At 54.6% G+C, this 50,419-nt stretch carries 36 protein-coding genes (1 of these 36 only partly in view); 19 read left to right on the top strand and 17 right to left on the bottom strand.

Going from position 1 to position 50,419, the window contains the following annotated elements:
• The first annotated feature begins 186 nt into the window (after positions 1 to 186).
• Complete coding sequence (locus Poly41_RS28600; protein WP_146530784.1) at positions 187 to 498, top strand: hypothetical protein; 312 nt, start codon at positions 187 to 189, stop codon at positions 496 to 498.
• Positions 499 to 834: 336 nt separating this feature from the next.
• On the opposite strand, the gene Poly41_RS28595 is transcribed toward Poly41_RS28600, so the two are convergent.
• The 3 genes from Poly41_RS28595 to Poly41_RS28585 form a co-directional block, all read right to left on the bottom strand.
• The gene (locus tag Poly41_RS28595) at positions 835 to 1,722 is read right to left on the bottom strand and encodes a sugar phosphate isomerase/epimerase family protein (protein ID WP_146530783.1); all 888 of its coding nucleotides are present in this window, start codon (positions 1,720 to 1,722) and stop codon (positions 835 to 837) included.
• Positions 1,723 to 1,983: 261 nt separating this feature from the next.
• Positions 1,984 to 3,924, bottom strand: a complete 1,941-nt coding sequence (locus tag Poly41_RS28590; protein ID WP_146530782.1) for a glucosamine inositolphosphorylceramide transferase family protein — start codon at positions 3,922 to 3,924, stop codon at positions 1,984 to 1,986.
• A gap of 191 nt (positions 3,925 to 4,115) precedes the next feature.
• Positions 4,116 to 5,192 (bottom strand): alkaline phosphatase D family protein, encoded by a 1,077-nt coding sequence (locus tag Poly41_RS28585; RefSeq protein ID WP_146530781.1) that lies wholly within the window; start codon positions 5,190 to 5,192, stop codon positions 4,116 to 4,118.
• 405 nt (positions 5,193 to 5,597) lie between these two features.
• Here Poly41_RS28585 and Poly41_RS28580 point away from each other — a divergent pair, with 405 nt between their 5' ends.
• Positions 5,598 to 8,930: a LamG domain-containing protein gene (locus tag Poly41_RS28580; RefSeq protein ID WP_197231755.1), complete on the top strand. Its 3,333-nt coding sequence runs from the start codon at positions 5,598 to 5,600 to the stop codon at positions 8,928 to 8,930.
• A gap of 239 nt (positions 8,931 to 9,169) precedes the next feature.
• On the top strand, positions 9,170 to 11,290 hold the full coding sequence (locus Poly41_RS28575) for an alpha/beta hydrolase family protein (protein WP_197231753.1): 2,121 nt from the start codon (positions 9,170 to 9,172) through the stop codon (positions 11,288 to 11,290).
• 17 nt (positions 11,291 to 11,307) lie between these two features.
• On the opposite strand, the gene Poly41_RS28570 is transcribed toward Poly41_RS28575, so the two are convergent.
• The 6 genes from Poly41_RS28570 to Poly41_RS28545 form a co-directional block, all read right to left on the bottom strand.
• On the bottom strand, positions 11,308 to 11,616 hold the full coding sequence (locus tag Poly41_RS28570) for a hypothetical protein (RefSeq protein WP_146530779.1): 309 nt from the start codon (positions 11,614 to 11,616) through the stop codon (positions 11,308 to 11,310).
• 20 nt (positions 11,617 to 11,636) lie between these two features.
• Positions 11,637 to 12,011 (bottom strand): hypothetical protein, encoded by a 375-nt coding sequence (locus Poly41_RS28565; RefSeq protein ID WP_146530778.1) that lies wholly within the window; start codon positions 12,009 to 12,011, stop codon positions 11,637 to 11,639.
• A 207-nt stretch (positions 12,012 to 12,218) separates the two neighbouring features.
• The gene (locus Poly41_RS28560) at positions 12,219 to 13,601 is read right to left on the bottom strand and encodes a sulfatase-like hydrolase/transferase (RefSeq protein WP_231616020.1); all 1,383 of its coding nucleotides are present in this window, start codon (positions 13,599 to 13,601) and stop codon (positions 12,219 to 12,221) included.
• Positions 13,602 to 13,728: 127 nt separating this feature from the next.
• Positions 13,729 to 15,492, bottom strand: coding sequence for an apiosidase-like domain-containing protein (locus Poly41_RS28555; RefSeq protein ID WP_146530776.1), 1,764 nt, complete (start codon positions 15,490 to 15,492; stop codon positions 13,729 to 13,731).
• A gap of 33 nt (positions 15,493 to 15,525) precedes the next feature.
• Entirely contained in the window at positions 15,526 to 17,031 is a 1,506-nt protein-coding gene (locus Poly41_RS28550; protein ID WP_146530775.1) for a glycoside hydrolase family 140 protein, read from the bottom strand.
• 177 nt (positions 17,032 to 17,208) lie between these two features.
• Positions 17,209 to 18,573, bottom strand: a complete 1,365-nt coding sequence (locus Poly41_RS28545) for a Gfo/Idh/MocA family protein (RefSeq protein WP_146530774.1) — start codon at positions 18,571 to 18,573, stop codon at positions 17,209 to 17,211.
• A gap of 482 nt (positions 18,574 to 19,055) precedes the next feature.
• Between Poly41_RS28545 and Poly41_RS28540 the strand changes: the two genes are divergently transcribed.
• Both Poly41_RS28540 and Poly41_RS28535 read left to right on the top strand, forming a co-directional pair.
• Positions 19,056 to 19,382, top strand: coding sequence for a hypothetical protein (locus Poly41_RS28540; RefSeq protein ID WP_146530773.1), 327 nt, complete (start codon positions 19,056 to 19,058; stop codon positions 19,380 to 19,382).
• 126 nt (positions 19,383 to 19,508) lie between these two features.
• Positions 19,509 to 20,801: an NRAMP family divalent metal transporter gene (locus Poly41_RS28535; RefSeq protein ID WP_146530772.1), complete on the top strand. Its 1,293-nt coding sequence runs from the start codon at positions 19,509 to 19,511 to the stop codon at positions 20,799 to 20,801.
• Positions 20,802 to 21,072: 271 nt separating this feature from the next.
• Here the strand turns inward: Poly41_RS28535 and Poly41_RS28530 are convergent, their stop codons facing one another.
• Entirely contained in the window at positions 21,073 to 21,696 is a 624-nt protein-coding gene (locus Poly41_RS28530; protein ID WP_146530771.1) for a DedA family protein, read from the bottom strand.
• Positions 21,693 to 22,343 (bottom strand): hypothetical protein, encoded by a 651-nt coding sequence (locus Poly41_RS28525; protein WP_146530770.1) that lies wholly within the window; start codon positions 22,341 to 22,343, stop codon positions 21,693 to 21,695. Before Poly41_RS28525 ends, Poly41_RS28530 begins: the two co-directional genes overlap by 4 nt.
• An 825-nt stretch (positions 22,344 to 23,168) precedes the next feature.
• Between Poly41_RS28525 and Poly41_RS28520 the strand changes: the two genes are divergently transcribed.
• The 3 genes from Poly41_RS28520 to Poly41_RS28510 all read left to right on the top strand — a co-directional run bounded on the left by Poly41_RS28520 (position 23,169) and on the right by Poly41_RS28510 (position 27,348).
• Positions 23,169 to 24,305, top strand: a complete 1,137-nt coding sequence (locus Poly41_RS28520) for a sugar phosphate isomerase/epimerase family protein (protein ID WP_146530769.1) — start codon at positions 23,169 to 23,171, stop codon at positions 24,303 to 24,305.
• A gap of 64 nt (positions 24,306 to 24,369) precedes the next feature.
• Complete coding sequence (locus Poly41_RS28515; RefSeq protein WP_197231751.1) at positions 24,370 to 25,800, top strand: sulfatase; 1,431 nt, start codon at positions 24,370 to 24,372, stop codon at positions 25,798 to 25,800.
• Positions 25,801 to 26,151: 351 nt separating this feature from the next.
• Positions 26,152 to 27,348: a hypothetical protein gene (locus tag Poly41_RS28510; RefSeq protein WP_197231749.1), complete on the top strand. Its 1,197-nt coding sequence runs from the start codon at positions 26,152 to 26,154 to the stop codon at positions 27,346 to 27,348.
• Positions 27,349 to 27,452: 104 nt separating this feature from the next.
• On the opposite strand, the gene Poly41_RS28505 is transcribed toward Poly41_RS28510, so the two are convergent.
• Complete coding sequence (locus Poly41_RS28505; protein ID WP_146530766.1) at positions 27,453 to 28,316, bottom strand: universal stress protein; 864 nt, start codon at positions 28,314 to 28,316, stop codon at positions 27,453 to 27,455.
• 506 nt (positions 28,317 to 28,822) lie between these two features.
• On the opposite strand from Poly41_RS28505, the gene Poly41_RS28500 reads away from it, so the two are divergent.
• Positions 28,823 to 31,177: a peroxidase family protein gene (locus Poly41_RS28500; RefSeq protein WP_146530765.1), complete on the top strand. Its 2,355-nt coding sequence runs from the start codon at positions 28,823 to 28,825 to the stop codon at positions 31,175 to 31,177.
• Positions 31,178 to 31,225: 48 nt separating this feature from the next.
• Positions 31,226 to 31,444, top strand: a complete 219-nt coding sequence (locus tag Poly41_RS28495) for a hypothetical protein (RefSeq protein ID WP_146530764.1) — start codon at positions 31,226 to 31,228, stop codon at positions 31,442 to 31,444.
• 140 nt (positions 31,445 to 31,584) lie between these two features.
• Here Poly41_RS28495 and Poly41_RS28490 read toward each other — a convergent pair whose 3' ends face one another.
• Together Poly41_RS28490 and Poly41_RS28485 are read right to left on the bottom strand one after the other, a co-directional pair.
• The gene (locus Poly41_RS28490; protein WP_197231748.1) at positions 31,585 to 31,854 is read right to left on the bottom strand and encodes a hypothetical protein; all 270 of its coding nucleotides are present in this window, start codon (positions 31,852 to 31,854) and stop codon (positions 31,585 to 31,587) included.
• Between the two features lie 79 nt (positions 31,855 to 31,933).
• The gene (locus tag Poly41_RS28485) at positions 31,934 to 32,623 is read right to left on the bottom strand and encodes a C45 family peptidase (RefSeq protein WP_231616019.1); all 690 of its coding nucleotides are present in this window, start codon (positions 32,621 to 32,623) and stop codon (positions 31,934 to 31,936) included.
• A 291-nt stretch (positions 32,624 to 32,914) separates the two neighbouring features.
• On the opposite strand from Poly41_RS28485, the gene Poly41_RS28480 reads away from it, so the two are divergent.
• The 4 genes from Poly41_RS28480 (at position 32,915) to Poly41_RS28465 (ending at position 39,378) form a co-directional block, all read left to right on the top strand.
• Positions 32,915 to 34,225 carry a hypothetical protein gene (locus Poly41_RS28480; protein ID WP_146530761.1) on the top strand — a complete coding sequence of 437 codons (1,311 nt, stop codon included), beginning with the start codon at positions 32,915 to 32,917 and terminating at the stop codon, positions 34,223 to 34,225.
• 331 nt (positions 34,226 to 34,556) lie between these two features.
• Entirely contained in the window at positions 34,557 to 35,993 is a 1,437-nt protein-coding gene (locus tag Poly41_RS28475) for a sugar MFS transporter (protein WP_146530760.1), read from the top strand.
• Positions 35,990 to 37,090, top strand: coding sequence for an ROK family protein (locus Poly41_RS28470; protein ID WP_146530759.1), 1,101 nt, complete (start codon positions 35,990 to 35,992; stop codon positions 37,088 to 37,090). Before Poly41_RS28475 ends, Poly41_RS28470 begins: the two co-directional genes overlap by 4 nt.
• 14 nt (positions 37,091 to 37,104) lie before the next feature.
• A complete protein-coding gene (locus tag Poly41_RS28465; protein ID WP_146530758.1) occupies positions 37,105 to 39,378 on the top strand; it encodes a GH92 family glycosyl hydrolase in 2,274 nt (757 codons plus the stop codon).
• An 8-nt stretch (positions 39,379 to 39,386) separates the two neighbouring features.
• On the opposite strand, the gene Poly41_RS28460 is transcribed toward Poly41_RS28465, so the two are convergent.
• Together Poly41_RS28460 and Poly41_RS28455 are read right to left on the bottom strand one after the other, a co-directional pair.
• Complete coding sequence (locus Poly41_RS28460; RefSeq protein ID WP_231616018.1) at positions 39,387 to 41,162, bottom strand: arylsulfatase; 1,776 nt, start codon at positions 41,160 to 41,162, stop codon at positions 39,387 to 39,389.
• Entirely contained in the window at positions 41,159 to 42,814 is a 1,656-nt protein-coding gene (locus Poly41_RS28455) for a sulfatase family protein (protein ID WP_197231747.1), read from the bottom strand. The genes Poly41_RS28460 and Poly41_RS28455 overlap by 4 nt, the downstream gene beginning before the upstream one ends.
• A 312-nt stretch (positions 42,815 to 43,126) precedes the next feature.
• Between Poly41_RS28455 and Poly41_RS28450 the strand changes: the two genes are divergently transcribed.
• From Poly41_RS28450 to Poly41_RS28430, 5 genes are all read left to right on the top strand, one after another.
• On the top strand, positions 43,127 to 43,645 hold the full coding sequence (locus Poly41_RS28450; protein WP_146530756.1) for a sigma-70 family RNA polymerase sigma factor: 519 nt from the start codon (positions 43,127 to 43,129) through the stop codon (positions 43,643 to 43,645).
• Positions 43,642 to 45,306: a LamG-like jellyroll fold domain-containing protein gene (locus Poly41_RS28445; RefSeq protein ID WP_146530755.1), complete on the top strand. Its 1,665-nt coding sequence runs from the start codon at positions 43,642 to 43,644 to the stop codon at positions 45,304 to 45,306. The genes Poly41_RS28450 and Poly41_RS28445 overlap by 4 nt, the downstream gene beginning before the upstream one ends.
• 132 nt (positions 45,307 to 45,438) lie before the next feature.
• The gene (locus Poly41_RS28440) at positions 45,439 to 46,704 is read left to right on the top strand and encodes an enolase C-terminal domain-like protein (RefSeq protein ID WP_197231746.1); all 1,266 of its coding nucleotides are present in this window, start codon (positions 45,439 to 45,441) and stop codon (positions 46,702 to 46,704) included.
• 74 nt (positions 46,705 to 46,778) lie between these two features.
• The gene (locus tag Poly41_RS28435) at positions 46,779 to 48,818 is read left to right on the top strand and encodes an alpha/beta hydrolase fold domain-containing protein (protein WP_231616017.1); all 2,040 of its coding nucleotides are present in this window, start codon (positions 46,779 to 46,781) and stop codon (positions 48,816 to 48,818) included.
• 19 nt (positions 48,819 to 48,837) lie between these two features.
• Positions 48,838 to 49,335: a hypothetical protein gene (locus Poly41_RS28430; RefSeq protein WP_146530752.1), complete on the top strand. Its 498-nt coding sequence runs from the start codon at positions 48,838 to 48,840 to the stop codon at positions 49,333 to 49,335.
• Here the strand turns inward: Poly41_RS28430 and Poly41_RS28425 are convergent.
• On the bottom strand, positions 49,318 to 50,419 hold the 3' portion of the coding sequence (locus tag Poly41_RS28425; protein ID WP_146530751.1) for a hypothetical protein. The gene runs 440 nt beyond the window's last position; 1,102 of the gene's 1,542 nt are visible here — the last part of the coding sequence; its start codon lies beyond the right edge, outside the window; the stop codon is at positions 49,318 to 49,320. The genes Poly41_RS28430 and Poly41_RS28425 overlap by 18 nt on opposite strands.

Here is a 50,419-nt window from a genome sequence, read left to right as displayed (position 1 = left end):
ACTTGGGCCATCAGAGCTCGGATAGAAGAATGGGGAACCGGATCGTTTAAACGCAAACTCAATCAACAACCACCCCAACACAACAGTCACTTGACAGCAGCAAACATTTCATAGAAGTGGACGAGGCCACGAGTCCCGTGTTGCAGGACTCGTGGCCTCGTCCACGCGTTAGTTATTGATCCCGCGATGCTAACTATCGGCGATCACCACACGCTACAATTGCTGTGGTACAAGGTTGAGTCGCGTCGTGAACGTCGGATCGGTCGGCTTTGGGTCGCTTTGAATGGAGCCAACAAGGAATTGACAGATGCCTTCGAGCGCTGCCAAGCCTACCTCGATGAGAACGGCATTGATCTCCGCAGCACGCCAATGACGCTTGGTCCATCGTTGAATCTGGATGTAGACCGCGAGGAGTTTGTCGGCCCGTTCGCGGAGGAGGCGAACCAGCTTTCGCGGCGCACCGGTCGCGAGCCTTTCGTGGTGCCCCAGATCATGTAGGTTCGGTTCCCACCGGACGAATTCGAATCGGCCGGTAGGAACCGGCCCTACATCCCACATCATTCTTCAAAATGCTTTAAAAACAGTTTTCGTTGCGAATGGATAGAGGATCAAGCAATCAAATACAACGTGGCATACGCTTCCCATTTCAACTCAATGTTGGTTAACACAATCGCAAGAGGTCACGTCAAGGCAACGGTCAATTCCGTGCCTTTTGCACTGAACCGATACGCGACCTATGAAAGCCCTCTGGCCAAGTCTCGCTGGGACGAAGGCGTGACGGAATTTTCGATTGACGACATGACCTTGCGTTTGGACGCGCGAGACCAGGATCGCTTACATCCATTGCTTGAGCGTTTCAAAATCTTTCTTGATTGCCGCTAGATGCTCTGGGACGAGTTCAGGGACTCGGTGATCGAGATACTCTTCGTGCAAAGAGATCGGCCCGTTGAATCCACTGTCTCGCAACATTTTAAAGAACTTGGCATCAACGCGTCCTTCGCCAAGCGGCGTGTTGATCGTACCGTTGTCTCCCCATGCAAAGTCTTTGACGTAAACGGTCTTGATCAACGGTCGGATCATGTTGAACGTAGCCGGCCAGCTCGCTCCCCCTTCGGCCGTCGCATGCCGAATATCATAGGCAACGCCGATGTCATCCGCCGAGATTCCTTCCAACGCGAGTCGGAGATCCCACAAAGGCGCGCCCATGTAGTTGGTACCGGCATGGTTTTGATACAGGCCCTGAATTCCAAGATCATGGTTGATTGCCGCCAAGTCTCGCAATTGTGGCTTCCACTCCGCGATTTGGTCGAGCACGCTGGTGTTCAAGTTGTACTTAAAATACTGCATTCGGTAACGCTTGATTCCAAGCGACGCCGCAGTCCGTAAGACTCGCGTCGTAACGGGATCATTGGGATCATTCAGATCGGACGTCATGACGGTAATCTCGAGATCGCGTTGACGAAGAGCCTCAACCAGTTTCGGCAATTCGTCTTCGACCTTGACGGGATCAACATGTCCCCCGCGACGGATCGGTGCCTCGATGCCGTCGAACCCTAACTCAGCGATGCGTTCCGCCAATTCGTCAAACGACAGTGAGTTGAATGGCTTGGTGAACACGCAAAACGGTTGCTTCGATTGCTGTGGCGTTGCGGCATGGGCTACTAATGGTGCGGCCACGAAGCTTGATGCTGCCAGTAGGAACTCTCGTCGGTTATTCATCATTCGGCTCTCTTTCCATATTCTGCTCGCATCCACAAAGGAATGGATCGGGCTGGTTGTTGATTATCATTCCTCACGCCGTAAGGAATATCATCGATGTGCTCGACGCTCTGAGTTAATGTAACATGATCGCGGCATTCCTGCCGCTAGAGCAATGACGCCGGGCTGCAACGTCGCATCGGATGCTCAAATCGCCATGATGGAAATCCGCGATTCAGGCTGCTTTCGCACGCAGTCGATGTAGCCTTAACGCGTCTGATCATTTCAACTCAAGGAACGCAGAATACTTCGGAATACCTTTGCTATCCGAACGACGATTTTTTCCACCTTGCTTAGCGGATGGAAAAGGTGTTTGGTCCTCCACAGCAAGGGAGGAAAGGGATAGGTCATCATCCGCTTGTAAGCCCACGGCGAATCTGACGGTACGATCTGCTTTCGATCAACAGCCACATGGTCTACAGCCGCAGCATAGGAGTGAACACCGTCGACTGCTAACACCTCCGGTTCTAGCCGATCCACCAATCGCTCCTGATACTTGTCCCTATTCAACTGCGTGACTTCAAAGAAGTTCAGAGCACGTCCGTAACTACCGGAACAATCCTGCGATGGCCGGATGAGGCAGTCACCGATCATGAATAATGCTCCTGCCGGACGAGCGTACCTCGCATCAGAAACCACGGGGTTTCCCACATGTGGCACCCATGGACCCATCAGGTCATCGGCATAGAAAAGACACAGTTCATCCCACGTAGAAGCACCGCGCTCGGCAACATTCACAAACAGCCACAGCCGACCGTCGTCTACATGTATTTTCGGATCCACTGCCGAGATCTCCTCCAGTAGAGTGCCGTGATACTCCCACTTATCCGGAAACGAAACGCAACGATAGGCTTCGACGCACAATTTGGCGGCAGTTTCCGGAATCATGAAGAGATCATTCTTCCATTGCAAGATGAACGGACCGGACAGGTGGTACGGCCTTTCAAGAGCGGTAAAAGATGGCCCTAACGTACGTCCAGCATGGACCTCCACACAACCGATCGCTCCTCGCCTCTCCGCATAGTCATAGTCCTCAAAAAATAACCAAGTCTTCCCGTTTCTTTCGAAGAGAAATGGATCAGCCCAAAAATGACCATCGGGGTTGGGAATCGCCGTCAAAGACTCCGGCCTTACCATGTGTTTGCCGGAATCTAGCGGAACAGCATCACCTTGTGGGGGACTTGCCGCAATCTCTTGCCGCATCAAGCTCGGGCTGAGCATCTCGCCGCCCATAAAGTCGCTCTGCCCAGCTAGGGAATGCTGCCCTAAGAGGATACTCCACTGCTCAACATATTGCTTCGGGAATTGGCAGATTCGCTTCTTTCTCAACTTTAGGTATTCGTAAACCTCCTTCCCGGATGGGGTTCGTCGAATCTCGCCAATGCTGGCCTCGCGTCTTCGACTCTCGGCTTCCTCCTTGACCAGATCCCATCCACGATGCGCCACGTCGTTGAGTACACGCTGAACGAACGATGCCGTTTTCCAATAGAGCTGATTGCGATTCTCGAAAAGCGAGTGGTTCTTGGTTGACGAAAAACTTCGATACAGCACAAGCCCAGCGTCAAGCTTGTCATTCAAAACTTGTAGAATGGCGCCGGTAACCGGACGGTCGTCCACCATTTCCCAAAAGCAGGCGGGACCTCCGCGATATTGGGTGTCGCCATGGTGATAAGACCAGACCCCATACTCGGGAGCCTCCAAAATAGGCCCCTTGAGAATTCGGAACCCAAACCGTAGGAGGACATCCGGGGAATGGGCCATGAGGCAGTCTACGTCTTTCTGGTCAATTCGGTCCACATACCGTTTTTGCGATGGGAAAACGCTCAAAGTGGGTATGTCAGCAACCAACTCGGAGACATCGATCAATTCGAAAGCATCGGGGGCATTGCCGAAATACTGACGATCTTCATGAGCATACTGCTCAAAAAGATGGTCTTGGTTAAATGGGATTTGACAAAGGAACTTGAGATAATTCGCAAGTCGGCCTTTGATCCCCACAGCATCGGCGGGAGCCGAGGAGGTGGAACCATTCAGAACAATGACGACAAGCGATGCGTGCCGGCATTCCAAAACACTGCGAAGAACCTGCACTTGCCAGTTACTGATCTTCAGGTCATCTAGCAGTACGCCGACTCGAATTGGTTTGCAACCAGTTACAGAATCCATGCTTTTGAACGAATCTCGTCGTTTGATGAAATCGACATGTGCCAAATTGCCCGATTTTCACTACCCGCGTGATAGTGATCGCGAGGTTCAGACTTTGCCAAGGTCTTTGGAAATTTTCCCAACCATTGTAGCGAAATCGTGTAAGCAAAATAGCACCAAACGCGGTGAGCACGGTTGCGGGGTCGTCATGATTAAGGAAGGATCCCTGGCTGCAAGGTGGCGATCTCGATTTTGCGTTGGATCATGATATCACCAGCCTCATCTCGAATCTGCAGCCTGATTCGAGCTTCGGGTTGATCCCACTCCAAGACGATCATGCCAAAGTTGTTTCCCCATTCCAGCGTTCCCATGCGATGTCGGTTTGGTCGTTCAAATCGCCATGATGGAAAGCCTCGATTCAAGCCACTTGAGGTCAGATCGAACAGCGGGTAGCCCACGCCGCCGTCCATCGTTGATAATTCCCCCCGATGGACGTCGCCGCTGATGAAGACAACACCAGCCGCCTCGGTATCGCGGATCAGTTTGAACAATCGTTCGCGCTCGTGCGGCAATTGCGACCAGTGCTCTGAGTCGTGATCTTCATTGATCACTTGGATGCTCGATGCAATGATTCGCACTCCAGCGGGTTTGCGGAGCTGTTCTTCTAGCCACGTCCATTGGGCGTCACCCAGCATCGTGACTGCAGCGTCTGGGTTCGGCAGATACCGGTCACCGCGTTTCTCGCCGGGTTCTCTTGGCTTGAGCTTCAATGGGCCACGAAAGTATCGTGTATCGAGCAGAATGACTTGCACTCGCTTTCCAGGTGGCCCGACGATCTTTGCGTCGTAAATTCCAGGCGTGCGGCGTCGATTCGAATTCGCTGGTTCGCCAAAGAAGTCGAGGAAGACCTGTTGCGATTCAATCTTTTTGGGATACTCCTCGCCGGAATCGTCGGCACCATAGTCGTGGTCATCCCAAGTCGCCAGTATGGGGCAAGTCCGTGTCACGCGCTGAAATCCTTGGTCAGCCGCTAATAATCCATACTTCCTTTTCATCACCTTCATGTCCGTCGTGTCGGCGTAGATATTGTCACCGAGAAAGACGAACAGATCAGGCCGCGAATCGGCAACAGCCTCCCAAATGGGTTGAGACTGACCTTCACGCGCACACGAACCGAGCGCAATCTTGGTGAGAGGCCTAGAGTGATCGAGCGGCAGTAAGTCGAGATGCTGACTCAACACCTCAACCTGTGTGAGCAAAAAAACAATCATGGCTAGTGCTAGTCGCATGGGATTCCACCTTTAATTGAAGGCTAGCTGGACAGCGTCACTTCGTGGGCGATTTACCGCAATTTTCCGAATCAATATCGGACTGAGCGGCGCTGTCCAGCTAGGTTTTCGCATTACCGCAAAGCGAGAAGCGAATCATTCTATACGTTGTCACCTTCGAAACACACCGGAACCCGTTGTGGACGAGGGAGCATGCCTTGAAAAATCCACCAGGTCGGGTTGGAAAGGGACGACCGTGGAAACACCCAGATGGCCCCGTCTATTGAGTACCGTTTGTTTCTCTCTCGTGTACTTTCCTAACGGAGCCATCCCTGCATGGTAAAAACTCTTGTCGTAGAATGGCGGTGCTGTTGTCGTACCTACCAAGGTGTTGTCTCTCCCCTCAAGCACGAAAAATCCAAGGTTATGTTTCGCCTCTTTCAAAAACAAATCACTCCCTTCCCTTGGATTCGTCGATCGCAAGCCGCTTGCTTGTCGTTGTTCTATTTCACGTTGACCATTTCCGCGACAGCGCCGGTGCAAAGCCAATGGTATCGCGGCTATGACGGCGACGACGCGACGGCGGACTCTGTGCTGGGGCTTTGGAAGTTTGATGGTGACCAGCAAAGTTTCGCAAAGGATTCATCGTCGCACCAGCATTCCGCGGTCCTTCGGGGTGGGGAATTCAACGCGAACGGTCGATTCGGAGGTTGCCTTGAAAGTCATGCGGGATACCCCATCGTTGACGAAAGTCACGGCATCCATGTGCAATCATCGCCTGTGCTTTCACCAACGGTGCCGTTTAGCGTTGAGATGTGGGTCAAGCCAAAGTCCGAAGATGAGTTTCTTGCCAAGCTGCGGCCGGTACTGCTCGACTCGAAGTACATCCCCGGCAACCCTACTGGAATGAAGTTCGGGCTGACCAACGCCAAGGACGATGGGCGCCGGATGTCCGTAGAGATCGGCTTGGGAGAGCGATCCGAAACTTGGTACTCGCCACCTCTACTCTTTGCGGCAGATCGTTGGCAACACATCGCTTTTCACTACGACGCTCGCGGCGTCGTTTCCTTTTTCGTCGATGGTTCCCAAGTCGGGCAAGTTGTCAAACCAGGTGCCGGATCCATGGCGGTTTCGCAGCGTCCGCTGTCGATTGGCGATCGCATCGGATCCCTTTACAGCGGTTTCCCAGGATTGATCGATGAAGTCCGAATCACCAGTGGGACAGTCGAATTTCGTCCTTTTGCGTTTCAGACCGACAGCGCGCGGCTGGTATTTCTTCGCATGGATTCTGACGCTCATTTCAGCGGCCATATCGAAAACTTCATGCCTGCGGATCTGACAGACTCCTCGGTTGAAATCCAGTTTCCCAATGGCAAAGTCGAAACGATTAAGCTGCCCGTGATTGCTTCGGGACAAAAGCACCCTATCGAAGTTCCCGTGGATTGCTCGCTTCGACCAGGGCGTTACGAAGTGGCGGTTACCATGGTTGGGAAGAAACAGGATGGAGGGAATACCGAATATCGAACGACGACGATTTTTCCGTTGACGATCGTGCGGCGACCGCTACCCGATCGGATGCCTGTCGTCATGTGGGGAGTCAACGGAACCGACAACGTCGTCCAATCGATACCTGCCTTGAAAAATATTGGGTTTACACATTGTTTAGGATTGCGAGCGGATTACCAGAAGATTTGGAATGAAGGATCTGACGCGCTCCCAGGCACTGCTGCGCAGATCCAGGCGGATCGCGAAATGCTGGACGTGGCACTGGAGAACGAAATCGGTGTGATCGCAACGCTGGCCCCCGCACGCTGGTTGCGAACATCGCCGGCCGGGGAAACACTACTGCGAATGGACAGAAATGGCAAACCGTACGATCGAGAAGACGTCAGCGCGTTGTTAGAGCCGGTGCAGAAGTTTTGTTTTGATACCGGTGCCGCAATTGGCCGTGCGTACGGCGATCACCCCGCCTTTGAGGCGGCGCTATTGCATACGGAAGTCCGCAGCGAGTCGCAGGTTTCGTTTCGCAAAGAAGAAGTCGCCGCCTATTTGTCGGCAACCGGGAAGTCGATACCGAGCGAGGTAACAAGCAAGAACGGAGTCGATTACAAGAAGATTTCTGATTTCCCGGAAGATCGTGTGATCGATGACGAGGATCCAATTTTGATGTACTTGAAATGGTTTTGGCGAGAGGGTGACGGGTGGAATCGCGCCAATTCGAAGCTGAATGATGGTCTGAAACAGAACATCGAACGCGATGGTTTTTGGACGTTTCATGATCCAGCCATTCGAGTGCCCAGCGTTAGCGGCAGTGGTGGGGATGTGGACGTGTTGTCGCATTGGACGTATTCGTACCCCGATCCAGTTCGCATCGGACTTTGCACAGATGAACTACTGGAAATGTCCCGAGTGGGGGGCAGATCACAAGACGTGATGAAGATGACCCAATTGATCTGGTATCGATCGCAAACGGCACCTCCCGACGTATCGCCGCGTGGGACGTCGTCACCGTGGGTGGATCAAGATCCAGCAGCCGCCTATATCACGATCGCTCCGATGCATTTGCGTGAAGCTTTGTGGTGGAAGTTATCGCGGCCGATTAAAGGGATCATGTATCACGGCTGGCAATCGCTGCTGGATGTGGACTCGGGTTCGTCGTATCGCTACACGAATCCCGCAACCCAGCATGAGTTGAAACGGTTGATCGAGAGCGTCGTCGAGCCGCTTGGGCCGACGTTGACTCAAATCCCCGACGTCAATACCGACGTCGTGTTTTTGGAAAGCTTTACGTCGCAAATGTTCGCTCGTCGTGGCACCTATGGATGGAACAATGGCTGGGCAGGCGATCTGTATCACGTTCTGATGTATGCCCAATTACAACCCCGAGTGATGTATGAGGAGTCGTTGCTAGCAGGAGGACTGGACACCGCAAAGGTATTGGTGCTCGCCGATTGCGACGTCTTAACAGAGTCGGTCGTGGAAAAGATTCACGCGTTTCAGCAACGTGGTGGTTTGATTGTGGGCGACAAACAGGTATGTCCGGCGATTCGTCTCGATTGGATGGTGCCACGATTTGAGCGAAAAAAACAAGCGAAAGCGGATCGAGATAGAGTGCAGGATGCTGCGGCGAAGCTACGCAAATGGTTAGATTCGCGATATGTTCGCCAAGTCGATTCAACGAATCCCGATGTTGTCACGCGATGTCGACGTTACCAATCGACCGACTACGTTTTCGCTGTAAACGATCATCGAGAACCAGGTACTTACGTTGGCGGTTTTGGTTTGGTGATGGAGGACGGTCTTCCATCGGACACGAAGGTGTCGTTGTTGAAATCCAGTGGTCATGTCTACGATCTTTGTGACCAGCGGGAAGTGTTTTGGGAAAAATCGGGCGAGCGTCTAACAGGCGGCGTCTCGCTTGGCCCTTGCGAAGGCCGGGTATGGATGGTCACCGAGAAACCCATCCGTCGAGTCGATATCTCGCTTGAAGAGTCGGCGCACTTGGGCGAACGAATGGATGCAAGGATTTCGATTACCGATGGCGAAACGCCGATGGACGCAGTGATCCCGGTGCAAGTTCAGATATCGGATCCGGAAGGGATGGAGGCGGAGTTCAGTGGCTACTACGGCGCCGCGGGAGGCGAATTGAGCGTGCCAATCGAATTTGCGGCCAATGATCACTTGGGACTGTGGACCGTAAAGGTGACGGAGTTGGCGAGCGGCAAATCGAGTTCGAAGTACGTTCGGCTTGGCCCGTAGCCGCCCCTTGCAGACCCGTTTGCATGCGTGGTGTGATACAATCGTTGAACTGTATTTAGAACCTATCCGAAAAGGGGCCTGACCCTCTCTTGGTCTGAGCGTATCGGTAGCGATTCCATTGGAAAACAACGAGTTTTTGAGCAATCGAAACGTCGGTCGACAAAGGGTCAGACCCCTTTTCAGATAGGTTCTTACTGGGCGCCGAAGTAGATAGTCGAAAATGGAATGAAAGGCCGCCGATGAGCGACAACAACCGTACTGACCATCGAAGCTGCAATTCGTCACTCGTTACCGTCGGAGTGTCCCGACGTCGGCTGCTAAGCGCCGCGACGTTTCCAATGATGGTTCCGTTGCTCGATTGGTTGTCCAAAGACGCAATTGGCGCAGAAAGTGTTCCGCCGCTGAATCGCTTCCCGCGGATGGTGCATGAGTTTTTTGTCGAACAGGTTCGACAGGCGGAGCGGCGAAACCTGCGAGTGTGGGAACAAGTCAACACAGAGGACGCGGCCCAAAAGCATGTTGAAACCCTGCGAGCGAAGATTCGCGAATGCTTCGGGCCGGAACCGGAACGGACGCCGCTCAATCCACGAATCACCGGCGTTGTCGAGCGAGACGCCTACAAAATTGAGAAACTGATTTTCGAAAGTCGTCCTGACTTTCCGGTAACGGCGAATGTTTACGTTCCGAAGGGACGTGAGCTACCGATGCCAGGTGTGATCGGCACGTGCGGGCATTCTAGCAACGGCAAAGCCGCCGAACCGTACCAGTCGTTCGCTCAGGGGCTTGCGAAGCTGGGGTACGTCTGCCTGATCTACGATCCGATCGGTCAGGGCGAGCGATCTCAGTACGTTGACGACGATTTGACACCGCGACGCAAGGGCACGGTCCACGAGCACCTGTATTGCGGAAACCAGCAGTTTCTCGTCGGTGAGTTTTTGGGAGCATGGCGAGCATGGGATGGCATCCGCGCACTCGATTATCTGCTGACGCGAAAAGAGGTAGATCCAGAGCAGATCGGTGTCACCGGGAATTCTGGTGGCGGAACCATGACGACGTGGCTGGCCGGCGTGGAATCACGTTGGACGATGGCCGCTCCGAGCTGTTTCGTGACGACATTTCGACGCAACATGGAAAACGAACTCCCTGCGGACACAGAACAGTGTCCGCCAAGAGCGTTGGCACTCGGTTTGGATCACGCCGATTTTCTGGCGGCGATGGCACCCAAGCCCGTGCTTATCCTATCGAAGGAACGCGACTTCTTCGATGCACGCGGCGCCGAGGAAGCCTACAACCGCCTGAAAGGGCTGTATAGTCTGCTTGGCAAGCAGAAACGAGTGAGCATGTTCACCGGACCATCCACTCACGGTTACTCGCAGGAAAACCGCGAGGCAATGTACGGTTGGTTCAACGGCGTGACGCGAGTTTCCGCTGCGAAAACGGAACCGGACATTACCATCGAGACAGACGAAACGCTGTGGTGTACGCCAAAGGGACAGATTGCGGGACTCGATGCAAAAACGGTCTTCCAATTCACCGCCGATCAGTCAAGAGCTCTCGGTAAAAATCGCGGTGCCGTCGAGGGCGAACAACTTACCCATCGCATCCGTCAGATCTTGAAGTTGCGGACTCCAAAGACGGACACTCCTGACTACCGGATCTTGCGAGATTGGCGATCACGTGAGTACCCCACAAAATTCGGAATCAGCTACGCCGTTGAAACGGAACAGGACATCTTCGCACTGGTCTACATGTTGACGAACGAGCCTTGGTATTCTCGTCCACCGCGCGAAGGAAATCGGGCGATTTTGTATGTCTCGCACCGATCGAGCGACGCCGAACTCCGTGATGAGCCACTCATTCGTGATGTCATCAAAACCGAGCCAGAAACGCGGCTGTTCACGTGCGATGTGCGCGGCATCGGAGAATCGCAGCCCGATACGTGCGGCAACCAATCGTTCGATGATCCCTACGGCTGCGATTACTTTTACGCGATCCACAGTCTGATGCTCGATCGCCCTTACGTCGGGCAGAAAACAATGGACGTGCTTCGCGTTCTGGATTGGCTCGCATCCTACGGCTACACCGACATTCACATCGTCGCCAAAGGCTGGGGAGCACTACCCGCAACGTTCGCGGCATTGCTGAACGATCGCATCTCACAAGTCACGCTCAAGAACGCGCTCACCTCGTACGCCGACATCGCGGAACACGAAGACTACGACTGGCCACTTGCTGCGCTCCTGCCAAACGTCCTGGCGCACTTCGACATGCCCGACTGCTACCGAGCGTTGGCAGCGAAGAAAATTCAACAGATCGAACCCTGGGATGCCGTCTACTCCTCCCCCACTGCGATTCGGTAACGATTTGTCCTAGCATCTTATGGTCGGCTATTATTCGAGTTTTCATCCGATACCACATAGAACACCATCGCGCCATCACGGTCGGATGTGAACTCACGCAGCCCGCCTGACCAATCGAGTTTCTCGGAACCGGTCACCTGCCCCGTTGCAGGGTCGAACCATTCATATCGATACTGACCGGCTTCCAGCTGGATTGAGAACGGACCTGGATCCGGCTGGTAGACGGCAGTTCCGGAATCATCCGTGAAGTACCGCGGATTGTCGGCATGCACGCGAAGCGTGCTTAAAATCGGGGCGGGCGTTTCGTCTAAATCCACAGCGGTCACTGCCGCCGTTCCCGGTGGAATCAACCCCTTCGTGGCGTCGTCTTGGTCACCGAGTAGATTTGACAGGGTGTGTTGAGGTCGGAACCCTGATGCACCGGCGTCGACTGGTTGGGCCAAATCATTCGGCCATTGCGGATCACGCAGGCAAACTGAAGTCGATCCTCGTCGGGATTCGCTGTGTTGGGATCGTCCAACGCATCTTCCATGTACTGCATCGCCGCTTGAAGTTTTGTAGAGTCGACCGATTCATCCTCTGGAACGCACCTTTCCCATCCATCCGACTTGGCGGTCGCTGGCTGAGGAAAAGACACTTGTCCGGCAACTCGATCTGCCTGGACACAAAGCAGCAACAGCGACAATGTCACTGCCGAATTGGGCGTAAGCTTGCTGATCATAAAAATTCCTTCATCACGGCTTCGCTGTTTGCGATTCTGCGATGCTCGGTTTCGAAGAACGGCGGCTCGTCGAGAATCATTCTATTGCTTCGCCACTTTATGAACGGCAAGGCGCTAGCCGCCGGTATTTCAAGGCTCTAACCGGCGGCTAGTGCCTTATCCCTCCGTCCGAGGTTGATTCGGAGCACAAACCCAGTGATCTCTGTCTTATTGAGGGCGTCCACGCCGAGTTGCTCGCGTGGTTGCCTCCCATTCGATGTACTTTGCCTTAAGCCGTTTGAAGTCTGTTGGGCGTGAGGTCTTCAGGTCGTTCGTCTCGGACACATCCGTCGCGAGATCGAAGAGGAATTCCGACTCCTTGTCTCCGCGCTGTTGAGCCACAAACTTCAGGGTTCCCTCACGAACCCCCTTCCAAACGGTGTCGCCGCGTGGTTTGCGCCAGTAAAGTGTTCGATCGATGTCGCGCCTCCCTTCAGCCACATGTTGGACGATGTCGATGCCTTCCAGTGGTTTGTCGATGGCTGGTTTGACACCCGCGATGCGCGCGATCGACTTGGTGAAATCGAATGTGATACATGCCTGATCGGAATCGACGCCTGCGGGGATGACTCCCGGCAGGCGCATGATGGCAGGGACACGAATGCCACCTTCGTTCGTGCTTCCTTTGATGCCGGACAAAGGCGTGTTGCGGGCACTGCGCGTGCCTCCGTTGTCGCTGGCGAAGATCACAAGCGTGTCGCCATTCAACTTCTCGACGTCGAGCGTGTTTAGCAAGTCGCCGATTCGCGTGTCCATCTGCTCAATCATCGCGATGTAAACGTCCGGCGGTGCGGTTCCCTGATTCCAGAGCGGTGAATTCAGTGGTAACGGGTTTTTGGTGAGATCGTCGGGTCCTTGAAACGGAGAATGAGGACAAGTGTAGGCAAGGTACAGAAAAAACGGTTTTTCATCGCTCTGGCGTTTCACAAACTCGATCGCTTCCTCCGTCGCCAAGTCGGTGAAATGGCCCTCGCGCCGGATGGGATCGCCGTCTTGAAAGAGATTGTATCCGGCGACGTTATCGAGGTAGTGGAAGTAGTCCATACCGCCGCCGATGCAATAGAACGTGTAGTCGAATCCATGCAGGTGGGGTGCAAACTTTGGTTCATACCCGAGATGCCACTTTCCGGTGATCGCGGTAGCGTATCCCGCGTCCTTTAACAATCGCACAATCGATTGCTCGTCGGTTGGAAACCCAAGATCATTCGTTTCCCTCAACCGGATCGCGTCGTCGTATCGGCCGAGGTTGCCGGTTCCGATCGCACATTCCAATCCACCAATCCATTGCTGATACCGGCCGGTGAGCAGTGCGGCTCGCGTCGGCGTGCATTCGGCGCCGTTGGCATAGTGGTTAGTAAATCGAACTCCCTGCTTGGCCAATTCGTCGAGGTTGGGTGTGCGAATGTCCTCGCGGCCGTAACAGGCCAAGTCACCATAGCCGAGGTCATCGGCGAGGATGAACACAATATTGGGGCGATCACCTGCCTCGACCGCGTGTGAACCAAACAACACCGGAAAACATGCAAGCAAAAGCAACAGGATTCGGTTCACGAGAAGGGTCCTTGCCGAGGGAGTGTTAGAAATTTGGATATTTTGGTAGTGGACGACGTGACGGGGCCTACATCGTGGAAGGACTTGTTGCCTTGCCACGACCCGCAAACGGAGTTTCGGTACACGGCTATCGCCGGTTCTCGTCGCTGTTTGTGTTAAGGAGTAAAAGCACCCAATCTTCGTCCGCGGATTCTGGTCGCGGGGGAATGACGCCATTGGCGAGTTGTTTGGAGTCGGAGATCATCGTACGGGCCGCAGTTCGCGGATCAAACCAGTGGGCCGCGAAGTCCTGGCTCGGAAGGTTGTCGATCCTGAGTTCGTTGTCTGCGTTGCCGCGCGGTATGTAGACAACCATCGCTGCGTCCGCAATCTTCCCGCAGTGAGGTGGCGTGATGTCGTCGGGGGTAGGCGGCGGATTGCGTTTCCCATTCACGACAATCAAATTGCGGCTTGGTGTGAGTTGCCACCACGGCAAACTGCTTAGCAGTTCCCGGACCGGTCGCATTTGTCGCGACCCTTCCATCGCCATCGCTTCCTTCCAAAATAGGTGGCCATCCGTTTTCTTACCCGTTTCACCCTTGGCATCGTCGGGCGTGTAAAACTGCCAAACCCCGAATGCGCCATAGCCATACCCAGCGGAGCCGTTCAGGAAAGCGGTCCATGCCTGCCATCGGCTGTGATAGACGTGTTCCGGGTCGGTGTATCGTTCGTAGTAGCCTTCCGAAAGAATGACGGGCTTGGTCGGTGAGAGTTTGTAGTTCTCTATCGCACGCAATGCGACGTTGCACAGCATGGGAAGCTTCTGGCCTGTTTGCAGCCAGTTGTGGTCATGCCACACCGCGTCGTGAAAGGCACGCGACGACAGGTCGCCGTGAGGCGCCGCCCACTTGGGATTGCCACTGGGATGAATGGAAAGGGGATGATGATAGGGATTGTGCTGCTGAACCACTTCGCCCAACTCGTTCAGCTGTGATTCCGTCCAACTGCAGTCTTTCATCGTGTACTGGTACTCACCGGAAAGACTCCACAAACCGTTGTACGCTCCGTAACGAACCGCAAGGTAGGCACTGATTCGCTTGGCCGACTCATGGTCGAAAAAACAATTGCGTTTTGCGAACCAAGTGGGATGCACTGCAACAACAAACCCGCGATCCCAAATCGCCTGCATCCGCGTATCGAGCGATTGAAAGTATTTGGCGTTGAGCTGTTCCACTTGGCCACCCGTGAACGGATAGCCGCCTTCGTTTCGCTGGCCTGCGGGCTCGTCGGTGTCGCCGAATCCTCTCATGTAGGCCACCAAAATCGCTGCAAAACCTTTCGATTTTCGATCATTCAAGTATTCAAAGAACGGCCCGTCTTGGTTTGCACCCAAGCCGCATCGTGCCGTATTGATCGACCAGTTGGTATCGCCAAGAAAGAAGAACGGCTTTCCATCGGCATATTGAAAGTAGCGGCCGTTTTCGCTGGCTCGAACGTGTCCGCGAAGATTCGGGTTGGATCTCGATTGCTGTTGCGTCGGTGCCTCGACGGTGACGACACCGCTGTTGCCGTTCAGTTTGGAATCGCGTGACTTGATGCGGTAGCTCCACTTACCGGCCAGCGGTAGTGCGAAACGCAGTGTGTACCGCTTGGGTCCATCGTAGAACGCCTCGATTTGCAACTGAGCTCCAGAGCCTTCGTGACGGAGCGTCGCCTCGACCGGAAACTCCCACCACGGATACGACTCTTCGGAATCGAATTGCATTACAACGGGGGTCCATTTCGTGATGGGTTCCGCAGCCATGACGCTGACGGAAGCGAGTGCGACGGTGATCAATGGTTGCGCAATGAACCTGAACGAACGATACGAAAGTCGCGAATCCAATCTTCGTTCGTTGGTGGAGGAGATCATTGAGACCTCGATTCGAGTAACGTTGCCGTGGTGTCATTCATCATCGAGAATGAGAACCCAATCACTTCCCTGATCACTTCCCTGATCACTTCCCCGATCCTGCTCGCTTGGTTCAAAGCGTTGATGACCCGAGGCTGGGAATGTCCCAATCAAGGAAGACTCACCCGTACGTGGGTTGTACCAATGTGCGGTTAGCTTTTCACCGCTAAATTTATCAAGGTCGATTGTCACGGGAATACCTGTTGGTAGATACACAAAAGCATAACTGCCATCGGACGCTCGACATGCCTGGATGTGATCGTTGCCATCGCCTTGTCCGGCAACGATCAACGATTGGTCGGGGATGCGAAGCAGCATTGGACGCGACTTGACCAACGCCGAGAGATGTTTCAAATGCTGGGCACCAGCAGCATCCAATGAATCAAACCAAGGTTGATTGGCACCATACTTGAGTGGTCCGTCGCCCTTGCAGACCCAGCCGATCAAGTTGCGATGGCCATAGGTATGTCCACAGCCACCGGCAAAGACATTCCAATAGGCTGCGCGTCGGACATCCCAGGGGCTGATTCTTTTGTTGGGGTGTTCTTGAACCTCGCGTTTGTTGAGTGAAAGCGAGTACTCGTAAGCAACCTCAGCATCAAAGGTCGGTTTGGGCGGCTCGCGCTCATAATCGGCGGCAACCGTTTCGTAGTTTCTGAAGCTGAACCGAGTCGTGGATTGGATCATGTTAAAATCCAACCACGGCTCCTCGTGGAAATACCGTGACGAAGAGACTCCGCCACCGGGCGGATGGTAGGTCATCATCGTGCTGGACCAATCGGCCTTGCTATCTTGGTTGTGAACTCCGTTAACACCATCGGCGATCCCTTCGGCAATTGTGCGAGTCATCTCACGCCGCGCGGGCAGTAACGTTGCACGTTCTGGTTGACCAAAGGCGTCGCCGCCGAGCAACCAGATCAGATGCGTTCGCTCTCGATAGCGATCACCTAAAAAATGTCCATAGGCGTACGCGACGTCTGGATCGGCAACCAGCGGATGCTCATCCGTTTCCAGACTGGTACTCCACGCAACGACCACCGCCATGTACATGTCGTACTTCGCCGCCAAATCGACCAGATCGTCGACGTGGTCCCAATAATCGTTCGCTGGCCCAGGAATCACGCGTGGTCTTGAAAAATCTCCGTCGATAAACGGCAGATGCCCGTAGACGTTCGGGGCGTCTATCTTTCCGCGAACGGGAATGGTTAACAGGCTGGTCTGAACCACGTTGAATCCCTGCTCTTTTCGTTTCTTGAAATACAGCTCGACCTCTGGCTGATCATCCGTTGCTTCCCGAACCGATTGGCGAACCATCGACCACGTTGTGTCCCCGACCCAGAAGAACGGCGTTCCATCCTCGGTCACCAGGAAACGGTCGTTGTCATGGACTTGCAATCGTGGTGGATCGGCGGCCAGTTGGTTAGACGTTGCGGCCAGCAACACAAACCCCAAAGTTAGCAGAATCAATTTTGAGGGAACTTTGTTTCTCAGTGGTGTCATGGTCGCGGATCCTCCTCAGATCGCCCGTTGTTTCTAGCGTCATAGTAGAATTCGTCCGTCTCATGCTGCATGCGGCAATCAACTTTTCTTCGCCGTGAGCCGAAGTAAGGACTGAAAGCATCATCTTCGTGCTGGGGAAACAGCATGACACGGAACCCGAAAAAAAACGTTACGTCATCATGCCTTGACCCCATAAGGCGCACGATAGCTTTCACGCGTGTAAAACTTCATTGCTTCTGAATCATCAACAATCTGTTCTGACTGCCCGTCAAAGACGAGTTTCCGCCCGCCCAAACGATAGCTGATGTTCGCCAGATGACCGAGCAGAGCACTGCGGTGACCCTTCTCGACATCCGCATTGGGCAGCTCTCGGCTGCGGATGCAATCGACGAAGTTTTCTTGATGATTGGGGTCGGGAAAGCGACCATACATCTGCTCGGTGACCACAGGTTGGCGCCCCTTGGTTCGCTCGAACACTTGCCAACCGCCACCCATACGTCCCACAAACATCACGCCCTCTGAACCGTAGATCTCGATTCGAGTTGCGTTTTGCGGCCAATGGGGAAAGATGTCGTTGTCGCGGAGCTCAGGATCACTCTTGAGCATGTACGGTGTGTCGAGTGTCAGCGTAAACGTCATCAACAGCTTGTCGAATTCGAACGTGGCCACTTGATTGTCGGGTGTTTCCGCTGCGCCTTCTTTGTCAAACCGCGCGCCGGTTGAATAGACACTCTTGGGGTATTCAACACCGCACAACCAGCGTGCCAAATCGAGTTGGTGAATGCCGTCATTGACGATGTCGCCACCCGAGTAGTTCCAAAAGTGATGCCAGTTCTTGTGAATGGCGGCATTGTATTGGTGCTCGGGCGCCGGGCCATTCCACATCTCCCAATCGAGCCCTTGTGGCGGAGCGGAGTCCGGCACAGCAGGGAAATTGGCCCATTCTTTCTGATTGAAAACTCGGCAAAGGTGAATCGTACCGAGCTTCCCATCTTCAATGTACTTCTTGGCAGCCATGTTGTAGGGCGCGCTGCGATTTTGCGTGCCAACCTGAACAATGCGATTGTTTCTTCTAGCAGCCTCGACCGTCTGGCGTCCCTCCCAGCAGTTATGCGATAGCGGTTTTTCAACATAGACATCCTTACCAGCTTGACAAGCCATGATTGCAGCGGGTACATGCCAGTGATCGGGCGTGGCGATCACGACCGCATCCACGGAGGCATCATCGAGAACCGTTCGGAAATCTTGTCGGCACTCAGGTTTCCTGCCGTCTTGTGCATCGGCCAGCGTCTTGCCGCGAGCTTCGAACAGGGAAGAGTCCACATCGGCTAAGTACTTAAATTGGCAATCAGCTCGGCTGGCGAGGCCGACCATCAACTGCTTGCCTCGCCCACGACAACCGATGACCGCCATCGTAATCTTTTCGTTCGCCGGGGTTGCCCGCGCGGATTTGGCGTTCGCCAAAATCGTCAGCCCTGCGCCGTAGCTGAGCGTCGTGACGAGTGAACGTTGAAGAAGTTTACGTCGATTGATCGTGGTCACTTTCTTTCTCGCTTGGTTACGGATGGACGGAGGGCTCGCGCCCTGCCGCTGAAACTTTGGCGGAACGGCGCGAGCCGTCCGGTTCGAACCCGAATTCTTAAACCTGTCGACGCACCAGTACCGAGATTACGTTTCTAACAGAGGCGTGGAAGTTTGTCAAAAAGAAATACAATAAATTTGCATTTTCGCGATTTCTTTTCTTGTTTCTGACGCGACAAGCCCATAGGATAGAGGACCTCGGAATCCCCAGAAAAGCAGTTCTTGGGGTAGCCAGTGTCTATCGCCGATCAGTTGTCGCTTTCGCTCGGCAAGTCTTACCAAGTCCGCGATCAGGGCATCGTCAGTGTTGTTCGTATCGACGTGTCAAAAGGGAACGCTTTCAATGGTCAACATCAACGGCGCATCGAACCATTGCGAAACAACTCGGGGATCGGCAGACCGTGAAGGGGTGTATCGCTGCCGGATTGGAACCCGACTTCTGGATGAAAACTCTGCACAAGACCAATTACTGGTCGGCCACGGATACTCGCGAGCAAGACAACCTGTGGTGTGAGGATCCCGAACAGACGATCGCGTTCATGAAGACGGTCAAGCAACCTTGGATCGCCTTCAAAACGATGTCCGCGGGAGCACTTAAGCCTGAGGATGCGTTCGGTTTTGCGTTTGAGAACGGAGCTGATTTTGTCTGCGCTGGAATGTACGACTTCCAATTCGTTGAAGATGTCAACCTTGCCGTGAACGTACTCAATGGCCCATTGCCTCGCGGTCATCGGTTAGAATCGCTTGCATGTTGGTCTCCGTCTTCGTAGCGAAATTCATCGTGAGTTTCGGAGAGGGCCCTAACGTAGCGAAATTCGCAGAGAGTTTCGGGTACGGTGGCCGAAAGACTTGGCGACTTCCGCTAGCCGGCAATACAGCAACCCGTTTAGAACACTATGCCAGAAACGAATAACCAAGTTGATACAGCCGGTTCATCATGGCTTCAGCGATTGACTCGAATCGGACCGGCCATCGTGGTCGCTGCTGTCGTACTCGGTCCCGGAAGCATCGTTAGCTCGAGTCGTGTGGCGTGCGAGTATGGCATGTCGTTGTTGTGGGTTGTACCGCTATCTGGACTGTTGATGATCGGGATGACAATCGCATCCATGATTGTCGGCGTCTGCAGTGGCAAGACACTTTGTCAAAGTGTTGCAGACACGTTCGGGCGTCCCGCTGCTTGGTTGGTGGGGGGATCGCTCATGATCGCGATCACGTTGTTTCAAGCTTCCAATAACAACGCCATGTTGATGGCAGCCGGTGGTTTCATTGGCCCCGAAAAACTCGATAGTCTGAGCCCGCTAACCAAAGCGATTCTGTTGTTGGGGTTCAATGCGGTCATTATCGTCTTACTGCTACTGGGGCGTCGTGATCTTTATCGACTTGTCGAAAAGATGATGGCGGTTCTAGTTGGAATGATGGTGTTGGCCTTCGGCATGAGCATGTTTGCGTCCGGGCCATCGTGGAAGGGAGTCGCCGCAGGACTTGTGCCGACACTTTCATCAACGGATCAAGGTGGTGGGGCGGTTTCTTGGCTCAGTATCGGAGCGATGATCGCAACGACGTTTTCGGTTGCTGGCGCGTTCTATCAGTCGTATCAAGTCAAAGAAAAGGGTTGGAGCCGGAAGGAGCTTCGTTTGGGTGTTGTTGATAGTCTGATTGGGATTACGTCACTGGCACTCATAACATGCATGATCTTTATCACCGCTGCGACTGCACTGCATGGACGAATCCCCGTCACTGAGCTGACCGATGCCAGTGTCGTCGCGATGTCACTGGAACCGTTGTTCGGCAAGTGGGCTCGAATCGTTTTCGCTTGCGGCATCTTTGCCGGAGCAGCCAGTTCGTTCTTGGTCAACGCCCTGATCGGCGGCGTTGTCTTCTGCGATTCGCTGGGCTTGGGCAGCAAGATGTCGTCGACGAGTGTGCGAACTTCGACGATCATCGCGTTGCTGCTGGGATGGTTGGTGGCTAGTACCGTCGCGTTAACCGGTACAGATTTGGTTACGTTTATCGTCATCGCTCAATCATTAACGGTGCTTTGTTTCCCGATTCTCGCAGCGGTGATTGTTTGGCAATTGAGCAAAGTCGACTCTGAACTGATTCCGATCGGAATCAAACCGCTAGGTTGGGTCGGCTTGGTGACGGTGATAGCGCTGTCGGTAAAGACGTTGTGGGGGTTGGTTGGTTAGAAGGTTTGCTGAAAAAGGAAACTCGGCTAAATCAGCAGGCGTAACCAAGCCATAGGATTCCTAAACATCGAGAGCATTTTGATGCTTTACGGTGCGATGTCGCCAAGTTTCGAAAGCCGTGAAGGCAATCAGGGGACGTAACAGCGTCCGTTGTTTTTCTGATTGTGCGATAGCGTTTCCGTTCCGTGTGAACCGCTTCGTTGGACCGCGCTATTTTGACTCTCAACGTTCCACGTACGCGACTCTCCTCGAAACCTTTGGTATTCACACATCATTTTGCTCTGCCGAGTTTGGCTCGCGTCGGCACTCGTCGCCCGACCAATAGATACACGCCGGCCACTAACAAGACGATGCCAACGAGAAGGCCGCTGAAGTCACTGGCTAAATTACCGATCACCTCCCATTGACTTCCAAAGGCATAGCCCAGTCCGCCAAAAACGAAAATCCACGTCAATTCGCCCGCCACATCGAAGGCAAGAAAACGGGCAAAGGGATAGCCACCGCATCCCGCTGTCAAGTTCGTCGGCACGGCAAACGCGGTGAGCATCCATCGCGTCAAATAGATCGCGACCCCACCCCGCTTGAGCAGTGCAGCGTGCGCACGCTGCCACTTGGGACGCTCACGAAAACGGGACTCAATAGCGACGCGGGCAGAACGCCCCATGCCATAGGAAACCACATCACCCAGCACAGCACAGGCAAGGACGCATACGGGAGTCCACGCCCTATCCAAAACGCCCTGACGCACGAATGCGCCAGCCGCAATAACGAAGAGCGTGCTAGGAAGTGGAATCCCCACGGCAGCCCCAAAGATAGCCAGCCCCAACACGAGTAGGCCGTATGCTGCAATCCACGTCAGGAACTGTTCAATGAGCGGGGCAAGCGACAGGCTCATTGCACCTCCTGTGCGTGCTGCGCGATGACGGCCTCGATATCCTCACAGAGGCCGCGAGGTCCGCGAGGATAGTGCAGTTCGTTAGCCAACTCCGAAAGAGGCTTGCGGATGCTAACTTCTGAGTCGCTGCCGGGAGAGCGTGGGGGTGCTTCCCCACGTGCAAAGGCGTCCAACCCAAGTTCACCAACAATCGTCGTTGTCGGTATCCCTGAGCTGTTGGTGATATACTCTAACGTCATCCAGCCACGTACGTCGCTAAGACCGGTCACGACAGGATTCTTTTGATAGGCCAGGATGATCTGTCTGAGCCGGTCGATGACAGCAGGGTAGGGACCGTTCTCGGAACGCCCCAGTCGGAGATCCTCGTTCAGGTGTTGAACGTCAAGGTCGCGACGGCGTTGTGTTGAGTCGACCTCCAATTCGGCGTAGATATACTCTTCGGGTACGGCGTAGGCCGCGGCAACAAAATGGACCGTCATCCAAGGGCGAATGTCGTTGACATCCATGTCGCCCGTATCAAAGCCCTGATCGTGGACGTATTGAAGTTGTCGATACGATTCCAGCGTACGACTACCAAAGTAGAAAACCAAGCCAAGCCCTACCAACACGAGAGCCCACTTCAGTAGTTTTTGCCTTGCGATGACCATGCTTTCTGTTCTCAGCCGCCATTCGTCGACGCCGCCAATGTGTCACACAGCGTCCAGGAAATTCGAATCCAATACCCTCGCTAAATTGCACAAGTCGCCCTGACTCGTTCACCCTTTGACGCATGCGAACAACATTCGGGCGTCTCGTCAATACAGTATCTCCATCACGGTGGTTTGTTTCAACGGCAACGGAGGAGCGGAATCGCAGCATGGGAGGCACAGCTCGCAAGCGATTGAATCTCACAGAATCGTCTCCGACTGGCAACCCGATCAAATTCTCGGGCTCTTTAAGGTTGGTTTCCCGTCAAGGTTTGATTTCCGGTCGACGGGTGACAGCGGGGCGATGCGCTGCAGCTCGGAAGGGTGGCCGTGGCCTGCAAAGGGAATTGAGAAAGCAGGTTTCGCTAGAATTCTCCAAATCGCTGTTCGTTTTGCGTAACCGCGGCTTGACCAGGGCTATCTACCCATGCTTTGCCAACTTTTAAACTTAGGGGAGTGGAACTCGTCAAGAGTATCGGTCTGCCCCGTGAATCGTCGAAAGTCTTGACGACTTCCGCTACAATCCCAACTTTAAAGTTGAATCTGCACAATGCACGAGTACCTTATCGCGGCACGAAAGAGCGGCAGTGCGAAACAGCGAGAGCTCGGACGTGCGTTTAGCGGCCTTTCACGCGGCGCAAAACGACCAACAAACCTCCCAAACAGAAACGGTTGCAATCGATGATGACAAACCAACGCCCATTCCGCTCGGCCTGATTGTGTTTTTCTCGCGCTTCCTCAGTCCATTGAACGCCGCTGACCAGCAACCCCACGAAAAGAAACACGATGACGATCAAACTCAATAGCAACGCCCTTCCACGTCGCGAATTCCTTGTGGCAACCGCCACCGCAATGGCCGCAACCGCAGCTTTGACGAAATCCCTCCCCGCTGCTGACTCGAGCGATTCGACTCGCGTACCTCTTGGACTCGATGGGCATTCACTGCGTGGCATGAAATGGAAGGCGGCACAGCAGATTGAATTCGCCGCACAGCAACGTCTCGACGCTGTACTGCTGAATAGCCTCGACTATTTCGAGAGTCTGGATGAATCGCATTTGCTCAAGCTGAAGGAATTGGCAAACCAACATGAGATGCGAATCTATGTCGGCGCAGGTGGTATCTGTCAGAACGCGGCAAAGTTTAATGACAAATGGGGCAACGCTCAGGAGATGCTGGCCACGGGGATTCGTGTCGCCTCCTCCGTCGGATCGCCTGTCGTCAATGTGCGAATCGGGAGCATCGCTGATCGATTTCTCGACGGCGGCATTCAGCCGCGAATCGATGAAGCCGTTCGGGTCCTGAAGGCTTCTAGCAAACGGGCGCAGGATGCCGGTGTGAAATTTGGCTTTGAAAATCACGCAGCCGATCTTCGCAGCGAAGAATTACTCGAGCTCATTGAAGCCGTTGGCACCGACGTCTGCGGCGTGATGCTTGACCCCGGCAATGGACTGTGGGCGATGGAAGATCCGATGGCTCATCTGCAAGCTCTCGCGCCTCATGTCGTTTGCAACAGTTTGCGGGATTACATGATTTGGGAATCCCCGGAAGGAGCGACCTTCCAATGGACGGCTGTCGGTGACGGATTGATGGATGTGCCGGCCTATGTAAAGACTTTGGCGAAGTCGAATCCGGGCATGCCGATCTTTGTCGAATCGATTTCCAATTCGGCGCGGCCGATCCCTTTCCTGACCGAGGAGCATTGGGAGGGGTATCCGAACCTGAAAGCCAAAAGCATCGTTGACTTTCTGGCACTTTGTCGTCGTGGACATGAGATCGGAGTGGACGAGCCAGCCGAGGGAGTCGACGCGAAGAAGTTTGATCAGCAACATCAACGCGGTGAGTTTCTTAAGAGTATCGAATATCTGCGCGCGAATTGCCGAGCAGGACTGAGATCCAATGCCGAGAAGGTCGTCGAGCCGTAGCCATCGATTGATCCAAGAATTGAACTTATATTGTTCTGCGCAGACGATTGGAGAGAACGAAGAGATGAAGTTTCAAAGAATTTGCAACCTGTTCATTGCCATCACCGTGAGCGTTTCTGTATACGTCACCGCGCAGGCAGAGCAAGGGACCCCATCGCCGATGAATATTCTGTTCATTACGATCGATGACCTTCGACCTGAGCTGAGTTCTTACAAGACGGACGGCATCCGCACGCCCCACATTGATCGATTGGCCGCTAAAGCGTTGCAATTCAACGCGGCCTATTGTCAGTACCCCGTTTGCAATCCGAGCCGCTCCTCGTTTCTAACGGGCTTACGTCCAGACGAACATGGGATCTTTTCCAATAAGTTGGCCCTGCGCACTCAGTGGCCGGACCTGATTACGCTTCCGCAGCTATTTCGGAACCATGGCTATTTCACCGCCGGGCTGGGGAAGTTGCTGCACATGGGAACGGACAACGAGGGCGAGCCAACGCTCTTTCGCGACGACGCGTCGTTCGACTACTTCTTCAAAGCGAAGGGGCAAGAACCGAAAATCGGACTCCAAGGCGAAGGCCGGAAACTGGGTGACGGAACCGTCAACTGGGCTCAATGGCGCGCCGCGGAGGGCGGCGACGCCGCGCAGGCGGATGGGATGCTTGCCGCCGAAGCGGTTCGCTTGATGGAAGAGAAACGCGACAAGCCGTTCTTCATTGGAGTCGGGTTCCATAAGCCGCATGACCCGTTTGTTGCTCCGAAGGAATACTTCGACCTGTATCCTGTCGATCAGGTGGAGTTGGCGATTGCGCCGGACGACCGGACTCCGCTTTTGGAGCATGCGATTGGTAAAGCATACAACTTTCAGACCTTTACGGACCAGGATCGTCGCGAGTTCAAGCGGGCTTACCATGCCTGCACCAGCTTCGTCGATGCTCAGGTCGGAAAACTGCTCGATGCGATGGATCGTTTGGATTTGTGGGAGACCACGATTGTCGTGCTCTTGGGCGACCACGGCTATCACCTTGGCGAACATGCATGGTGGAACAAGGTGACGGTGTTCGATATCGGAGCGAGGGTGCCTCTCGTGATCTGGGTGCCCAAATCAAAAGCGATGAGCAGCGAAACGGAAGCTGTCGTCGAACTTCTGGACATTTATCCGTCCCTCGTTGACCTTTGTAAGCTTCAGTCACCCCATCAACTTCAGGGGCAAAGTCTGAGGCCCCTTGTTGAGGGCACGACCGTGAACTGGGACAAACCGGCTTACACGCAGGTCGTGCGAAGCCCTGTAGGCATGGGTTATAGCGTTCGCTATGGCGATTGGCGTTTGACTCAATGGGGTCAGAATGGCTCCGGCGGCCTCGAGTTGTACAAGGTCACCGATGACAGGGTAGGTTACTACAACCACGCCAACGATCCAGAGTATGCCGCGAAGGTTGACGAACTTTTTGCAGTGCTGAAAAGGGGATACCCGTACCTTTCCCGTCGTGCTCGTTAAGTGATGCTCCGCTCCCCTCGTATTGTCGCCTGCCCGACGCTTCCTGCTACTGACCCGACCTTCGTGCGGGAATGGAGTATTGGCGGTGGTGGAACCTACGAGCGCTTCGTCAACGCTTAGTCTTTGGGTGGTGGATCTTGTGAAAGGCCCTACGACACGGGGATCTGTAACAAGGTCGACTACCGGCAACGCTCGTTCTTCATTGTGACGCAGCTCTTGGTTTTCCATGGATTACAGGGCGAAGTGCAGTTAGAGTGGCTTGCACGCGAAAATCGATCCGTGAATCGATGATGGTTGACATCGCTAACCGTTCGCGTGTGTGCAATGGTCCCCCTCGAATCTGAGCACCCTATGGAAGCAATCGTTAACCAATCGTCCTCGGGCTTGCGGCCCAAATCCGAGCGCGCAATCTGGGGGGTGTGCTTGATCGCTTGGTTTGTTGCCCTTTGTGTTGTTCCCGATCCACGTCCTCTTGGCGCTCCCGATTGGTCGGTCGCAGCAATGCGCTCGCTATTCGGCTTGTCGGAACCTGCCGCGCGAGCGGTAGCCACTATCGCGCTTCGTAGCCTCGGACTTGGGGTGCTTGGGATTCTAACTTCGCTGCTGTTATCTTCCGTTCCGATGCGGTGGGCGGTGCCAACGGTTCTGATTGCTGCTCCACTCTTGGCCGTGGCAAGTCAGTGGGTCAACTACGGCTACTTCCCAATTCAAACGCAATGGCTATTGGGCGTCATCAGCGCGGTGTTCGGAGCTTTAGCAGGGATTAGTTTTCGCCGCAGCCAAATCGCCCTGATCGCGATGGCAGTTCTTGGCATCGGTCTGTTAGTGTGGGGCACCTCGACAGGCATTTCCGATGAATTAGATGGTGCAGCACGCGTGACAGCCCAACACCTGCTTGCCCACGCAGACGAGATCCCGGCCGGGGACGCAGGTTTCAACGCACTCGTTGACTCAGCGTTCACCTTTGCCGCGGATAATTCACACGGGACCGACGCGGTGCTACCGAACGAGGCAGCGATCTTGGCGTTGGGGGTCATTTTGGGTGAGGAAAAAGTTGCTGAGGTAGCGGGTCGCGCGATCGACCTAGGACGGATGAATGAGTTCAAGGCACTTCGTAATCGCATCCAACTGCGAGGCCGAAACGACCTTGCGAGACATTTTTGGGTCAGCGCTGCCCTCAGAGTCCTTTCCGACGAGAGTCGTTCGATGGCGGTTGGTATCGGCAAAGAGATGATGGACGCGACCCCGGGAGGCTCGGGGTTTTCGTTCGTCGACCTCACAGCTGATCGAGCAGGCACCTTATTCGCGGAACGTGCAACGATCAACGCGGCGTCGGCGGAAGAGGTGCAGATGCAAGTCAGACGCGGCATCAGCAGCGAGGACCTTTGCCCCGAGATCCAAGGTCTGCCCGAGGGAATCTCACGTGACGATTTCCAAACGGTATACGGCGGCCTCGGCGGACCGGAGACCGCTAAGATTGTCCAGGAAATCCAGCTGCGATTGTCAACTTGTAAGGCCCTACACCGTGGGCAAGGAAGTTTGCAATGAAGGTTCAATTTGACACGTCTCGGTGCACTCCACCGTCAATGAACGATCCTGTTAAGGATCGAAGATGGTTTCCACGGGTAAACGCACCGCCTGAGAGCGAATCGTTAGCCATTGGCCGGAACTGCGAGCACGGGGCAGGGAGCTTGGCGGAGCACTTGTTCGGTCGTTGTCCCGCGGACGACGTCGAGGATCCCGTGCGTTCCTTCGGTGACCATGATGATCAAGCTCGCTTGACAAGCGTCGGCCGCTGAGAGAATTTCGGCCGCTGCATTTCCTTTGCGAACGACACGATTGATCCGCCATGGACCCTCGGGGAGATTGACATCGGGAAACCGTGACTCCGATCCAACATGCAGTAGCGTCAGATCGGATTGGTCACCACCGAAGGTCTCAATCGCGCGCAGCCCACGTTCAAAAGCCGAATCACAATCAGGCGTGTGGTCGACGGGCACCAGAACGTGGTCCATGGTCACTTCACCGCTATCCGGCGCCACGCAACCACGGCACTGATCCGGCACAAAAAGGGTGGGGATCGAAATCGAAGCGGCCCTTTCGGCGACTTTTTCCGCAGTAGAAGGCTTTAGCCAAGCGGCCAGTCCATGCCGCCCCGCCGTCGCCATTACGATCAAATCAATGGGATGACGCTGGCAATAGCCTTCGATCGAACCGGCCACACTCGATTCCACACCGATCAGTTTCTCAATGCCGATCCCGAGTTCGGCAACGTCCGATTCAGATGCATCATGGGCGATCAAGTCCCACGATTTCAGGAGCTGGCGAATGGACGGAAATCCATCCCAATCGTCATCGTCCTTACTCACATGAAACAGATGAAGATCTGCTCGATTGCTCAACGCAAGTCGCAGCGCATGTGCGAGCGCGAGGTCCGATTGCTTAGTGAAATCGGTTGGATGAAGAATGTGCTTCGCAGGTTTACTTCGTTGGCTCGGAGGTGTTGATTGGGGCACTTGGTAATTCCTTGCTCGAGAGGACGTTTGGGCCAGCTTAAGACGTCGGTGCTGATGGAGACTTGGACTTTCCTCTTCGTATCTTCGCCAATTTTATGCGGGCTGTAAATCGAATTCGTGGTGATCATTTTTGGAATTCCAGTGGACAGCGGCGTCGTTTTGGTGTGATTCAGCAAAACTTGCGATCTGCCAGCTAAGCAGACGAACGACTTGAGTTCGCCTATTGCCATGGATTCAGTGACCAAAGCCATCTCACGCCGAAACTCAAGAAGAACTTAGGTAGGACTTTTGTCGGTTTGATGGCTGCATCGAATGAGGTGATGGAACGCCTTGGGAAGAAGCGTCCTTTTTAAACGGACTCATGCCTAAGGGTGCTTTCCAGGTCCGACCGTGACAATTCCGGTGCGTTACCGCCCTTTACAGGTGGGTCCCGAGCGTGGCAGTGCAAAACGGCTCGGTGCTACTCCTTTTCCCCACACTTTTTCTTTTCTCCCGCAGGTGAAACCATGGCACGTTTCTGGCATCGTTGGATTGGACGCCCCCAATTCGCTAAACGCAGTCGTCGCAAACGCAGCACGACGCGTCGACGGCTTAAGCCGGAGGCGCTGGAGGCAAGGCAGTTGCTGGCTGCAAACATTTTTCACAATGAGCTGATGCCCGAAGACGTGAACGAAGACGGTGAGATTTCCGCTCTTGACGCCTTGACGATCATTAATCGTATGAGCCGCCAGTCCCAACGCGATTCGGTTGAGGGTGGCGTCCCACAGCAACGCGGACCTGGCCAGATGACGGACGTGAACAACGACGGTCAGGATAGTGCACTTGATGCGTTGATGGTGATCAACCGAATGAGCCGTCAACGCGATGACCTCGAATCATCCACACAGCGCCCGGATCCGCGAGATCGCCTCGATCCGCCAGCTGATCGTCCAACCGACCTTCCGACGAGCGATCTAGCAGACGAAGTTCGCTCGATCGACGGGACCGGTAATAATCGGGAGAACCCCGAGTTCGGTGCCACAGATACGGAATTACTTCGGATTGCCGAAAACGATTATGCCGACGGTATCTCGGAGCCAGCCGGAGAAGATCGCCCGAGTGCTCGCGAAATCAGCAACGCGCTCTCAACCGCCACTGCTGCAGGAAACACAAGCGAGCGTCACTTGAGCTCCTTCGTCTTCGCGTGGGGGCAATTCCTTGATCATGATATTTCCTTGTCGCTGGAACCGGAAAACGCAGAGGACGCGGTGTCGTTTGACATCGAAGTTCCCGCAGGCGATCCGCTATTCGATCCCTTCGGCACAGGCGAACAGACGATTCAGCTGACGCGATCGCTGATCGCAGACGGCACCGGGACATCGACGGAAAACCCCGCCGAGCAAGCCAACTCGATCACAGCCTGGGTAGACGGCTCTCAGGTCTACGGCAGCGATCAGGAAACCTCGGATGCGCTGCGTGAGTTTATCGGGGGGCGTCTGCTCGTGACAGACGATGGATTGTTGCCGACCGATGAAAATGGCGACCTCTTGGCCGGCGACCTTCGCGCCGCCGAGAATGTCGTGTTGACGTCGATGCATGCAATCTTCGTGCGTGAACACAACCGCTTGGCTGATGAAATCGCTGCTGAAAACCCCGACCTATCCGACGAGCAAATTTTCCAAGAAGCTCGACGGCGCGTGATCGCGGAAATGCAGTCGATCACGTACAACGAGTACTTGCCGGCGTTATTGGGCGAAGATGCATTGTCGGATTACACCGGCTACGATTCAAGCGTGAACCCTTCGATCGCCAATGAGTTCTCTACGGCCGCATTTCGATTCGGGCACTCGACGCTGAACGATGAATACCGTTTAGTTGGAAATGATGGCGAAGACGTCGACGAGCCGATTTCGCTGGCCAATGCGTTCTTCGTGCCGGAGTTGCTGGAAGAAACCGGGATCGACTCGTTCTTGAAGTACGCGTCGTCGACACAGTCGCAAGAGATCGATCTGGGAGTCGTTAATAGTCTTCGTAACTTCCTCTTCGGACCTCCCGGCGCAGGCGGGTTTGACCTGGTTTCGCTGAACATCCAACGCGGGCGTGACCACGGTTTGGCTGACTACAACGCGACACGCGAAGCCTATGGGCTGGACAGAGTCGAATCGTTCGCCGACATCACCCGTAACGAGGAGATCGCCGAGAAGCTTGAATCGCTCTACGGCGACGTCAACAACATCGACCTGTGGGTCGGGCTGCTGGCCGAAGATCACACCGAGGCCGGCTCGCTTGGCGAAACCGCCACCACAATCATCGCTGAACAATTCGAGCGATTACGTGACGGTGATCGGTTCTACTACGAAAATACGATGGGTGATCGAGAGATTCGTCAGATCGAGAATACAACGTTGGCGGAGATCATCGAGCGAAACACCAACCTCGATTCGCTTCAAGCGAACGTGTTCTTCTTCGCTCCCCAAATCACGGGAACGGTCGTCGCCGAGTCGGCAACAGCCCAACCATCGCAGGCAACCGAACCGGTTTCAAGCGGTGATCCGGACAGTCCCCGCAAGGGTTTGCAAGGTGATCCCCCGCGTCCAGGCCAGCCACAAAGCGGTCAAGAATCGCAATCCGCAGAGGAAGGAGTCGTCGCCGCCGAGGGAATTCTCGTCGAGTTGGTCGACAGCGATGGCAACATCATCGACTCGGTTCTGACCGACGTGAATGGCAATTATGCTTTCGATTCGGTCACGCAATCTGGCAGCTATCAAGTTCGAGTTGCAGAGTCGGACGAATGGGACGTGGCAGGCGCCGGCACATGGGATCTCTCGATTTCAAACGGTGACGAAGACATGCACCGGATCAACTTTCGAGTGTTGGTTTAACGGAGCTTTGTCATCTTCCTTAACGCTCTCTTCACGAGTTCATTTTCCATGAATCGATTAACCTCAAAACGGTGCGATGCCGTCTTTGGCAAGTCGGCCGCTCTCGATGCAGTTCTTGATCTCGTCGACTATGGTGCGGCCAATTCGTGTGAAAACACGAAGTGGGCCTCTGGCGACTCGCTGGCAAAAAGCTCCGAGTCGCCTTCGAAGCGAGTGACACCTGGTCATGAAAACGAAAAACGACGACTGCCTTGGTTAGGACGATGACAAATCCACGAGCGATCCGTTCTCTCATCGATAGAGACGCAGCACCCTATCGAGGCAACGGAAGAAAAGTGCTTGCCCACGTAACCGGTGTAGCGATGCCCCACGCCCCAAAAGAGCAGCTAGATCGAGTACAGGCAAACCTACTGGACAATCGACAGGTCAGGTTGGCCGTCTTGATCGGCATCCAACTTCCTTAGATCGACGAACACATAAGGTCGCTGATAGGCTTCCTGTTGGTCTTTCGCGTAAGACACCCATATTTTTAACGCGGTGGCATCGTAGACGACGTTGACAACATTCCCACCCTTGATCGGAATTTCGTTGCACAGCCCCATCATGCTTTTTGCGTCCAATGCCCCGTAGTGGTTTTCGAGAAACGGAAACGCACCACGTCCTTCATCGTTGTACACAACATTTGGCAAAACGTTTGGCGCGAATTCATCTTCTGGGTCATTGTCTTTCCAGATGAGGACACGACGATCGGCTGGTTCACGGGCGTGAGCCCGGATTTTTACTGCGAGGTGTTCGTGCCTGCCATCGCCAAAAACGTAGTGATAACGTTTCGTTGGTTCCTGCGTCGAAAAAATACGAAGCGCGTCGCTCAGCGACTGCGAATCGTAGAGCAGGGTACGAAAGAATGTCGTGAAGTGGTATCGCGTGCATCGCTTGCAGTTGTGCCAATGGCACCTGAGAACCATCGGCCAGTCCCGCCATCTCTTGTTCCACACGGTCATCGGTGTAGGCGGCGGTACGAGACCAGACGTCACCTAAATCTTCCTGAGTCACGTTGAGCTCTGCCTTGAGACCCTCGATCGCGGGTGGAATGAACAACCGCATCTGGTCAGCGATTAGTTTCCCCAATTGGCGTCCCATCTCATAGGGTGTACCCCGCACAACAATTAGCGGCACCTGTGCATCGCCATTTCCGACGAGGATTCGATGTCCATGTTCACGCTGGATCGTTGGACGAAGAAAGAGTTCAGGTTGCCGCTCGTCTGGAGTTTTTGCAAGTGCCTGCATGTCGGTGGACTTGCGTTGCGAAGGGCTGATTTCGTCCGCCAATGCTGAATCGGAAATGGAGACGGCTACGACCAGACACGCGAGGCCGACGAACGGTAAATGCAACCTGGATTGGACTGAGGCGATCTTGAATCTAGCTTCTTGTTCTGATGATATCATCTTGATGGTCACGTCGTTTAGTTAGACCTGCGGCGTCGGGACGCACAGGCCAGGCTGGGTCCGTGTAACCTTGAGCCTAACGGCGCCTCCATCTGGATTCAACCGTTTGCGACGACAAGCTGGCAGCGGCATTCGGTTCCTGGTACGTTGAGCACCACGCTGAAGGTTCCGGTAAGTTCATGTCCTTATCTTGATGGCATCTTTCGGTACCAGCATGGCCATGACGATCGCGTAGGTAGCTTTCATCAGTGGCTTTCCACCTCGGCACCACGAAGAAGAAAGAAATCATCGATGAGATGCAGTAACAAAACCGCCATTCCACGCTACGCACGCTCGTTCACACGATTGTGGCGGTTCGGTTTCCTGATTGCCCTAACGGGTTTGGTGAATGCCGGCGTCGCAGAAGAAAGTGGCACGGAGGAGCCGAATCCGGTCTCCGTGTCCGGCAGCAAGAGTGTGCAAGATTTTGGTGTCCTGCCGACCCATGCCTCGGAGCTGAATCGGGAAAACCTTCAACGGGCGATCGACTGGGCTTCGCCGCGCGGGGCTGCTCTTTATTTCGACCCCAGTGACCAGCCGTACCGAGTTGCGAGTGGAATTGTTCTGCGCCGCAATGTATCTTTGATTGGCGTGCATGGGCCGGTGGGACGTGGTACGCGACATCCCGATCGCGCTCAACCGGTCGGCAGCGTCCTTGCGATCGAGGACCAAGAGCATCCGTTTATCACCGTTGAAGGTGCGACACAGATACGCGGCCTGCAATTCTGGTATCCCCATCAGACGCTTGCGGATCCGGAGAAAATCGTCGAGTATCCGCCGACCATCCGAGCGTCCGATACAAGCCCTGCCCAAGGGGTAACGCTATCGTGTTTGACCTTCTTTGGCGAATTCACAGCAATGGACTTTCGCACTCGGCCCGGCAACTGTTGCGAGCAAGTACTCGTTGAGCACTGCTACGGGTATCCTCTAAGCGGCCAGTTTGTCCTGATCGACCACTGTTATGACATACCACGGCTGCTGCACTGCCACATCAATCCGGCCAATCGACGTTTTATTGATGGCGGCTACAGCCGAGCGGTGGTGGATCGGGTGATTGCACGAAAAACCTTCGCCTACTGGTTGGATCACACCGACAATGCCCAGATTATTGATGTGTTTACGTTTGGGACCTACGGTGGCATCCGCTTGGGACCCGCCACTTACGGCCAGCTGACCAATTTCAATTTCGACTGCGTCACGGTGGGGATTCATAAGCTGGGTAACTCAGCGAAGAACCGCAATTGGCAGATCGCCCAAGGGTCCATCATTGCGAACACAGGGACGCAATTGGCCGATGTGCACCCAATCATCATCGAGGGTAAAGGGCACACGGCGCTCATGAACGTCGAAGCCTTCTCAGGCAGCAACGGCGCGCTGACGACCTTTGGCCATTCCCAAGATTTCCTCTGGGTCCGCGGTGACGAGAAGTTGACTGTCAGCTTATTCGGGTGCCGGATGAGGAACTACGTCGCGGCTGCTCCCATCACCGTCGACAACCCACTCGCTGTGGTGCAGGCCGTGGCATGTATCGATAACGAAGAAGAGCCGTTTCAGATGCCGTAGCCCTCTGTGCCGATCCCGTATTCCTCTGTACCCATCTCGATGCGACCGCCAAGGCATCGAGCCTATGGTCGGGGCATCTTGTCCCGCCTCCGTTGGTCGCCAGAACCGTATTGCAATCGTCCATTCTTCTCTTGAACCGCAGCCGTCGATCCGCTTAGGTGGCTTGCTTCGTCGGATCCGATTCTCTACTTTCACGTAGTGTGGCTCACGCCACGGACACCTCTTCACCAAAATCGGTGTAAAAAGCTCCATCGGCCGTAACCGATTTGACTCATACGCTATTTATTCACTAACTCCCTCCAAGGCGGCCCCCCACGGCGGACGATCAAACATGGAAAAGACGACAACGGAAACCGCGACGCCGGATTATCGGCGCCCCTTCATTACGATCACGCTGCTCTTTTTCCTGTGGGGCTTCATTACGGTGATGAATGATGTGTTGATCCCGTACCTCAAAGACAGCTTTGATTTGAGCTATTTTCAGGCGGGTTTGGTGCAGTTCGCCTTCTTTGGAGCCTTTTTCTTCGTCTCGTTAGCCTATTACTTCATCTCGCTTTACCGCGGTGATCCGATCAATCGGATCGGCTACAAGTTGAGCATTATCATCTCGTTGCTGATTTGCGGATTCGGCTGTGCGATGTTCTATCCCGCTGCAGAATTTCAGGCGTATCCGTTTTTCTTGGGCGCGTTGTTCTTGTTGGCGACCGGAGTGACCTTACTGCAGATCGCCGCCAATCCGTACGCGGCCATCCTGGGCAAGCCCGAGACGGCGTCGAGTCGACTGAACCTCGCTCAGGGTGTCAACTCATTGGGCACCACAATCGCGCCGATCGCCGGCGGCTTGCTGCTTTACAAAGTCTTTGCAACCGACGGAGAAGTTACGATCGACTCGATCAAGACTCCCTACTTGATCTATGGAGCCCTGTTCGTGTTGCTGGCCATCATCGTATGGCGAAGTCACTTGCCGAGCTTCGCGAAGGAGGAAGAATCGACCAGCAGCAGTCTGGGCGCCTTGAAGTTTCCTCACCTGCGATATGGCATGATCGCGATCTTCATGTACGTCGGCGGTGAAGTCGCAATCGGCAGCTATTTGATTAGCTTCATGAAGGACGAAAACATACTAGGGCTTCCCGAGGCCACTGCGAGTATCTACCTAGCGTATTACTGGGGTGGCGCCATGATCGGACGGCTGTGTGGAGCGATCTCGCTGAGTGAGATCGCCAGCTCAGCGCGGAAGTATGCATACATGGCAGTCACGGCTCTCGTCGTGTTGGGGGTGGTCTACGTCGTAACCGCAATCCGGATCGAAGAGGGTGTCTTCGCAATGAACTTCATGACCCCCACTCAGATCGCTCCCTACCTGATTCTGATCGCGCTCAACTTCGTCGCATTTGTCGCAGGGAGAGGCAACGCTGCTCGCGTGTTGTGGGTCTTTTCAATCGGTATGATCACGTTGCTTTGCATCGCCTCGTTTACGCAAGGCTCGCTGGCGTTTTGGGCCGCTCTTGGCACCGGATTGTTCAACTCGATCATGTGGTCGAATATCTTCACGCTTGCAATCAAGGACCTCAAACAACACACGTCGCAAGGTTCCTCGTTGTTGGTCATGATGATCGTCGGCGGAGCAATCGTTCCGCTTGTGATGGGGGCCGCAGCCGATCGCGTCGGCATTCAACTCGCCTTCGCGGTGCCAATCATCAACTACGTTTACATCGGGTTCTACGGCTTGATCGGGCATCGCGTTCATGAGCCGGAGGTAGCGGCGTGAGCGACAATCGAATTGTCCTGACACTTGATGCAGGCGGAACGAACTTCGTATTCTCGGCCGTCAATGCCAATGGCGAAGTGGTCCCGCCTGTTCGTTTGCCAGCCGAAACGCAGGAACTTTCCAAGAGTCTGGAAACGATCACGACGGGATTCCGCCAGGTGATCGAACAATCGCCTCTGCCGCCGGTGGCAATTAGCTTCGCATTTCCGGGACCCGCGGACTATCCAAGCGGCATCATCGACAATGTTGGGAACTTGCCAGCGTTTGCGGGTGGCGTCGCTCTCGGGCCTTACCTCGAACAGCAGTTTGGCTTACCGACCTTCATCAACAATGACGGCGATCTGTTTGCCTATGGCGAAGCCATCTCGGGTCTATTACCATACGTGAACAACCTGCTCGAGCAAGCGGGCAGTCCCAAGCGTTACCGAACGTTGTTTGCCATCACCCTGGGCACCGGACTGGGCGGTGGCCTCGTTCATAACGGTGAACTATTCATCGGAGACAACTCGAATGCGAGCGAGGTTTGGTTGCTCAGGAATAAGCTGCGTCCGGATTGTTTTGCCGAGGAAGGGGCATGTATTCGATCGGTCCGAGGCAGCTACGCTCGGATTACCAACACGGCGATCGACGACGCACCGACGCCTCAGATCATCGCTGCGATCGCGGCAGGCGAGTCGAGCGGCGATCCCGAGGCTGCGAAGCAAGCGTTTGCGGAACTTGGCGAAGTGGTCGGCGACGTTTTGGCCAACGCAATCACGCTACTCGACGGCTTGGTTGTCCTCGGAGGTGGTATTTCCGCAGCACATGGTCTCTTCATGCAACCGTTGATCGATGAGATGCAAGGCAGCATTGCGACGTATGATGGTCGGCCGATGAATCGTATCGTCCAAAAAGTATTCAACCTCGACGCGCCCGACCAATGCGACGCGTTTCTCGCCGGAGCAACCAAAACGATCACCGTCCCAGGGACCGATCGTGAAATCACTTACGACCCTCTGAAACGCATCGGCATCGGATTGACGCGACTTGGTACGAGCCGTGCCGTCTCGATCGGTGCTCACGCTTTTGCTCTCCACGCCATTGATCAACAACCCTAGCTTGGACAACCTCGATGAGAACTTCTCTTTCCCTTTTGCTGTTCCTTGTGTTCGCGATTCCCGCTCACGCTCAGCAGGCTGCTCGATCGCGAGTTGCAGAAGTCAACCCGTTCCTCGGAACCGGCGGACATGGCCATACCTTTCCTGGCGCGACCACACCCTATGCGATGGTGCAACTCAGCCCCGATACGCGAACGCTCGGGTGGGATGCTTGCGGCGGCTATCACTTCAGCGATTCTTCTATCCTGGGGTTCAGCCACACGCACCTCAGCGGCACTGGAATCGGTGACCGCGGTGACGTGCTGTTTATGCCGTTCGTGGGTGATGTGCAAACGAAGCCCGGCACCGTTGAAGAGCCCGACTCAGGATATCGCTCGCGATTTTCGCACCACGATGAAGACGCAACGCCCGGCTACTATCGCGTCCGATTGCAGGACGACGACATCGAAGCAGAATTGACGGCGACACAGCGTGCGGGCTTCCATCGCTACACGTTTCCCACTCAGACCACGCCGAGTTTGATCATCGACTTGGCTCACACCATTCACGGTCACGCGAATCCGATCACTGAATTTCGTGCCATCAATGATCACGAGATCGAAGGCTACAAGCGAAGTCGAGGATGGGCACAGAATCATCACGTCTACTTTCACGCCAAATTCAGCCAACCGTTTACTTGTACACTCTTTGAAAACGGAAACGCAAAGCCGGGAAAATGGGCTGTTGCCAGTGGGAACACACAAGCCGTGTTGCGCTTTGAAAATGCCGATACTGCGGTGCTGATGGCGAAAGTCGGCATCTCGGCCGTCGATTACCAGGGCGCTCGCAACAATGTCGAAACCGAGATCAGCGACTGGGACTTCGACGCAGTCAAAGAAGCGGCGTGCGAAGCATGGGAAACACAACTCAGCAAGATCAACGTCAAAGGTGGTAGCGCGGACGCACGCACAATCTTTTACACATCGCTCTATCACACGGCAATCAGCCCCAACCTTTTCACCGATTGCGACGGTCGCTATCGCGGGGTGGATCAACAGATTCACACGTCGACGGACGGTCCGCTCTACACGGTGTTCTCCTTGTGGGATACGTTTCGTGCATTTCATCCGCTGATGACGATGACCGAACCAGAACGTGATGCCGACTTCATCCGCACGCTGCTCACACATTACGATCAAGGCGGCAGTTTGCCGAAATGGGAACTGGATGGCAACTACACCGGAACCATGATCGGCTATCACGCTGTTCCCGTGATCGTGGACGCTTACCAGAAGGGCATCGTTGATTTCGATGTCGAAAAAGCTTACCAGGCATGCGTCCAATCTGCTCATTCGCGCGAGGACGACTTCTTGTTTCCCTCAGAAACCGTGCGTGAAAAATTGAACCCCAAAGCCAAGTACTACAACGATACGCTCGGATTCATTCCCTGTGACCTCGAGAACGAATCGGTTTCGAAAGCACTCGAATACGCCTACAACGATTGGTGCATTGCGGAGTTGGCGGAGGCCCTCGGTAAGACGGAGGATGCACAGAAGTTTCGTGAGCGTGCCGGTCGTTACAAGCAATATTTTGATGCCGAATCCGGCTTCATGCGAGGTCGCAACGAAGACGGATCGTGGAAGACACCGTTCAGCCCAAAATTCTCGCAGCACCGCAAGGATGAATATACCGAGGGCAATGCATGGCAATGGACATGGTTCGCGCCCCACGATGTCAACGGGCTGGTTGATCTGATGGGCGGCAAGGCTCCCTTCGTGCGTAAGCTCGACCAGTTGTTTGTTGAGGATTCATCGATTGAAGGCGAAGAAAGCTCAGCCGATATCTCGGGACTTATCGGTCAATACGCTCATGGCAACGAACCCAGTCATCACATCACACACATCTACAACTATGTGGGTCAAGCTTGGAAGACACAAGCGTTGGTGGATGAGATCCTCAGCACGCTTTACTTTAACGATCCAAACGGCCTCTCCGGCAACGAAGACTGTGGACAGATGTCAGCTTGGTACATCCTGAACGCCATGGGGTTCTACTCGTTCTGTCCCGGAGATCCGACCTACTCGATTGGTCGCCCTTTGTTTGACGAAGTGGTGATCGATGTCGGTGACGGCAAAACGTTCACCGTGCGTGCGGACAACAACCGGCCCGCAAACAAGTACATCCAATCGGCTCGCCTCAATGGCCAGCGACTGACCACCCCCTTTTTCTCTCACGACGACATGATCGCCGGAGGCACCTTGGAGTTGACCCTCGGAGAAAAACCAGCCAAAGACGCCTTCGTGGACTGAGGCAGTCACTACCTTCGTTGCAAAACGATCTGATGCGGCCCTTGGGTATTGCCGTTGAAAGTGACCTCGGCGGCAAGCTTGATCTTGCCCGCAGGCAGGCTGACCGTCGTACGATGGCCACGTTGCCTTCCCGCAGCGATGTCGATTTCCGTCGCCACGCCATTGGCTGAAATCGTCGCCGCTGCGGCGGGATGTTCGTGTGAAGCAAAGATCAACTCGATTTCGTAGTCCGCCGGCTCCGATGCTTCCAACAACCAGTAGCCATTTGAATCGGAGGCCCAGGGTTTGCCGCTGGCATGCCGCCAATCTTGCCGGGTCAGCACCGTTTCCCTCTCATGTTCCGTTCCGATGATGATTCGTGGCGGCGCGTAGTTGTCCTCACGCGTGGAGCTGACATCCGAAAACCAGGTTTCATAGCCTTTTCTTAGTCGCTCGACGACGTCGGGGTGTTTTTCGGCGAGATCGTTTTCCTGCTTCGGATCGTTGCTCAGATCATAGAGCTCCAGTTTTAGCGGACCCTCGAACCGCTCGTTACTAAACCCGCTGGGGTGAACTAGCTTCCAAGGGTCTTCGTGGATCGCGAAATGGTTATAGAGTTGTGGAACGTTACCTCGGTGTGATTGAAAGACGACTTGTCGCGTTGGCCACGAGCGATCACGGCCCGTCAACAGTGGCAGGAAGCTACGTCCATCGAAATCAAGCGACCTGGGCACGTCGATCTCGCAGGCATCCAAAATCGTCGGCATGACATCGATGTGGGCGCAAAGCGCATCGGACGTCGCATCCGCCTTGACCTTTGCCGGCCAATGGAACAAGAGCGGCGAACGAATCCCACCGTCGTCGACGCCCGTCTTCATCCCTCGCATTTCGCCTACATATCGCAGCGAATTGGGGCCGTTGTCATTCAAATAGATCACGATCGTGTTTTCACGGATGCCAAGCTGATCAAGTTTGTGGAATAGCCGCCCGACGTTCTCGTCAATGTTGGTAATCATTGCCGCAATTCGGGCCAGTTTGTCAAACTCCGCCTGACGACGATTTGGATGGAGTTCGTTCACCAAAATCGGTGAGAAGTCAGCTCGCTTGTACACTTCATACAACTCCATCGGCACATCATCAAACGGACCATGGGGTGCGTTCGTGGCAATGTAGGTGAAGAAGTTGTCGCCACTTTTCGCCGTGCGATCAATGAAATCCATGGCGGCATCGAAAAAAAGATCGGTGCAATAGCCTTTCATTTGCACTTCCTTGCCGTTTCGGAAAAGCGTTGGATCGGTGTACTTCCCTTCGGCGCCGATCGGATCCGAAGGCTGTCCGATGCCCCCGCCGCGATGAACAAGGCTCTCCCCAAATCCCTGATCCATCGCACGAAGTGGATAATTGTCGCCCATGTGCCATTTACCATAAATGCCGGTTCGATAGCCAGCATCACGTAGGCACTCCGCCAGCGTCACCTCGCCACTGTCCATCATCGCTCGGCCGATCCAGGTGTCGACACACCGTGTTCGGTAGTTGTATCGTCCCGTCATCAAGCTTGCCCGTGTCGGTGCACAAACGGGACTGACGTAGAAATTTCTCAGCAGGCCGCTGCGAGCGTGCATTGCGTCAAGCTGCGGTGTCTTGATGACGTCGTTGCCAAGGAAACCATAGTCACCACCGCCCTGATCATCGCTCATGATCACGATGACGTTCGGACGCTCCGCGCAAATCCGTCCGTGTAGAGAACAAGTGACAAAGCATCCAACCAAGAGCTTCATCATCGGTAACCAATGCGATCGTGTCATTCTTCTTCAGTTTGTAATGGGGGGTTCGGGTTTGAGTTGGCTGGTGCTTTGTTAGGGAGACCTCTTACGGTTTGTCCACCGAGAAGGGATCCGTCGGTAAACTCGCCGAACGGCCGCTCTTCGAATTGCGTCAAAGCCTTTGCCAGTCGTTTTTGCATCTGTTGTGCAACTTCGGGATACCGTCGAAAAACGTTCTCGTTCTCTTCCGGGTCCGCCTTCAGATTATAGAGCTGATCCGCCTCAAAATAGTGTGGGTTCTGCAGTGATGCGTAATGCCCCAAATGACGATTGCGAGTCAGGTAGGGTCGATCGAGAGGGGGATCCTCCTTGTTGAAGGCCGGGAACTTCCCGCCCTGGTCAATTTTCCGTTGCACAACATCTGGGTAGCGCACCGCGATGTATTTCCAGTCCTTGGTTTTTACGCAACGAGAGTGTCCCATCTCGCCAAACAATTCTTCGCGAACCGCTCGCTGGCTGCCGTAGATCACGGGCTTCAAGCTGACACCGTCCATTGAGTCGTCGGCTGGCGGAGCCACATCGCAGAGGTCCAAGATCGTTGGCGTGATATCAATATTAGCAGTGAGAGCATCATATTGTGATCCAGCCTTAATCTTTCCCTTCCACTGCATCAGCATGGCAACTCGCATGCCGTAGTCGTGCAGGGTTGCCTTCCCATGACGATAGGAACCATGATCCGGGACAAAGATGATCAGCGTCTCCTCCTCCAGACCGAGTTGTTCCACCTTGTCAACGATGGCGCCGACTCCATCGTCCAGCCAAAGTGCATAGGCTTGACGATCATTGAACCCCGCTGCCCGATTCCGCTGCAGTACGTTGGCACGTGACGGTAAGACGTCGAACCCTTCCGCGACAAATCCCTCGCCAGTCATTCGAGGATCGGCGTCGAGTGAATACTGGTTCGACCAAGGCGCGGGACCGTGATGCAGCGTGGTGGAAAAATAGAGAAAAAACGGATCGTCCTTCGACTGCTCGAGAAACGCAACCGCCTTGCTGACGGTCCAATCAAGGTTGTGGACATTTAACGCGTCGCATCGCTGTTCCTTTAAGTTCGCTGCATAGACACCATCGACAAAATCGAAACCAAACGGCTTGATCGCTTCGCACCATTTCTGGTGATTGCGTCGCATCTTGGCGTTGACTTCGGGCTCACGAGGATCCGCATTCTGGGGATAGGTTTCGAGACCGGCCTTAGACCAATCGCCATTGATCCATTCATGGTTCACCAAATGGCTCTTGCCGACGAAACCGGTGGTATAGCCAGCACGTTGAAGCAGCTTCGCAACGTTCCAGCGGTCCTGTTCCAATTCGCCAATATTCTCGACCTGAGTTTGATCCCCCAGCGGATGTTCCTGCATAAATCGCCTTCCTTCGCAACGTCCCGCATAACGCCCGGTGAGAAAGCTATAGCGGGAGGGTGAACAGACGGTGGATGTCACATTGAAATCACTCAAGTACAAACCGTCTTTTGCCATCTGGTTGAGTCGTGGCGTGTGTACCTTTCCGCCCTGGAAGCCGATGGAGTCCCAGCTTTGGTCGTCCGAAACAATGATCACCACATTGGGTCGCTCCGCGGCCAGGTTGGCTCCGCCAAGGCACCCGGCAAGTAAAAGCACGAAGATCGGTCGTAACACCACACACCTCTTGGAAATCGTTAGCGTACCCAATGGACGGAACCACCGTTGGTTAGCGGGACAGCGCCACTCAGTGGGCGATTTTCCTAAATTTGCCGAATCAATCTCGGAGGGAGCGGCAAGGCGCTAGCCGTCATTTCTCAAAAAACCTATCGATAGACTGCAAATAGCCGATTTCCCCAAGCGTTACGATCAATCTCTCGAGCGCCGCGGGTATTTTGGGTAAAACACATGGCAAAGCGGAGTCCATGGCCGTAACCAAGCGACAGCCGACGCTATTCGCTCCATGAAAAATCGATGATGGAACCAAACATGAAACGCACTCCAGAGTTCATTCAGCTGCTCACCAGCAGCCAGAGCAGGTTGTATGGCTATATCATGTCGCTCGTGCTCGATCCTGACCAAGCCAGTGATGTGCTGCAACAGACCAACGCCATTCTATGGGAACGCGAGGAAAATTTCGAGTTGGGCACGAACTTCATCGCTTGGTCGTTTCGGATCGCCTACTACCAAGTGCTCGCACATCGTAAACAACAGCAGCGTGATCGGCTTACTTTCGATACCGGTTTGCTGTCGGACCTCGCTCAGGTTGCAAGCGACCGAGACGAGGTTTTTGAAACTCGCCAACGAATGATGAGACAGTGTCTCGAGAAGCTCAATTCGCGGCAGGGTGAATTCATCCAACGCCGCTACTACGCCGGTTCAACACTTGAATCCATCGCGAGCGAGACCGAGATGACGATCAATGCGGTCAAGCAACTGTTGTTTCGGGCTCGCAATGCCCTCACGCGCTGTATCGACGCCAGCTTGGAAAGAGAGGCCTCATCATGAAGGAGGAAAAACGAGATGAGCTCTTAAAGCTCTTAGAGTTGCACTTTGACAAGTCTGCCGGTCCTGAGTCGCGAAGACGATTAGCGGATCTTGTTATTGATGATACGGAGGCTCAAACGTTCTATGTCGAGCAATGCCAGTTGCACGCCATGCTTGCCTGGGAACATGGTGTTATGCCCGAGGTTACCTTCGCAGAGGAGACGGCAAGTACGGGAAATTCGCGTGCCTTTACCGATCGCATGGAATCGGCTGCGCGTTGGCGGAGGATCGCAATCGCGGCATGCATTCTGTTGTTCAGTTCGTTGATCTGGACGTTGTCCGATCGATTGATGACACACGACCACCGCAACCAACCGTTGGCGAGGAACGAAAGTCTCAAGGTCTCCGCCGTGGTCGCATGGAGCCAACGTGATCGCGTTGGCATGATTGCGCAAAGCATGGGAGCGAGGCTTTCGGTGCCAGAGGTCGAAGTCTCGCTGCACAAAGGCGACATCGCAAGAACCGGGATCTACGTATTAACGAGCGGACTGGTGGAACTGAATTTCGACAGGGGAATCGAGGTGATCATTGAGTCGCCCGCCCGATTTGAAATCGAAAGTGAAATGCGAATGGTTCTTCATCGTGGTAGCGTCTCCGCCAAGGTATCCCCGGCCGGCGAAGGTTTTGCAATCGACACTCCCTCTGTCAGCGTCGTCGACTTTGGAACCGAGTTTGGCATCGAAGTTCTGGACGACCGCAGTAGCGAGGTTCATGTTTTTGATGGTGAGGTAGACGTCCGACCGCTCAGGGCACCGCCCAACACCGATGCCGTACGTCTGCGAAGCGACCAGGCCACACGGGTAGATGAAACGGGAGTGATTCCTCAGGGCATCGACATCGACCACGACCGATTCATTCGCGACCTCAACGAACCGAATACGAGTGACAAACGGTATGCCCAGATCGTTCGATCGCTTGGGCCCGCCGTGTTTTTGCGGATGGGCGTCGCGAACGATGGCAAGACCCTCCGCGGGCTCGGCGCAAACCAATCAACAGGAGTCATTGAGAGCGGAGGAATGACGCAGCCACCGTTCGCGTCCGGTCGCGTGGGCGGCTCGTTGCGGTTTGGAGGACCGCAGCGACGAGCGTACGCCTGGATCAATGACTATCCCAAAACGACGACCGGACAATTGAGCGTTTGTGCCTGGGTCCGCGCCGAGAGTCGCACGCGCTGGGCCGCGATAGCAAAACACTGGGCTGTCGAACTGGTGAACAACGGACAAGAAAATACGGGTCTCGGCGGACAGTTCCATTTCGGGCTCTACGACGACGACGGTGACTTGGAAGTCCAGGTTCGTGATCAACACGGCGATATCGTTGGGCTGCGAGAGCGAGAACCCCTGCCTCTTCATCGCTGGCAACACGTCGCGTTCGTCGCAGATGGTGAAACGCTAACCCTCTACCGTAACGGCAAGCCCGTTGCTTCGACGGCCTGCGAAGGAATTGCCATCGACGGCCCCACACGACTCGGCATTGCGGCGAAACTCGATCCTAGCGGTCAGGGTCCCGACACTCGCAACCCGGGATTCTGGCAAGGTCGCATCGACGAACTCGCAATTTTTGACCAAGCCCTGACGGAGTCGCAGCTCAGCGAACTTTTCAACAGCGTGAGTGTTCGTTAGCTCGATGTGCGGGCATTTGACGCAGCCCCCAATCACCCTTTCAATTTACGTTATGCTAAAGACCTTCAACTGTCGAAAGTCGGGACCGAAAGTGATTGCGAGGTGTTTGTAATGGTGAGTCGAAGAGACTTCATGAAATCTGCGGCACTGTCATGTGGGATTTCAACGCTAGCTCCGTCGAGTTCGTCTCATGGAATGGGACAGCAAAAGATCGACTATGCCACCCTCGACGCCGTACTCAAGCAGCCTGTCTTGAAGCGAGAGCTGTTTCCCAATCCCGTGATCATTGAATCTGTCGAATTGCTACGGGATCGAAACAACTTTATCTGTCGGGTGCGATCCTCCGATGGGGCGGAGGGGATTTCGGTGGGCCATCCGTTCATTGGCAAGCAAAGTTACCCAGTGTTTCTGAATCGGTTGGTGCCGGCGTTTGAGCGACAGGATGCCCGCGATCTCGATCGCCTGATCTACAAGGTTTCCGAATCGTCTGTCAAAACGCAAGGTGTACCGCTATGTGTACAGATCGCTACACTCGAGTTTGCCATCCTTGATATGTTGGGCAACATCGCGGACAAGCCTGCGGGTTGCTTGATCGGCGACATCTGCAATCCCGATGTATCGATTTACTTGGGGCACCATTTGGCGAGCTTCCGAAAATTGGAACCGCAACGGTCGCTTGAATTGATGCAAGAGGATGTGCAGCGAACAAGTGCCAAGGCGGTCAAACTTCGCGCAGGCCGCGGTGACAATCTGGCCTCTGACATCGACAACGCGCCGGGCCGCACGGAAAAGCTGATACGAATGGCAAGGGAAGTCTTTGGCGATCAGATGGTACTGATGATTGATGGCAATGGATCGTATGGAGTGGACGAGGCGATCCGAATTGGCAAGATCCTTGAGGAGTACGACTACTATTTCTACGAGGAGCCACTGCCGTGGGATTGGTATGAAGAGCAAAAACAAGTCGAAGCGGCACTGACGATTCCGATGGCAGGCGGAGAAGAGGAGTTTGGAATGCACGCCTTCCGCTATCTGATCGGTAATGAGGTCTTTCAAATCGTTCAGCCCGATCTGTTCTATTTCGGCGGCATGATCCGAACGATGAAGGTGGCGCGGATGGCCCAGGCCGCTGGACTGAAAATCACGCCGCATATCTCCGGTGGAGGTCTTGGTTACGTCTACATGCTGCAGATGGTTTCCGTCTGCCCCGCCGCGGCGGAGTACCACGAGTTCAAAATGTTTGAAACCAAGGATGCCAACGGCACCACGATCCCGGTCGAAAGCAAGGCCGAAACTTTTCAGTCCATCAACGGAGTCATCAAGGTTCCCAGTGGCTCCGGTCTCGGCGTGACAATCGATCCGGACTATATCAAGACTCACACACCAGCGGCTCGTTAGCTTTCCTTTTACAGATCATGATGAGTCGCTCCCGTCACGCCCAACCTTTTGTTTTCAACATCAAGGAACCCTCCGTGCGTTTACCATTTGCTTGCTGTTGTTGTTTTTTGTTTCCGCTGCTTGCCCAGGCCCAGAGCCGCATGGATTCACCCGAGTTCTCCGGCACACGTGCCGAAACTTACAAGACGGTTGGCGACGTGTCGCTCAGGCTTTGGGTTTTCGAACCCGACGGGCACCAAGCCACGGACAAACGACCCGCGATCGTCTTCTTTTTCGGTGGCGGTTGGAAATCCGGAAGCCCCGGACAATTTGAACCCCATTGCCGCTACCTTGCCTCGCGTGGCATCGTGGCAATGACCGCTGATTATCGTGTTCGCACTCGTCACGGCACACTTGCCGATCGTTGCGTTACCGATGCGAAATCCGCAGTGCGATGGGTACGACGCAACGCACCGCGATTGGGTGTCGACCCAAATCGCATCGTCGCAGGCGGAGGTTCCGCGGGCGGCCATTTGGCGGCATGTACCGGCGTGGTTCCTGGTTTTGACGAAATCGACGAGGACCTATCGGTTAGCAGTGTTCCCAATGCGCTGGCCCTCTTCAATCCAGCTGTGTTACTTGCGTCATTCCAGGGCGTGACGTTGGACAGCGAAAAGCTGACAGACCTTACCACACGCACCGGTGTGCCCCCCCAACAAATCTCGCCCATTCACCACGTCGAAAGCGGCCAGCCACCGACCATCATCTTTCACGGCAAATCCGATACGACCGTTCCCTACAAGACCGTAGAGAAGTATGCGGAACAGTCCAACGCTGCTGGCAATCGCTGCGAATTGAAGGCCTACGTCGGCGCGGTGCATGGATTTTTCAATCATGGCAAAGGCGACAAACCAACGGAATACTATCAGCGAACGCTGTTTCAATTGGATGAATTCCTTGCTTCGCTTGGGTATGTGGATGGTCCGCCGACGATTCAAAATCCTGAGTCCCTGACCAGGCGATTGCGTGGCGATTTTTTGAATTCACGCATTCGTTTTGAGCGAGAGAAACGTGGCAGTGTTGTATTTCTGGGTGGTTCGATCACGGAGATGGACGGCTATCGGCCAATACTGATGGAGCATCTACAAAACCGATTTCCCGAGACGCAGTTCACCTTTACCAACGCAGGGATTGCCTCGACGTGCTCGACGACGGGTGCTTTTCGAGTTCAGCGCGATGTGCTGTCGGCAAAACCCGACTTGTTGTTTGTCGAGTTCGCAGTCAACGATGACCAAGACGCTGGGCACTCTGTGAGGGAATGTATCCGGGGAATGGAAGGCGTGCTGCGGCATGCGTTGACCGACAACCCGAACTTGGACATCGTGGTCACGCACTTTGTGAATCCCGCGATGCTGGATCTTCTACAGCAAGGCATCACACCTACGTCCAGTGGCGCTCATGACGCGGTGGCCGTTCACTACTCCGTCACCAGTAGCGACTTGGCACGCGAGGTCGCAAATCGAATCACGAGCGGCGATCTGACTTGGAAAGTCTTTGGTGGCACCCACCCCAAGCCCGCTGGAAATCGGATCGCAGCCGACCTGATCATTGACATGCTTGATCGGGCCTGGGCCATGCCGCTGGAAAAGGATGCCAAAATCAAAAAGCATCGACTCCCCCGGCCGATCGATCCCAATAGCTACTTTGGTGGTCGGCTGTTGGATCACGCTTCCGCTGAATTGGGAGTCGGCTGGTCGCAAGAAGTTCCGCAGTGGTCTTCGCTCCCCGGGCAACTGCGGGATCGGTATGCCGATACCGAGATGCTAGTTGCTAACGACCCAGGAGCCGAATTATCACTCCGCTTTCAAGGGACGGCCTTAGGCGCTTTTGTTTTGGCCGGACCGGACGCCGGAACCCTCGAAGGTTCCATCGATGGAGAACCCATTCAGTCGATCGATCTTTACCATCGGTTCAGCAAGGGCATTCACTATCCGCGCACGGTCATGTTTGCCGCAGATCTGGCGGACGGTCCCCACCATGCGATCCTCCGGGTCAGGCAGGCCGCAAACGCCGAGAGCAAGGGAACGGCAGTCAGGGTTCTGCATTTCGTCGCCAATGAATCGGATCTGCAATAAGGCCCCCGCTGGGATACCTTTGTCCGTTGTTCGAGGAGCCCCGCCTCATTGCACGGGAATGGACGGCGTCCTTCGTCCTGCTTGGAAGGATCAATTGACGGACGCAAAACAGGATTTCCAGCAATTTCGTATTCCTGTTCCCTATGCGGCATTCGCCGTCGCTTCAGAAAGCCCTCCCTATTATGTGGTGTCGGTACGCGCATATGCGGGTAGCATCTCCAGTCGTTGTGAATCGGTTTTCGTCAATCCTCCCCACGCTTCCTGGCCAAACCAAGCAATGGTTCGACTCGGTACAACCGATTTCAAGCGTGTCATGAAGGACACGACCTATCGGCCGCAGTATGACTGGAATCACGAAGCGGCAAACCTTCATCAACAGCAACTGCAGATTGATCAAGAAGTCATTTCTGATCGAACGCTCCCCGATGATTTCTCCGTTTACCTCCAAATCGGCAAAATGACTTACCGCGGTGCACGTCCCTTTGCGGAGGACATCGTGCTAAACCGAAATCACTAGTTGCAACAGATGCCTGAACTTGAAAGCCAAAAACTCCGCCTCCCGTAGATCACGTGTCAGTTCTTGCATCACTTGCAGTTTGGCCGGACTGATCCTTGGCACTTGCCATAGGGGGGGATCACCCGGCTTGGATTTAGAAAGACCGTTAACGCGTCCCTGAATGGCAATCTGATGCCTCACGGGCGCATTCGACCTTGTCGAGTAAGCAATGCCGTCGACAAGCGGCACCGCGGTCGCCGAGACTTCAATCGTTGCAAAGGGAGGAGGCACAATCGGTCCGATCTCCATGGGCGTCATCACGGTTCGCCAGGGCATCGGGCGTTCAGGCCACGTTTCTTCCGCAATCGCTCTGCCATGTTTAAATCGATCCAGAAACTCCATGGTTTTCGCTTGTTGGGTCTTCGTGTACCAATAAGGACAACCCTCTGCATCGGTATCGAACGGCTTGGGATAGCCATGTGGATACCGCCGCAGATGCATGGTCTCCATGTCGTATGCGATCTGATAGAGCAGATTGATCTGTTTCTCCGTCGCCTGTTTGGCATGGACCTTGTCAAGCAGCGCGTTTCCGATCACCAACGACCATCGATGGGAGGAACAGCAAGAGAGCGCGGAAAGCCGTTTGAATTCCTCTTTGTAGGCCTTGAAATACGGGCCCGAACTCCACGGCTTGTCCTCGCGTGTTTCCCTGACAAGCTCGTCGAGGGATTCGATGTTGTTTTGCAGCTGCTTCAACAAATCGTTAACCTGCGAAACAGAGAGCCCCACCGATTCTAGCCGACGCAAAGATTGTTCGGTATGAATCGCCGCCGCCATCATCCAACGTTGGCGTTTCGAGTATTTGACGAGCTGCAAAATGGTCTTTGCCCTTTCTTGGTCATCCTTTTCACAAGCATGTCGAAGGAAATAGTCCATGTCGGCGCATCCGCCTAGCAAGAACTGAACGCCAAACGGGCCCAATTCGTGACCCTGGCCTGCTGCCCATTCTTTCATCCCCGCCGCCTCTCCATCGATGAGGGTTGAACCACTCTCGATCAGGTGCTCCATGCAATACAGCGCTTTCCCACCTTTCGTGAGGTACTTT

Origin of the sequence: Novipirellula artificiosorum (assembly GCF_007860135.1) — a bacterium.
Classification (GTDB): domain Bacteria; phylum Planctomycetota; class Planctomycetia; order Pirellulales; family Pirellulaceae; genus Novipirellula_A; species Novipirellula_A artificiosorum.
Note: the sequence above shows the minus strand (reverse complement) of the source record. Positions and strands in the feature narration are given on the sequence as shown.

Excerpts from the sequence above, each read along its gene's own strand:
- Poly41_RS28530 (WP_146530771.1), bottom strand. The coding sequence starts at position 21,696 with ATGAGCCTGTCGCTTGCCCCGCTCATTGAACAGTTCCTGACGTGGATT.
- Poly41_RS28555 (WP_146530776.1), bottom strand. The coding sequence starts at position 15,492 with ATGATCTCCTCCACCAACGAACGAAGATTGGATTCGCGACTTTCGTAT.
- Poly41_RS28465 (WP_146530758.1), top strand. The coding sequence starts at position 37,105 with ATGAGAACTTCTCTTTCCCTTTTGCTGTTCCTTGTGTTCGCGATTCCC.
- Poly41_RS28535 (WP_146530772.1), top strand. The coding sequence starts at position 19,509 with ATGCCAGAAACGAATAACCAAGTTGATACAGCCGGTTCATCATGGCTT.
- Poly41_RS28580 (WP_197231755.1), top strand. The coding sequence starts at position 5,598 with ATGTTTCGCCTCTTTCAAAAACAAATCACTCCCTTCCCTTGGATTCGT.
- Poly41_RS28590 (WP_146530782.1), bottom strand. The coding sequence starts at position 3,924 with ATGGATTCTGTAACTGGTTGCAAACCAATTCGAGTCGGCGTACTGCTA.
- Poly41_RS28565 (WP_146530778.1), bottom strand. The coding sequence starts at position 12,011 with ATGATCAGCAAGCTTACGCCCAATTCGGCAGTGACATTGTCGCTGTTG.
- Poly41_RS28550 (WP_146530775.1), bottom strand. The coding sequence starts at position 17,031 with ATGACACCACTGAGAAACAAAGTTCCCTCAAAATTGATTCTGCTAACT.
- Poly41_RS28480 (WP_146530761.1), top strand. The coding sequence starts at position 32,915 with ATGAGATGCAGTAACAAAACCGCCATTCCACGCTACGCACGCTCGTTC.
- Poly41_RS28600 (WP_146530784.1), top strand. The coding sequence starts at position 187 with ATGCTAACTATCGGCGATCACCACACGCTACAATTGCTGTGGTACAAG.
- Poly41_RS28540 (WP_146530773.1), top strand. The coding sequence starts at position 19,056 with ATGAAAACTCTGCACAAGACCAATTACTGGTCGGCCACGGATACTCGC.
- Poly41_RS28525 (WP_146530770.1), bottom strand. The coding sequence starts at position 22,343 with ATGGTCATCGCAAGGCAAAAACTACTGAAGTGGGCTCTCGTGTTGGTA.
- Poly41_RS28575 (WP_197231753.1), top strand. The coding sequence starts at position 9,170 with ATGAGCGACAACAACCGTACTGACCATCGAAGCTGCAATTCGTCACTC.
- Poly41_RS28585 (WP_146530781.1), bottom strand. The coding sequence starts at position 5,192 with ATGCGACTAGCACTAGCCATGATTGTTTTTTTGCTCACACAGGTTGAG.
- Poly41_RS28475 (WP_146530760.1), top strand. The coding sequence starts at position 34,557 with ATGGAAAAGACGACAACGGAAACCGCGACGCCGGATTATCGGCGCCCC.
- Poly41_RS28450 (WP_146530756.1), top strand. The coding sequence starts at position 43,127 with ATGAAACGCACTCCAGAGTTCATTCAGCTGCTCACCAGCAGCCAGAGC.
- Poly41_RS28445 (WP_146530755.1), top strand. The coding sequence starts at position 43,642 with ATGAAGGAGGAAAAACGAGATGAGCTCTTAAAGCTCTTAGAGTTGCAC.
- Poly41_RS28485 (WP_231616019.1), bottom strand. The coding sequence starts at position 32,623 with ATGATATCATCAGAACAAGAAGCTAGATTCAAGATCGCCTCAGTCCAA.
- Poly41_RS28595 (WP_146530783.1), bottom strand. The coding sequence starts at position 1,722 with ATGATGAATAACCGACGAGAGTTCCTACTGGCAGCATCAAGCTTCGTG.
- Poly41_RS28460 (WP_231616018.1), bottom strand. The coding sequence starts at position 41,162 with ATGACACGATCGCATTGGTTACCGATGATGAAGCTCTTGGTTGGATGC.
- Poly41_RS28520 (WP_146530769.1), top strand. The coding sequence starts at position 23,169 with ATGACGATCAAACTCAATAGCAACGCCCTTCCACGTCGCGAATTCCTT.
- Poly41_RS28515 (WP_197231751.1), top strand. The coding sequence starts at position 24,370 with ATGAAGTTTCAAAGAATTTGCAACCTGTTCATTGCCATCACCGTGAGC.
- Poly41_RS28440 (WP_197231746.1), top strand. The coding sequence starts at position 45,439 with ATGAAATCTGCGGCACTGTCATGTGGGATTTCAACGCTAGCTCCGTCG.
- Poly41_RS28510 (WP_197231749.1), top strand. The coding sequence starts at position 26,152 with ATGGAAGCAATCGTTAACCAATCGTCCTCGGGCTTGCGGCCCAAATCC.
- Poly41_RS28500 (WP_146530765.1), top strand. The coding sequence starts at position 28,823 with ATGGCACGTTTCTGGCATCGTTGGATTGGACGCCCCCAATTCGCTAAA.
- Poly41_RS28495 (WP_146530764.1), top strand. The coding sequence starts at position 31,226 with ATGAATCGATTAACCTCAAAACGGTGCGATGCCGTCTTTGGCAAGTCG.